General features: G+C 33.4%; 46 protein-coding genes, 1 tRNA gene and 1 pseudogene (1 of these 48 running past the window's edge). 27 read left to right on the top strand and 21 right to left on the bottom strand.

All coding sequences use genetic code 11. From position 1 onward, the window contains the following. The 4 genes in view from AC2A1C_RS10865 to AC2A1C_RS10850 are tightly spaced (at most 36 nt apart) and all read right to left on the bottom strand, a layout consistent with a single transcriptional unit that may run on beyond the window. On the bottom strand, positions 1-749 hold the 5' portion of the coding sequence (locus AC2A1C_RS10865) for a DUF1015 domain-containing protein (RefSeq protein ID WP_484025734.1). Its footprint begins 493 nt before the window's first position; the window shows 749 of its 1,242 coding nt (coding positions 1-749); it begins with the start codon at positions 747-749; its stop codon lies beyond the left edge, outside the window. A 3-nt stretch (positions 750-752) separates the two neighbouring features. Then, positions 753-1,712: a D-2-hydroxyacid dehydrogenase gene (locus tag AC2A1C_RS10860; RefSeq protein ID WP_484025733.1), complete on the bottom strand. Its 960-nt coding sequence runs from the start codon at positions 1,710-1,712 to the stop codon at positions 753-755. A 36-nt stretch (positions 1,713-1,748) separates the two neighbouring features. Then, positions 1,749-2,807 (bottom strand): 3-phosphoserine/phosphohydroxythreonine transaminase, encoded by a 1,059-nt coding sequence (gene serC, locus AC2A1C_RS10855; RefSeq protein WP_484025732.1) that lies wholly within the window; start codon positions 2,805-2,807, stop codon positions 1,749-1,751. 36 nt (positions 2,808-2,843) lie between these two features. Then, the gene (locus tag AC2A1C_RS10850; protein ID WP_484025731.1) at positions 2,844-3,194 is read right to left on the bottom strand and encodes a 4Fe-4S binding protein; all 351 of its coding nucleotides are present in this window, start codon (positions 3,192-3,194) and stop codon (positions 2,844-2,846) included. Positions 3,195-3,255: 61 nt separating this feature from the next. On the opposite strand from AC2A1C_RS10850, the gene AC2A1C_RS10845 reads away from it, so the two are divergent. Further along, a complete protein-coding gene (locus AC2A1C_RS10845; protein WP_484025730.1) occupies positions 3,256-4,293 on the top strand; it encodes an acyl-CoA reductase in 1,038 nt (345 codons plus the stop codon). An 84-nt stretch (positions 4,294-4,377) separates the two neighbouring features. Beyond that, a complete protein-coding gene (locus tag AC2A1C_RS10840; protein ID WP_484025729.1) occupies positions 4,378-5,226 on the top strand; it encodes an aldose 1-epimerase family protein in 849 nt (282 codons plus the stop codon). Positions 5,227-5,353: 127 nt separating this feature from the next. On the opposite strand, the gene AC2A1C_RS10835 is transcribed toward AC2A1C_RS10840, so the two are convergent. Continuing rightward, positions 5,354-5,668, bottom strand: a complete 315-nt coding sequence (locus AC2A1C_RS10835; protein ID WP_484025728.1) for a DUF4286 family protein — start codon at positions 5,666-5,668, stop codon at positions 5,354-5,356. 149 nt (positions 5,669-5,817) lie between these two features. Between AC2A1C_RS10835 and gyrA the strand changes: the two genes are divergently transcribed. Together gyrA and AC2A1C_RS10825 are read left to right on the top strand one after the other, a co-directional pair. Next, a complete protein-coding gene (gene gyrA, locus AC2A1C_RS10830) occupies positions 5,818-8,466 on the top strand; it encodes a DNA gyrase subunit A (RefSeq protein WP_484025727.1) in 2,649 nt (882 codons plus the stop codon). A 23-nt stretch (positions 8,467-8,489) separates the two neighbouring features. Beyond that, on the top strand, positions 8,490-9,869 hold the full coding sequence (locus AC2A1C_RS10825; RefSeq protein WP_484025726.1) for a tetratricopeptide repeat protein: 1,380 nt from the start codon (positions 8,490-8,492) through the stop codon (positions 9,867-9,869). A gap of 49 nt (positions 9,870-9,918) precedes the next feature. On the opposite strand, the gene AC2A1C_RS10820 is transcribed toward AC2A1C_RS10825, so the two are convergent. The 5 genes from AC2A1C_RS10820 to AC2A1C_RS10800 form a co-directional block, all read right to left on the bottom strand. Next, complete coding sequence (locus tag AC2A1C_RS10820) at positions 9,919-10,572, bottom strand: metal-dependent transcriptional regulator (protein ID WP_484025725.1); 654 nt, start codon at positions 10,570-10,572, stop codon at positions 9,919-9,921. Between the two features lie 164 nt (positions 10,573-10,736). Beyond that, a complete protein-coding gene (locus AC2A1C_RS10815) occupies positions 10,737-11,591 on the bottom strand; it encodes a nucleoside phosphorylase (protein WP_484025724.1) in 855 nt (284 codons plus the stop codon). Between the two features lie 56 nt (positions 11,592-11,647). Further along, entirely contained in the window at positions 11,648-11,971 is a 324-nt protein-coding gene (locus AC2A1C_RS10810) for a translation initiation factor (protein WP_484025723.1), read from the bottom strand. 23 nt (positions 11,972-11,994) lie between these two features. After that, a complete protein-coding gene (gldG, locus tag AC2A1C_RS10805) occupies positions 11,995-13,650 on the bottom strand; it encodes a gliding motility-associated ABC transporter substrate-binding protein GldG (RefSeq protein ID WP_484025722.1) in 1,656 nt (551 codons plus the stop codon). A gap of 2 nt (positions 13,651-13,652) precedes the next feature. Beyond that, on the bottom strand, positions 13,653-14,381 hold the full coding sequence (locus AC2A1C_RS10800; RefSeq protein ID WP_484025721.1) for an ABC transporter permease subunit: 729 nt from the start codon (positions 14,379-14,381) through the stop codon (positions 13,653-13,655). Positions 14,382-14,618: 237 nt separating this feature from the next. On the opposite strand from AC2A1C_RS10800, the gene AC2A1C_RS10795 reads away from it, so the two are divergent. Then, positions 14,619-16,808 (top strand): T9SS type A sorting domain-containing protein, encoded by a 2,190-nt coding sequence (locus tag AC2A1C_RS10795; protein ID WP_484025720.1) that lies wholly within the window; start codon positions 14,619-14,621, stop codon positions 16,806-16,808. 54 nt (positions 16,809-16,862) lie between these two features. On the opposite strand, the gene AC2A1C_RS10790 is transcribed toward AC2A1C_RS10795, so the two are convergent. Next, the gene (locus tag AC2A1C_RS10790) at positions 16,863-17,690 is read right to left on the bottom strand and encodes an SAM hydrolase/SAM-dependent halogenase family protein (RefSeq protein WP_484025719.1); all 828 of its coding nucleotides are present in this window, start codon (positions 17,688-17,690) and stop codon (positions 16,863-16,865) included. A 126-nt stretch (positions 17,691-17,816) separates the two neighbouring features. Between AC2A1C_RS10790 and AC2A1C_RS10785 the strand changes: the two genes are divergently transcribed. The 3 genes from AC2A1C_RS10785 (at position 17,817) to AC2A1C_RS10775 (ending at position 20,443) form a co-directional block, all read left to right on the top strand. Beyond that, positions 17,817-18,776, top strand: a complete 960-nt coding sequence (locus AC2A1C_RS10785) for a PhoH family protein (RefSeq protein ID WP_484025718.1) — start codon at positions 17,817-17,819, stop codon at positions 18,774-18,776. Between the two features lie 265 nt (positions 18,777-19,041). After that, entirely contained in the window at positions 19,042-19,563 is a 522-nt protein-coding gene (locus tag AC2A1C_RS10780) for a hypothetical protein (protein ID WP_484025717.1), read from the top strand. 235 nt (positions 19,564-19,798) lie between these two features. Beyond that, on the top strand, positions 19,799-20,443 hold the full coding sequence (locus tag AC2A1C_RS10775) for an outer membrane beta-barrel protein (protein ID WP_484025716.1): 645 nt from the start codon (positions 19,799-19,801) through the stop codon (positions 20,441-20,443). 78 nt (positions 20,444-20,521) lie between these two features. On the opposite strand, the gene ffh is transcribed toward AC2A1C_RS10775, so the two are convergent. Beyond that, on the bottom strand, positions 20,522-21,889 hold the full coding sequence (ffh, locus tag AC2A1C_RS10770; RefSeq protein WP_484025715.1) for a signal recognition particle protein: 1,368 nt from the start codon (positions 21,887-21,889) through the stop codon (positions 20,522-20,524). 196 nt (positions 21,890-22,085) lie between these two features. Here ffh and AC2A1C_RS10765 point away from each other — a divergent pair, with 196 nt between their 5' ends. The 12 genes from AC2A1C_RS10765 (at position 22,086) to AC2A1C_RS10710 (ending at position 32,221) form a co-directional block, all read left to right on the top strand. Then, a complete protein-coding gene (locus AC2A1C_RS10765; protein WP_484025714.1) occupies positions 22,086-22,631 on the top strand; it encodes a transposase in 546 nt (181 codons plus the stop codon). Positions 22,632-22,719: 88 nt separating this feature from the next. Then, on the top strand, positions 22,720-22,992 hold the full coding sequence (locus AC2A1C_RS10760) for an AtpZ/AtpI family protein (protein ID WP_484025713.1): 273 nt from the start codon (positions 22,720-22,722) through the stop codon (positions 22,990-22,992). Continuing rightward, positions 22,982-23,350, top strand: coding sequence for a hypothetical protein (locus tag AC2A1C_RS10755; protein ID WP_484025712.1), 369 nt, complete (start codon positions 22,982-22,984; stop codon positions 23,348-23,350). Before AC2A1C_RS10760 ends, AC2A1C_RS10755 begins: the two co-directional genes overlap by 11 nt. 63 nt (positions 23,351-23,413) lie before the next feature. Then, positions 23,414-24,541: a F0F1 ATP synthase subunit A gene (gene atpB / locus AC2A1C_RS10750; RefSeq protein WP_484025711.1), complete on the top strand. Its 1,128-nt coding sequence runs from the start codon at positions 23,414-23,416 to the stop codon at positions 24,539-24,541. Positions 24,542-24,631: 90 nt separating this feature from the next. Then, complete coding sequence (gene atpE, locus AC2A1C_RS10745) at positions 24,632-24,826, top strand: ATP synthase F0 subunit C (protein ID WP_484025710.1); 195 nt, start codon at positions 24,632-24,634, stop codon at positions 24,824-24,826. 108 nt (positions 24,827-24,934) lie between these two features. Next, positions 24,935-25,435, top strand: coding sequence for a F0F1 ATP synthase subunit B (locus AC2A1C_RS10740; RefSeq protein ID WP_484025709.1), 501 nt, complete (start codon positions 24,935-24,937; stop codon positions 25,433-25,435). Between the two features lie 4 nt (positions 25,436-25,439). Continuing rightward, the gene (gene atpH / locus AC2A1C_RS10735; protein WP_484025708.1) at positions 25,440-25,979 is read left to right on the top strand and encodes an ATP synthase F1 subunit delta; all 540 of its coding nucleotides are present in this window, start codon (positions 25,440-25,442) and stop codon (positions 25,977-25,979) included. Positions 25,980-25,997: 18 nt separating this feature from the next. Continuing rightward, on the top strand, positions 25,998-27,575 hold the full coding sequence (gene atpA / locus AC2A1C_RS10730; RefSeq protein ID WP_484025707.1) for a F0F1 ATP synthase subunit alpha: 1,578 nt from the start codon (positions 25,998-26,000) through the stop codon (positions 27,573-27,575). Positions 27,576-27,663: 88 nt separating this feature from the next. Continuing rightward, the gene (gene atpG, locus AC2A1C_RS10725) at positions 27,664-28,527 is read left to right on the top strand and encodes an ATP synthase F1 subunit gamma (RefSeq protein ID WP_484025706.1); all 864 of its coding nucleotides are present in this window, start codon (positions 27,664-27,666) and stop codon (positions 28,525-28,527) included. 122 nt (positions 28,528-28,649) lie between these two features. Continuing rightward, positions 28,650-30,008: a hemolysin family protein gene (locus AC2A1C_RS10720; RefSeq protein ID WP_484025705.1), complete on the top strand. Its 1,359-nt coding sequence runs from the start codon at positions 28,650-28,652 to the stop codon at positions 30,006-30,008. Between the two features lie 17 nt (positions 30,009-30,025). Continuing rightward, positions 30,026-30,331 carry an ATP-dependent Clp protease adaptor ClpS gene (locus AC2A1C_RS10715; protein ID WP_484025704.1) on the top strand — a complete coding sequence of 102 codons (306 nt, stop codon included), beginning with the start codon at positions 30,026-30,028 and terminating at the stop codon, positions 30,329-30,331. 219 nt (positions 30,332-30,550) lie between these two features. Beyond that, positions 30,551-32,221, top strand: coding sequence for a S8 family serine peptidase (locus AC2A1C_RS10710; RefSeq protein WP_484025703.1), 1,671 nt, complete (start codon positions 30,551-30,553; stop codon positions 32,219-32,221). Between the two features lie 50 nt (positions 32,222-32,271). On the opposite strand, the gene AC2A1C_RS10705 is transcribed toward AC2A1C_RS10710, so the two are convergent. Next, complete coding sequence (locus tag AC2A1C_RS10705; RefSeq protein WP_484025702.1) at positions 32,272-34,476, bottom strand: M20/M25/M40 family metallo-hydrolase; 2,205 nt, start codon at positions 34,474-34,476, stop codon at positions 32,272-32,274. Between the two features lie 118 nt (positions 34,477-34,594). Continuing rightward, positions 34,595-36,049, bottom strand: coding sequence for an LptF/LptG family permease (locus AC2A1C_RS10700; protein ID WP_484025701.1), 1,455 nt, complete (start codon positions 36,047-36,049; stop codon positions 34,595-34,597). Positions 36,050-36,212: 163 nt separating this feature from the next. Here AC2A1C_RS10700 and AC2A1C_RS10695 point away from each other — a divergent pair, with 163 nt between their 5' ends. Then, entirely contained in the window at positions 36,213-38,774 is a 2,562-nt protein-coding gene (locus tag AC2A1C_RS10695; protein ID WP_484025700.1) for a M4 family metallopeptidase, read from the top strand. Positions 38,775-38,849: 75 nt separating this feature from the next. Here the strand turns inward: AC2A1C_RS10695 and lolA1 are convergent, their stop codons facing one another. From lolA1 to AC2A1C_RS10680, 3 genes are all read right to left on the bottom strand, one after another. After that, on the bottom strand, positions 38,850-39,497 hold the full coding sequence (lolA1, locus tag AC2A1C_RS10690; protein WP_484025699.1) for an outer membrane lipoprotein periplasmic chaperone LolA1: 648 nt from the start codon (positions 39,495-39,497) through the stop codon (positions 38,850-38,852). Positions 39,498-39,587: 90 nt separating this feature from the next. After that, complete coding sequence (locus tag AC2A1C_RS10685) at positions 39,588-40,736, bottom strand: lactonase family protein (RefSeq protein WP_484025698.1); 1,149 nt, start codon at positions 40,734-40,736, stop codon at positions 39,588-39,590. Positions 40,737-40,789: 53 nt separating this feature from the next. Continuing rightward, positions 40,790-43,300: an FtsK/SpoIIIE family DNA translocase gene (locus tag AC2A1C_RS10680; protein WP_484025697.1), complete on the bottom strand. Its 2,511-nt coding sequence runs from the start codon at positions 43,298-43,300 to the stop codon at positions 40,790-40,792. A 206-nt stretch (positions 43,301-43,506) separates the two neighbouring features. Between AC2A1C_RS10680 and AC2A1C_RS10675 the strand changes: the two genes are divergently transcribed. Then, a complete protein-coding gene (locus AC2A1C_RS10675) occupies positions 43,507-46,815 on the top strand; it encodes a cytochrome c biogenesis protein (RefSeq protein ID WP_484025696.1) in 3,309 nt (1,102 codons plus the stop codon). Positions 46,816-46,868: 53 nt separating this feature from the next. On the opposite strand, the gene AC2A1C_RS10670 is transcribed toward AC2A1C_RS10675, so the two are convergent. The 3 genes from AC2A1C_RS10670 to AC2A1C_RS10660 are packed head-to-tail and all read right to left on the bottom strand — an operon-like array spanning position 46,869 to position 49,096. After that, the gene (locus AC2A1C_RS10670; protein WP_484025695.1) at positions 46,869-47,480 is read right to left on the bottom strand and encodes an HAD family hydrolase; all 612 of its coding nucleotides are present in this window, start codon (positions 47,478-47,480) and stop codon (positions 46,869-46,871) included. Next, positions 47,471-48,649 carry a hypothetical protein gene (locus AC2A1C_RS10665; protein WP_484025694.1) on the bottom strand — a complete coding sequence of 393 codons (1,179 nt, stop codon included), beginning with the start codon at positions 48,647-48,649 and terminating at the stop codon, positions 47,471-47,473. Before AC2A1C_RS10665 ends, AC2A1C_RS10670 begins: the two co-directional genes overlap by 10 nt. Positions 48,650-48,661: 12 nt before the next feature. After that, a complete protein-coding gene (locus AC2A1C_RS10660) occupies positions 48,662-49,096 on the bottom strand; it encodes a type I restriction enzyme HsdR N-terminal domain-containing protein (RefSeq protein ID WP_484025693.1) in 435 nt (144 codons plus the stop codon). Between the two features lie 5 nt (positions 49,097-49,101). Between AC2A1C_RS10660 and holA the strand changes: the two genes are divergently transcribed. The 4 genes from holA (at position 49,102) to AC2A1C_RS10640 (ending at position 51,958) form a co-directional block, all read left to right on the top strand. Continuing rightward, on the top strand, positions 49,102-50,142 hold the full coding sequence (gene holA / locus AC2A1C_RS10655; RefSeq protein WP_484025692.1) for a DNA polymerase III subunit delta: 1,041 nt from the start codon (positions 49,102-49,104) through the stop codon (positions 50,140-50,142). Between the two features lie 211 nt (positions 50,143-50,353). After that, positions 50,354-51,295, top strand: coding sequence for a thioredoxin-disulfide reductase (gene trxB, locus AC2A1C_RS10650; RefSeq protein WP_484025691.1), 942 nt, complete (start codon positions 50,354-50,356; stop codon positions 51,293-51,295). Positions 51,296-51,396: 101 nt separating this feature from the next. Then, positions 51,397-51,762 carry a fluoride efflux transporter CrcB gene (crcB, locus tag AC2A1C_RS10645; protein WP_484025690.1) on the top strand — a complete coding sequence of 122 codons (366 nt, stop codon included), beginning with the start codon at positions 51,397-51,399 and terminating at the stop codon, positions 51,760-51,762. Between the two features lie 108 nt (positions 51,763-51,870). Next, positions 51,871-51,958: transfer RNA gene (locus AC2A1C_RS10640), tRNA-Ser, on the top strand. Positions 51,959-52,210: 252 nt separating this feature from the next. Here the strand turns inward: AC2A1C_RS10640 and AC2A1C_RS10635 are convergent. Continuing rightward, positions 52,211-52,415 (bottom strand): annotated as a pseudogene (locus tag AC2A1C_RS10635) (IS1595 family transposase); the annotation flags it as partial. Positions 52,416-52,937: 522 nt separating this feature from the next. Here AC2A1C_RS10635 and AC2A1C_RS10630 point away from each other — a divergent pair. After that, on the top strand, positions 52,938-57,671 hold a 4,734-nt coding region (locus AC2A1C_RS10630), incomplete at its 3' end, for a beta strand repeat-containing protein (RefSeq protein WP_484025689.1).

The raw sequence follows: 57,671 nt of genomic DNA, 5'->3' as shown, positions 1-57,671 counted from the left end.
TCATGTATTTTGATAGAATCTTTAGAAACCAGATAACTGAAAACGAAATTGTACGGCTCATTTCCGTTTTGTTTTTTGCTTTTTTCTTTATGGTTTTTCGCATTCAATGCAGTAGAACCAATTCTGTGATGTCCATCAGCAATATAAAAAGAATCAATCTGATCTAAAACTTCTTTTAGCTGTTGCATTTTCAGACGGTTGTCTATCCTCCATATTTTGTGACGGGTGCCGTTATCTGCTTTGTAATTGATGATAGGGACGTTTTTTTCCTCATGATTCATCAATAATTCAATTTTTGAATTAGAATTGTAGGTTAGCAAAACAGGTTCTGCCTGAAGATTTACTTTGTCTAAATAATATGCCAGTTTTTCCTTTCTTTGAGGAATTGTAGCTTCATGTTTTTTAATTTTTCCTTCAAAAAAATCATCTACACTTACCAATCCAAGTAGTCCTCTGAAAATGGTTTTGTTGGGAAGTATCTGCTGATAGAGATAATAAGAAGAATTATCCTGAAGCAATTTTTTCTCATCCAAAAGTTCTTCCAGATTATGACGGATTTTTCTTAAATTTCTGTCAATATCTTTGGATTTGCTTACGAGATAAGGTTTCAGCATCTGAATATAAGAATCATTCACCTGCGCTTTTTTATTAATCTCTTCCTGAGTAAAATTATCCAAAGAGACTGTCGGAAAAACATCAATATAATTGTCATTCGGTCTTATCCCACGAAAAGGCTTAAATATTGGCATATATTAGAGTTTCTTTTTTATTTCAATAATTTGTTCTGCAAGTTCAATCCCTATTTTTTCCTGAGCATCCAATGTATTTCCTCCTAAATGTGGACTTAAGGAAAGTTGAGGATTCATCAGGATATTGAGACTTGGAGAAGGCTCGTTTTCAAAAACATCAAGAGCTGCTCCTGCTACTTTTCCGGATTCTATAAATTCCAGAAGAGCTTCTTCATTGATAACACCACCTCTTGCCGTATTGGCTATGAATACTCCATCTTTCATTTTTTCAAATTGTGGAGTATCAATAATATATTCATTGGTTTTTGGAGTATTGATGCTGATAAAGTCGGTATCATCTAAAAACTCGTCCCAACTATTGGTAGAAGTGATTTTGAATTCTACTTTCTGACCATCAAAAAATTCTAAAGGAATTTTTTCTGTTTTTGGTTTTCTTGTCAGGGCTTTCACCTTCATTCCAAGAGAAATTCCCATTTTTACAACTTCCTGACCAATTCCTCCAAAACCGATTACACCCAATGTTTTTCCTTCAAGTTCCACTGCATTTCCATAGGATTTTTTTAGCAAATTGAATTTGGATTCGCCTTCTAAAGGCATCATTCTGTTCGATTCATGGAGAAATCTTGCTAATGAAAAGAAATGGGCAAAAACCATTTCTGCAACAGAACGCGAAGAAGCAGATGGAGTATTGATTACATAAATTCCTTTATCGATAGCATATTCCACATCAATATTATCCATTCCAACACCGCCTCTTCCTACAATTTTGAGATTTGGACAGGCGTCAATCAGATTTTCACGGATTTGGGTTGCACTTCTTACAAGCAGAACATCTACATGATTTTCATTAATAAAATTGGCAAGATGTTCCGGAGCTACACGATGATTCAAAACATCAATACCTGCTTCTTTTAATTTGTTTTCTCCTGCTACAGAAATTCCATCATTTGCTAAAACTTTCATGCTTCAATTCAAAGTTTAAAGTTCAAAGTTTCATCATTATATTGATTTCATCACATCCACCAAAACTTGAACACTTTCTATTGGTAATGCATTGTAAAGGCTTGCTCTGTAACCACCCAAACTTCTGTGTCCGTTCAAGCCACTTATTCCTGCTGATTTCCATGCATTATCGAATTCTTCTTTTTTACTTTCATCGGTTAGCTTAAAAGAAACGTTCATTATTGAGCGGTCTTCTTTCTCACAAAAAGTTTCAAATAAAGGATTATGATCAATCTCATCGTACAAAAGTTTTGCTTTTGCATTATTTCTTTCTTCAGCAGCTGCAATTCCTCCATTTTTTTCTAACCATTGAAGTGTAAGAAGGGAAGTATACACCGCAAAAACAGGTGGAGTATTAAGCATTGATTCTTTATCAATATGCAGCTGATAATTGAGGTACGTCGGAATCTCTCTTCCCGTTTTTCCTAAAATATCTTTTTTTACTACAACAAGAGTAGCTCCTGCTGGTCCCATATTTTTCTGAGCACCGGCATAAATTAGATCAAATTTTGAAAAATCCAATACACGGCTGAAAATATCAGAACTCATATCACTTACCATAAGAGTATCCACATTAGGAAATTCCTTCATTTGAGTTCCGTAAATGGTATTATTGGAAGTACAATGGAAGTAGTCGTATTCAGAACCTACAGAATAATCTTTAGGAATGAAGGAATAATTTTGCTCTTTTGACGAGCCTACAATATCCACAGTTCCTAATTTTTTTGCTTCTTTTATAGCTCCGGCTGCCCAAGTTCCGGTATCAGTATAAGCTGCTTTTCCATTTTCCGCTTTCATAAGATTGAACGGAACCATCAGAAATTGCAAACTGGCACCACCTTGCAGATAAAGTACTTCATAATCATCACCAAGATTCATCAAACGTTTTACAATAGCTCTCGCTTCATCCATCACTGCCACAAATTCTTTACTTCTGTGAGAGATTTCGAGAAGTGACAGACCCATTCCATTGAAATCTAAAACTGCTTCTGCTGCTTTTTGGAAAACTTCCTGAGGCAAAATGCTTGGACCTGCACTAAAATTGTGTTTTTTCATTTGTTATTTTGAATTTTTTCTAAATTTTTTAAAGATTTATTCTCCGTGTAAAAAGGCTTTTTTGGAAAGTAAACTTTCTTCACTTTCTACATGATCTTCATCCGGAACACAGCAATCGACAGGACAAACAGCAGCACATTGCGGTTCTTCATGGAAACCTTTGCATTCTGTGCATTTGTCTGTAACAATAAAATAGATGTCATCACTTACAGGTTCTTGTGGTGCATCTGCATCTGTGGTCAATCCTGATGTCAAAGTTACCATTCCTTTTAGTGCAGTTCCTTCAGATGCTTTCCAGTCTACAGCTCCTTCATATATTGCATTATTGGGACATTCTGGTTCGCAAGCGCCACAATTAATGCATTCATCGGTTATTTTGATAGCCATTGCTAATTTTATTTTTTAAATTTGCACAAAATTACAAAATTTTAAACAAATTTTATTAAAGATGAATACAGAAAATCAAATTTCAGGACTTTGTAAATTAGCAGTTTACATTGGGAATTTTCTAAAAAAAAATCCTGAAAATTTTGATGATAATGATGTGGAATTCCAGAATATATTGAGAAAATCAGAAATTGAAAATCCTTGGTTTACTATTGAAAATCAAAAATTTTCACTACAACAATGGAGCAATTTATTAAATGAAGAAAATATAAAGAACTGGTTAAAAAATTATCAGATTTCTAAAATATCTAAAAGGGTAGGGCTTATACTTGCAGGAAATATTCCGATGGTTGGATTCCATGACGTAATTTCTACGATTGTAAGCGGGCATATTCCGGTTATCAAATTATCATCTAAAGACCGATTGGTTTTGCCTTATCTATTGAAAAAATGGAAAGAGTTTTCGGATGATAATGTGGAGTATGAATTGGTAGAAAAATTGGAAAATTTTGATGCCGTCATTGCGACCGGAAGTAATAATACAGCACGATATCTGGAATTTTATTTTAAAGATTCTCTAAGTATTATTCGAAAAAACCGAACTTCTGTTGCAGTCTTAAAAGGAGATGAAGCCGATGAAGAAATCCAAAAACTTGCGGAAGATATTTTCAGGTATTTTGGTTTAGGTTGTAGAAATGTGACGAGATTGTTTATTCCTCAAAATTTTACGCTTGATCGTTTATTTGAAAATTTTATGGATTTCAAGCAAGTCATTAATCATAATAAGTATGCGAATAATTATGATTATAATAGGGCAATTTATCTACTGAATCAGGAAAAATTTTGGGACAATAATTTTGTAATGTTGAAAGAAGATGAAAAACTCTTTTCACCTTTGTCTGTACTGAACTTCAGTCGTTATGAAAGTCTTGATAATGTGACGAAATTTTTAGAAGAAAATGAAGAAAATATCCAATGTGTAGTTGCAAAGCCGGAACTTGGAATTCAAAATTCTGTAAATTTTGGTGATGCCCAAAATCCGGGATTGGATACTTATGCAGACAATGTGGATACTTTGAAATTTTTAGAAGTTATTTAAAATTAATCAATAGGAACGGGCTTTAGCCCGTTAAAATAAATAAAATAATTTGGTAGGCTTTTAGCCAAAATTTAAAATATAACTATGCAAACTACCATTCAAAATCATTTTCTGAAAGCTGTTATTAATCACAAAGGAGCAGAACTTTCCTCTCTGGAAAAAAATGGAGAAAATTATATCTGGAATATAGATTCTAAATTTTGGGATAAAACTTCACCAGTATTGTTTCCGATCGTGGGTGGTTTGAAGAATAATGAATTTGAGTATGAAGGAAAAAAATATACACTTCCACGTCATGGTTTTGCGAGGGAAAAAGAATTTGAAGTAATTTCCAAAACTGAAGATTCTGTCGTTTTTTCTTTGAAGTATGATGATGAGAGCTTGGAAATATATCCTTTCAAATTTGAGCTTCGGATTTCTTATAAAATTCAGGATTCGGAATTGTTTGTAAAATATACGGTTATCAATCACGGAAGTGAAAAAATGTATTATTCCATCGGCGCACATCCTGCTTTTAAAATTAATGGAAATTTTACGGATTATTCATTAAAATTTGATTCTGATAAAACATTAGTTTCTCACAGATTGTATGATAATCTTTTCTCCGGAAAAACGACTGAAATTTCTCTTCAAAATTCTATCCTTCCATTGGATTATCAATTGTTTGAAAATGATGCTATTGTGTTGAAAAATTATACTACAACTTCATTAGAATTATTATGCTACAACCAGCCAAAATTAAAGGTGAATTTTTCCGAATTTCCCTACCTCGGAATATGGACGAAAAAAGAGGCTCCTTTTGTTTGTATAGAACCTTGGCTTGGAATTGCAGATAATGCAAATGCATCAGGAAAAATTGAAGAAAAAGAAGGAATTCTGGTTCTTGATTCAAAAGCTGACAATTCTTTTGAATGGAGTATTGAAGTTTTTTAAAATTTCTCAAACCACAAAAGGCACAAAAGAATTATTAAACTGGTTAAATCTGCTTATTGAAAGTTCAAAAAAGAGTTTTTAATTTTTATCGACCTAAATCTTTTGTGTCTTTTGTGGTTTGAGAAAATCAAAATCTTGATTTTCTTGGATTCAGGAAAGTTTGGAAAATCATTACATTTTCACCAAATTCTTTCTCCACTCTTTCTTGAATATTCACAAATTCATTTTCCAAAAATTGTTCTCTCAGTTCGTCGTCTGCAAATACTAACAGCAAATTGTAATTTTTCCCTTCATTAATCATGCGTGTTTGTACTTCGGAAAGAATATATTTATCAACCTCCATTAGATTTTCAGCTAAAAGAGTAAGAGTTTCTTCCACATATTTTTCCCATTTTTCAAGGTGGTTTTCAGGGCAGTGAAATGTCAGGCTTAGAACGCTCATATTTTGTATTTTTTTGTGATTAATTTTGATAAGTTTTCGGGCAAAATTCGGCAAAAATTTCATAAATTAGCCCGTTATTTAAAATTCAAATTAAATTTTTATCAGTATTCAACTTAATGTACTGGTTATCATTTACATAAAAATAAAATATGCATACAGAAGGAGAAAGGTTAATACCTATCAACATTGTTGATGAAATGAAATCCTCTTACATTGATTATTCCATGTCGGTAATTGTTTCCAGAGCGTTACCGGATGTAAGAGACGGACTAAAACCTGTTCATAGAAGGGTTCTTTATGGGATGTACGGACTGGGCGTTTTTTCAAACAGAAAATATTTAAAATCTGCAAGAATTGTAGGAGATGTGTTGGGTAAATATCATCCTCACGGAGATTCTTCTGTTTATGATGCAATGGTTCGTATGGCACAACCGTGGAGTTTGCGTTATCCTCAGGTTGACGGGCAAGGAAATTTTGGTTCAATGGATGGAGATCCGCCTGCTGCAATGCGTTATACTGAAGCCAGATTGAAAAAAATTTCAGACGAAGTTCTTTCTGATTTAGATAAGGAAACGGTAGATTTTCAAAACAACTTTGATGATAGCTTGCAAGAGCCAACCGTACTTCCAACAAAAATTCCAAATCTTTTGGTAAATGGAGCTTCCGGTATTGCGGTAGGAATGGCTACCAATATGGCTCCTCACAATTTATCGGAATCTGTAGATGCAATTTGTGCATATATTGATGATAAGGAAATCTCCATTGATGATCTGATGAAGCATATCATTGCTCCGGATTTTCCAACTGGTGGGATAATTTATGGATATGAAGGTGTTCGTGATGCATTTCACACAGGAAGAGGTAGAGTTGTTCTTCGTGCGAAAGTGAATTTTGAAGAAATCGGAAATAGAAATGCCATCATTGTTACCGAAGTTCCGTATCAGGTGAACAAAGCGGAGATGATTGCCCGAACAGCAGAGCTTGTTAAAGAAGAAAAAATTCCGGGAATTTATGAAATTCGTGATGAGTCTGACAGAAAAGGTCTTCGAGTTGTTTATGAATTAAAAAATGATGCAATTCCGAATGTAGTACTCAATCTGTTGTACAAATATACTGCATTGCAAACTTCATTTTCGGTGAATAATATCGCTCTTGTAAAAGGAAGACCACAACAGCTCAATCTGAAGGATATTATTAAACATTTTGTAGATCATCGCCATGAAGTGATTGTCCGCAGAACAGAATATGAACTGAAAAAAGCCAAAGAAAGAGCGCATATTTTAGAAGGATTTATGAAAGTAATTGCTACCCAAGATACTTTGGATAGAGCAATTGCTATTATCAGAAAAGCGGCAAATCCACAGGAAGCAAAAGAAGGCCTCATTGAAGAATTTGAACTTTCTGAAATTCAGGCTCAGGCAATTTTGGATTTAAGACTTGCACGTCTTACCGGAATGGAATTGGACAAAATCCGTGCTGAGTATGAAGAAATTATGGCATACATCAAAGATTTGGAAGATATTCTTTCCAACGAGCCAAGAAGATATCAAATCATTAAAGATGAATTAATTGAAGTAAAAGAAAAATACGGAGACGAAAGAAGAACCGAAATTGATTATTCCGGCGGAGAAATGTCTATTGAAGATTTTATTCCGAATGAAACAGTAGTTCTTACCATTTCTCATGCAGGTTATATCAAAAGAACTTCGCTTTCCGAATATAAGATCCAAAGTAGAGGTGGAGTAGGAAATAGAGCGGCAACAACAAGAGATGAAGATTTCCTTGAATATATTGTTTCTGCAACCAATCACCAATATATGTTGTTCTTTACAGAAAAAGGGAAATGTTATTGGCTAAGAGTTTTCGAAATTCCGGAAGGTTCCAAAACCGCAAAAGGAAGAGCAGTTCAGAATTTAATTAACATCGAACCTGATGATAAAATAAAAGCATATATCAGAACGAATGATCTTAAAGATTCCGAATATGTAAACCAAATGAGCGTTGTGATGATTACCAAAAACGGAACCATCAAGAAAACTTCTTTAGAAGCATATTCAAGACCGAGAACAAATGGTATCAACGCTATCGAAATTCGTGATAACGACCAGCTTTTAGGAGCATATCTTACTAATGGAAATTCTCAGATAATGATTGCTACTAAAAATGGAAAATGTATCCGTTTTCCTGAAGAGAAAGTAAGAGAAGTAGGAAGAGGATCTATCGGAGTTCGTGGTATTACTTTGGAAGATGGAGATGAAGTTATTGGTATGATTGTTGTGAACGATGTTCAGACAGAGACTGTTTTAGTAGTTTCTGAAAGAGGCTACGGAAAAAGAACAGCAGTAGAAGATTACCGAATTACCAATAGAGGTGGAAAAGGTGTAATTACGTTGAACATTACCGAAAAAACAGGAAATCTTATTGCTATTCAAACTGTAACGGATGAAGATGGTCTAATGATTATTAACAAATCCGGAGTTGCTATCAGAATGGGAATGGACGAAATGAGAGTAATGGGAAGAAATACGCAGGGAGTAAAAGTAATCAATCTTAAAAATAATGATGAAATTGCAGCTATTGCAAAAGTAGCAATGGATAAAGAAGTAGAAGAGGAAAATGAAAATTCTGAAAATTCTACTGAAAGCATTGATTCTTCTAATCCTGAATTCAAGAATACTCCACAAACCGGAGATAATTCTGTAAGCAATATGGGCGATGCAGAATATTTGAAAAAGATTGAGGAGGAAGAAGCTGATGAAAATAAAAAAGCGGAAGAAGATAACGAATCCGAAGAATAATTAATAAAAATAAAATAAATAGTATGAAAAGAATTTTTTTAACATTGGCTGTTGTAGCTACTACTTTTTCTTTTGCGCAGAAAAAAGAAATTTCCTCTGCATACAAAGCTGTTGAAGCAGGTGATGTTGCCACTGCAAATTCTCAGATATCAGCTGCTGAAGCTACAATGGGAGGAAAAACGTATCTTCTTGAACCCGAAGTTTTAGAGCAATATTACTATACAAAAGGTATGGCTCTTATCAAAGCCGGAAAAATTTCAGAAGGAGCTACTTACCTTGCTAAGATTTCTGACTTAGGAAAAAGCGATATTTATGTAGGTAAAGATTCTTCTAAAAATAAAGTCTATTATGTAGGAAAAGAAGCTGCTGATGCTTCCGGAATTCAAGGATTAAAAATGGAAAAGTATTCTCCTACAACTACGGCAAAATTGGGACAAGCTCTAAATCCTTCTATTGAAGCGGCGAGTAAAGCAGCTCTTGATGCCTACAATGCTAAAAATTATGCAGCTGCTGCTCCAAAATTTTTGGAAGTTTATAATTTGCTAAAAGCAGCTGGACAAGATAATAAACAATATTTGTACTATGCAGGTATTAACTATGCTCTTGCAGAGAAAAAAGAAGATGCTTTAAAAGTTTATACAGATCTTATCAATTCTGGATATACAGGTGTGGAAACTACTTATACTGCAAAAAATAAAGATGGTAAAGTTGAATCATTCGATAAAGGCAATTGGGAAAATTTCAAAAAATTGGGAGCAGCATCCGGATATACGGATTTTAAAACCGAGACCTCAAAAAGTGTTGAACAGGAGCTTTACGAAACAAATGCAGCATTATTGATCGAAACCGGAAAATATGATGCAGCTTTAGCTCTTATTGAGAAAGGAATTAAAAAATTCCCAAGCAATACAAAATTGGCTGAACTTCAAGGAAATGCATATCACAAGTCAGGGAAAACAGCTGAGTTTGTTGCGAGTTTGAAGGCACAATTAGCCAAAAATCCTAATGATAAAATCAATTGGTATAATCTTGGAGTTTTACTAAGCAGTGATCCTGCTACAAAAGATGAAGCAGTGGCTGCTTATGATAAAGTAATCCAATTGGATCCTGCTTATGTGAATGCATATAGTAATGCAACTTATCTTATAATGGGAGACGATTCCAAAGCGATCGACAGCTACAACAGCTTGAGAAAAGCAGGAAAAATGGATGAAGCCAACAAGGTAATGGAAGAAAGAAGAGGAAGATTTGCAAAAGCAATTCCTTATGCAGAAAAATGGTACAGCGTTGAGCCAAATAATATAGATGTTGTTTCTCTTTTGAAGGGACTTTATGTTTCTACAAAAAATGAAACAAAAGCAGCAGAATTCAAGGCGAAAGAAGAGGCTCTTAAAAAGAAGTAGAAATATTTTATTGTAAATACAAACCGGAATCAATCAGATTCCGGTTTTTTTATTTGGATACTAAAAGTTTTTCACAAACCATATTACTCAGAATCTCATTTTTTTTATTGATCTTGACTGTCATAGATTTATCAAATTTTTCAATTTTCTGAATAATGATCTGTGTTCCCAAAATCAATTTTTTTTCATTAAGATAACTTAAAAAATCATCATCTGAAGTAGTAACAGAACTGAAAATAACCTTTTCATTTTCTTTGCATTGGCTTAGTTTGCATAAATTTTGGGAAATGATATTTCCGTCCTTATCAGGAATAGGTTCACCATGAGGGTCAAATTTTGGATGATTCAGTAATTCATCCATTTTATCAAAAAAAACAGTGGAATGAATATGTTCCAGTTGTTCAGCAATTTCATGAACGTTTTCCCAGCCAAAATTCATTTTTTCTACCAAAAACATTTCTGTAAGGCGGTGTTTTCTTACTACTAAAGCCGCTTCTTTTTTTCCGCTTTCCGTAATTTTTAAAGGTTTGTAGCTTTCATATTTCACCCAGTTTTTTTCTGCGAATTTCTTCATCATATTGTTTACCGTAGGCATTTTTACTTTCAGAAATTTGCTGATTTCATTTACAGTTACAGTGTTTTCTTCATTGATGAGATGAAAAATTGCTTTTAGATAATTTTCTTCTGTAAGGGTCGTTTGCACGATTATGAGATTAAATACTCTGCAAATTTAAAATAAAAATCCCGAAGCGCCGAGCTTCGGGAATAATATGGTTATTAGTTTTTGCTATACCAAATTTACAATAATTTATTTTAAATAAAAAAGGGTGATTTCACCTAATTTTGATTGGGAGATATTTTATAAAATTATTGAATGATTCTTTCCAAAACCCATTCAATCATCATTTTTTCGGAAGAGTGATGGTCAGAAGCAAATTCTCCACGTCTTCTGTTGGCAATCACACAATTTACAGTTAGAGGTTTGTGTCCCAAAAGTTTGGAAAGTCCATAAATCGCTGAAGTTTCCATTTCAAAATTAGTCACTCCCAAATCATTCAGTGTTTCTAAAAATTGATCATCCAAAGCTTTCAGACGAAGCTGTCTTCCTTGCGGTGCATAAAATCCCGGAAATGTAGCAGTATTTCCATGATATTTGGCATCTTTATAATAATCGGAAATTTCTTCTGCCCAATCGGAAAAATAGAGCATTGGCTTTATGTTTTCGTAAGGAAATTTTTCAAGGAAGTTTTTAGAAAATTCGTTTTCAAAATGATAGTCCTGATAAAAATGCAGCAATCCGTCCAATCCCACAACATTTTGTGTTACCAACATATTATTGACTTCCACATCAGGATTCACGCTTCCACAAGTTCCCAATCTGAAAAGCTGAAGCGACTGTTTTTCATCTTTAAATTCTTTATTTTTTAGATCGATATTCACCAAAGCATCCAGCTCATTCATTACAATATCGATGTTTTCGGTTCCGATTCCGGTAGACATTACCGTGATTCTTTCACCACGCAAAGTTCCGGTGTGGGTGTAGAATTCTCTTTTATTTTTTTTGACCTCTACTTTATCAAAATATTTGGAAACTTTTGGAACACGATCCGGATCTCCTACCAAAATTATTTTTTCTGCAATATCTTCTGGTAAAAGATTTAAATGATATACACTTCCGTCTTCATTCAGTACAAGTTCGGAGGCTGCAAGTTTGTTCAGCATAATTTTTTAATTAAAAGGGAAGTTGGAAATTAAAGAGAATTTTTGAAATAAAAAAATTATCCACCAACTCTTTTCGTTTTATATCCCATTTCATGAAGGATTTTCATAATTTTATCACGATTATCTCCCTGAATAATAATAGTTCCATCTTTTTCTGAACCACCTATTCCAAGTGTAGTTTTTATTTTTTTTGAAATATTTTTCAGCTCTTCATCGCTGCCTTCAAAACCTTCGATCAGCGTAACAGGTTTCCCATTTCTGCCTTTTTTTTCGTACTTGCAGATCAGAGGCTCTTTTTGCTCGAATTTTTCTTCGGGCATTTCAAAATCCTGTTCTTCATGGTCAGGAAAAAGATTTTTCAATTGATCTCTTAAATCCATTTCAAATTTAATTTAGAATAAAATTAGCTAAATTTCTTTTTTCTCATCCAGAAAAATATTCCACCAATAATTCCGATAATTCCCATTGGAAGTAGTAGATTGAACCATTGCCAGTTTGTTTTTTCTTCTTCAATTCTTTGTCGGTCAAGCAATCTTGCTTCTATATTTCTGTTACGAAGCTGCATCAGATTGCTGTCATCCAAAAGAAAATCAAGTGCATTTTTCAAAAATTGTTCATTTCCGAATTGCTGATTGGTGAGCAAATCCGTGCCTAAAGGAAGCGGCTGTCCTTTGTGAATTCCGTTTCTTCCAACATCTCCGTCTGCAATTACGATCATTTTATTTTTATAACTTTCCGCCTTGAATCCTGGATAATTATTTCTTTCGCTTCGAGTAGCATAAGCGGATTTAAATTTTCCTTCCAATGCTACTGCAAATATCTTCGGAGTAGAAGGTTTTTCCATCATTCCGAGACTGTCTACACTTGCAATTTCTTTGAGTTCTACATAATTCGGAACCTGTTTTTGCAGCGTTTTTTCACTGGATTCATAGAGAACCTGAGTTTTAATTCCCGGTCTTGCCAAAGTATCAATAGAGGTTGGAAATTCAAATTTTACAGGATTTATATTTTTTGTGATAGGATTGTTGTTTTCCGAAATTCCCAATGGAAAGTACGGCCAAGGTAAACTCATATATTGCGGATTGCCACCTACTTCACCTGTTACCAAACGTAAAAGTGCAAATTTTTTCACATCTTTGGTAAGAGCCGGATTGATACGGATTCCGTAATTGAAAAAGAAATCCGTCATATTAATATCAACAGGATAAGCCATTATTTTTTTAGAACGGGTGAGTGTATCCATTTCGGCATTCACAGCATCAATCATCCAAAGTGTTTTTCCGCCATTCATAATGTATTGATCCAAAATCACTTTTTCACCATCAGTGAAAGCCTTTCTTGGTTTTGCAATAACTAATGCGTTTGTTCTTTTCAGATTCGGAACATCTTCCAGAGTGATTTCTTTTCCGTTCTTCGGAATAATAGGGAAGGCTTTATAATTTTCCAAAGCAAGATTCATAAATCTTTGAAATTCTTCCGGACGAAGCTCATCCTGATTGACAAGAACCCCAATGTTTTTGGTTTTATTTGTAATTATAGATTTGATGTTGGAAACAAGATTGTATTCCAGATTTTCTATTGATTTGCTGAGTTGATCGGTAGCAGAAACTCCTTGCTGATCGATAATCAAAGGTATGGATGTTCCCTGATTATCATATTTCAAAACTGCATAAGGAAACATGACAATCTCAGAAATTTTTCCATCTTTCATATCCGGAAGAACGGAAGGCTGCATTCCCATTGCCTGCAAAGTATCCTGAGACATTTTGGTTTTGATGGGATCTATAAATTTAAAATCAATTTTCGGATTTATTCTTCGGAATTCTTCCAGCATGAACTTGGTTTCGTTCTGCAATTGTTTAAAACTTGCCGGAAAATCCCCTTCCAGATAAACATCCACAGTTAAAGGTTTTCTTACAGATTCTAAAATTTTCACTGTGTTTTCAGAAAGTGTATATCTTTTTTCTTTGGTAAGATCAATCCGAAATTTGAAAATTCCGACAATTCCTAAAAAAAGAAGAAGCAAAAGAATAATTGCTATTATATTTTTTTTCATCATCATTATTTTTTCTTTTTCACAAAATAAATAGACAGATACAAACAAATCCCGATTACAAGCAGGAAATAAAAAACATCACGAGAATCAATCAAACCTCTTGTAAATCCAAGAAAATGCTGATAAAATCCAAAATTCTGAAGAATAAAATCTACACTTCCTAAAAGTTTATAGCTGGCCAATTGTTCAATTCCATAATATAAAATGAAGCATATAAAAACTCCTGAAAGATAAGCCATAATCTGATTGGATGAAATAGCCGAAGCAAGTATGCCAACTGCACCAAAAGAAGCAATAAGCAAAACCAAACCGAAATAACTTCCTAATGTAGCTCCAACATCAATGTTTCCTTCCGGAATTCCTAAAATATAAACCGTATAAAAATAAACCAATGAAGGAATCAAACATAAAATTCCAATCAGCCATACGGAAAAGAATTTTCCAAGCACAATTTCTGAAATTTTCAAAGGCTGGGAAAAAAGCCAGTTCAGTGTTCCGTTTTGTTGTTCTTCTGCCAATGTTTTCATGGAAAGGGCAGGAATGATGAACATCAAAATCCAAGGTACCAAAACGAAATAACTCTGAAGAGAAGCTGTTCCGATATCGAAAATATTAAAATTATTTTCAAAGAAAAACAGAAAAAGTGTTCCTACCAAACTAAAGGCGGCAATAATAATCCACGCGCTCCAGTTTCCAAAATAATTCCAAAGTTCTTTTTTTAGTATAGCTAACATAATTTTTTAAGAAAAAAATTTTTTAAGGTAATAAGTGTTTAAAAAACGAAAAAGTTTTGCATTCATTGTGAATAATCCTTAATTAAAAAGGCTATTTATGAATTTGAAAATTTCAGTGCAAATATAAAAGATATTCAACAAAAGTATTGATAAAAATTAGGTTTAAAATTAAATATACGATGGTTTTATGTTTTTTTAGTAAGTTTGTAATGTTTAACAAAAAAAGATTGAAAGCACATGAAAAAAATTCTATTGGTGTGTTTCAGCTTATTGTTGTTTTCGTTTTCTTCTGCACAACATTTGAAACCGATAGCACAGAAAGTTCAAAGCTACCAAAACGCAGGAAAAAATTTTGTAAAGTATAATCTCTTTACCGAAGATTTTTCAACACAGAAAAAAAGTTTGTACGAGAAAGCTGCAAGAGATATAAGCGTAATGCAGCTTAAAAAAGCTGAAATAGAAAAAGTCATTAGCGAAAGACCTGAAACCATGGAAATTACTTTTCCGTTTGAAGGAAAACAGATGACTGTAGAATTGGTAAAAAATAATATTTTCACAGATGATTTTGCTGTGAATACCGATAAAGGAAGAGTAAATTATACTCCGGGAGTTTATTATCAGGGAATCGTAAAAGGAGATGAAAAATCTGTAGTTGCTTTTAGCTTTTTCAATAATGATGTAGTTGGTATTACTTCCACTGATAACGGAAATATTGTATTAGGTAAAGTAAAAGATTCTGAAGATTTTGTTTCATATAATGATTTTAAATTGAATAGTTCAAATCCATTTTTATGTGGATTTGATGAAATTGAAGAAAATCAGAAGCAAAAAGTATCTTTTGATCCGGAAGCAAATAAAACAGATAACAAAACAAGCAATTGTGTAAGAATTTATTATGAGGTGGCATATAAACCTTATCAGCAAAACGGTTCTAATGTAACAACGACCGTAAACTGGATAACGGCCATTCACAATAATATTGCTACTTTATACAACAATGATAATGTTAAAACTGCACTTAGTGAGATATATGTTTGGACAACAGCAGATCCGTATACAGGAACTTACAGCCAGAATTTAGCATCTTTTCGTGTAAATAGACCTACTTTTAATGGAGATTTAGCTCATTTGGTAAATTATCCTTCCACAACTTCTGTTGCTTATTTGAATTCGCTTTGTGGCAGCTATAAATATGCATATTCCGGAATTAACATGACTTACGGTAATGTTCCTACCTATTCTTGGACTATTATGGCAATGACCCATGAAACAGGACATGGTTTAGGTTCTCCACATACTCATGCTTGTGCATGGAATGGAAATAGCACTCCTATTGATGGATGTGGTGCAGTTGCAGGTTATCCTGAAGATGGTTGTGATATTGTAGGGCCGATTCCATCAACTGGAGGTACTATTATGAGCTATTGCCATCTTACAAGTGCAGGAATCAATTTCAACAATGGTTTTGGACCACAACCTGCCGCATTAATCAGAAATACTGTTGATTCTAAAGGTTGTTTAGGTACCAATTGTACTACATCTTGTGCTACAACGGTAACCAATCTTGCATATTCTAACCTTACCAATAATTCTGTAACACTTACGATTACTGATGCTGTTTCCAGCAGCTGGAAATATAAAGTTATGACCTATGGCAGAACAGTTGTTGCAAGTGGAAATACAACTTCCACTACGTTTAATGTTACGGGTCTTTCAGAAGGAACTTATTACAGAGTTTTTGTAGGGACAAACTGTTCCGGACCAGATGCATTTCAAAAGGAAGTTCAAATTTTGACAAATGCTAACTGGTGTAGCGGTATTACATTTACAGATACAGGAGGAGCAAATGGTAATTATGAAAATAATCAAACAATTATAAAAACTTTTTATCCTAATTCTTCGGATCAAAAACTTAAAATGACATTTACGGAATTTGATTTAGAACCGAGAGATCCAAGTACGAATGAGCTATATGATTATATGATAGTATATAATGGGCCAAATATTGCGTCTCCAAGATTTCCAAACGGAGACCAGTTAAACGGAAACACCATTCCTGGACCTTTCCAATCTACTCATGCTACAGGTGCTATAACAGTGAGATTTGTTTCAGATGCTGGCTTGACATTATCAGGTTGGAAAGCAAATTTTGAATGTGTAAATGTTTTAGGAACGAAAGAAACGGATGCAAAAGATAGTGTAAAAATTACTCCGAATCCTACAAAAGGAATTATTACGATTACATCTTCGGATAAAATACTTTCTTACGAAATTCTTGATACTTCAGGAAGATTGGTTTCCCAATCAGCAAAAGAACTGAATACCAACAATCAGACTGTTGATTTGTCAAGAAACACTTCAGGAACTTATATTGTTACTGTAAAAACAGATAAAGAGACAGTATCTAAAAAAGTAATTAAACACTAAACAAAATAGTTAAAAATAAAAAAGCTGACTTTTTTTAAAGGTCAGCTTTTTTATTTATTGAAATTCAATATATATTTTCTCTCCCAGATTCATTCCATATAAAGTATGAGCTCCATTGGTTTTACTTCCTTTGTAGATGGCAAGTTCCATTAAATCTGCTTCATTAAAAATCACAACAGGTTTTCCATAAAATTCAGACTCATTTTCCCAATCTGTAACGATATCCGTATAAAATTTATATATTTTGTTGAACGAAATATTTCTGACACGGATTTTAAAATCATTGAAATTAGCCAGATTTTTTTCAAAAAAACTTTTCTTGATATTAGTAATAATGTTACCAAAATTATCTATATACATCACTTCGCCTACTATCATTTTTTCAGATTTGTTCATTGTAGGCTTCAAGAATTTTATTTGTTTCGGAGTCTTATATTTTCTTCCAATTACTTCAGGAAGTCCGCCATTCAGAAGATGTACTGCAGCCGGAACAAAAATATCAGTAGCAGGAAAATTTACAATATCATCAAACCGATTATTGAGAGTAATTTCGTAAACATCATCTGGCTTTTGATCAGAAAATATCAGACTAAGAACCCCATTATCTGCAGCTATAAAATATTGATCGTTTGCTTTATATAAAATGGCTTTTCTTTGTTTGGAGAAAAAACTGTCAATTGCAATAATGTGTACTGTTCCTTTTGGAAAATAAGGAAAAGCGTTTTTCACAATATAAGAAGTCTGGGAAAGATTGTATGCCTGAATTTCATGGGAAATATCAACAATGTTGATGTGCTCATTTAGACCAAGTATTTTACCTTTAATAGCGGCTATACGATAATCGGTAAGTCCATAATCAGAAGTAAGTGTAATAATTGGCATTTTTTTTCAGGATCTTGTCTCTCTGCAAAAATACTTTAAATATTACATTGTGGAAAAGTAAAATGAGTTTTATTAAATTTTTATTCTAAATTTATCCTATTAAACTAAAATTTTACGAATAGATAGATGTTTGAACTAAATTATGAGATTGCCGGCATTGATGCCAAAACATTTTACGGGGTAAATAATCAGTTTTTCAATGTAATAAAATCCAATTTCCCGACCCTGAAAATTACAGGAAGAGACCACTATATTTTTGCAATGGGTACTCAGGAAGCGCTTGATATCCTAAAACTGAAACTTGATGATATAGTAAATTTTATTTCAAAAAATAATTCAATTCAATTGAAAGATATTGAGAATATTCTTAATATTAAAAGTGAAGAAGAAAAACAGTTGGTTTTCGATCAAGATATTATTGTAAAAGGAGTAAATGGAAAAATAATAAAAGCAAAAACCACCAATCTGAAAAAATTGGTAAAAGAGGTGGAAAAAAAAGATATGGTTTTTGCTATCGGTCCGGCAGGTACAGGAAAAACGTATACAAGTGTAGCTTTAGCGGCAAAAGCGTTGAGAGATAAGGAAGTTAAACGCATTATTCTTACAAGACCTGCTGTTGAAGCCGGAGAAAGCCTCGGATTTTTGCCGGGAGATTTGAAGGAAAAATTAGATCCGTATTTACAGCCTTTATATGATGCGCTTCGTGATATGATTCCCCATGAAAAACTCGAAGGTTTTATGGAAAAGAAAGTGATAGAAGTGGCACCTCTTGCTTTTATGAGAGGGCGTACTTTGGATGAAGCCTTTGTAATTCTTGATGAAGCGCAAAATACTACTCATTCCCAAATGAAAATGTTTCTAACCAGAATGGGAATGAATGCCAAATTTATTATTACTGGTGATCCAAGTCAGGTGGATTTACCCTTAAAGCAAAGATCAGGACTGAAGGAAGCGATGCGTATTCTGAAAGATGTTTCAGAAATTGGTTTTGTGCACCTAACGGAAGAAGATGTAGTAAGACATCCGGTTGTAAGGAAAATTATCAATGCCTACGGAAGAGAAGAAAAAAGATTAAGGGAAGAATAATCCACTTTTCCACATTAAGCTATATTGTAATAATTTATGAAATCGTTAATGAAATTTAGATTGGATTATTGTTTTTTCAAAAAATAATAATTTTCTTTTAAGTAGGATTAATACTATTGTTTTTATTTTTTGTTATATAACATAATAATTTAGTTTCATCTTATTTTTATATTAAAATTGGACATGATTTTTTGCATATTGTGGAAAATTTGTGAATAAACAAAATATTTATATATTTGCACAGTAATTTTAATTTTAAATAATCATGAAGAAATTATTTTTAGTTGGTGCTTTGGCACTTTTCGGAGCGATGAATGCTCAAAAATCTGAATCTACTTCTGGAGCTACTGCAAAAGGAAAATGGGTAGTAGAAGCTAACACTGGTTCTTGGACTACAGGTGGAAATACATCTTTTAGTCTTACTTCTCAAGATGGTAATACTTCTTGGAATGTAGGTGCAGAAGGTGGATATTTTGTAATGGATAACTTGGCTATTAAAGCTGGTTTAGGTTATGGAGATACAGGTGTTAAAGGAGTTGATGGAAAGTTTTCTTATAAATTAGGAGCTCAGTATTACATCAATGGAAAACTTCCTGTAGGTGTTGATTTTACAGGTTGGAGCATGGGTGACTATAATGCAAGTTTTGTAGGTTTAGAAGGTGGTTATGCATGGTTTGTGGCACCAAATGTAGCATTAACTCCAAAAGTAAGATACAATTTGACATTGGATGATAAAAAAGCAGAAAGTGCTTTCCAAGGTTTAATAGGATTCTCTTTATTTTTCTAAGAGAACTTAAATTAGATTTAATAAAAAACGCATCTGTAAAGATGCGTTTTTTTCTTTTCTAGGTTAATGGTAATGATTGGAAAATGTAAAAATAGAAACCTCAAAATTAGTTCTCATATAAAGAATTTTTCTGAATTTTGGATAAGTAAAAAGCGAATTTATTATATGACCAAAATCATTTTTAGTCAAAATAATTACTTTTATCTTTGTACCTCTTAAAAATTAAACAAATTTTATGAAAAAATTATTTTTAGTAGGTGCATTAGCGCTTTTCGGAGTAATGAATGCTCAAAAGAATACTTTATTGGTTGGTGGTAATATATCTTATCAAAATTCAAAGACTACTTCTAATGTTTCTGTTTTAGGTACAAATGTAAGTCAAGAAGCTAAAGCAGATGAATTCTCCTTTAATCCAACAGTTGGATATCAATTTACGGATAATTTTACTGCGGGGGTTAGATTTGGAATCAATACTTTGAAAGGAACTGGAACGGTAACTTATTCCGGAACTACTTACAATGTAGAAACAAAAGAAGATAACTTCTCTTATGGAGTTTTTGGTAGATATACAATGCCATTAAATGAAACGTTTGCCGTTTACGGAGATTTAGATGTATATGCTACTAATGGAAAAACTAAAACTCCGGATTATTCAGGATCAACAATTACATATTCTGAGTCAAAAACAAATGGTTTTGGTGTAATGTTTACCCCAAATTTATTCATTAATTTCAAAAATTCTTTCGGATTGAACTTCAATATTGGAAGTTTAGGATATGAGCATAGTAAAGTAAAAGATTTGGATGTTAAAACAAACACTTTTGGGTTTGGGTTCGGAAAAGGAGTTACTGTAGGTATTTCTAAAAACTTTAAACTTTAATAGTTAGTTCTATTTTAAGTATACAAAAAATCCTGAGAAATTTCTCAGGATTTTTTTATTTCAATTTTTTAGAATTTTTTACTTTCCAAAAAGACTTCCGCCCATTCCCGGCATATTTGGCATTCCTTTGCTCATCATTTGCATAAGCTGTTTTCCTTGAGAACCTTGCATCATTTTCATCATTTTTCCCATTTGGTCAAATTGCTTCATCAATTGGTTTACATCTTCCAGTTTTCTTCCTGAGCCTTTTGCGATTCTTTTTTTACGGTTCATATCAATAATGGAAGGCCTTCTTCTTTCATCTGGTGTCATGGAATGGATGATGGCTTCAATATGTTTGAAAGCGTCATCATTAATATCCACATCTTTGATGGCTTTTCCGACTCCCGGAATCATTCCCATCAAATCTTTCATATTTCCCATTTTTTTGATTTGATTGATTTGTTTCAAGAAATCATCGAAACCAAATTCATTTTTTGCAATTTTTTTGTGAAGTTTTTTTGCTTCTTCTTCATCAAATTGTTCCTGAGCTCTTTCTACCAAGGAAACAACGTCTCCCATTCCAAGGATTCTGTCTGCCATTCTTTCGGGATAGAAAAGATCTAAGGCTTCCATTTTTTCTCCTGTGGAAATAAATTTGATTGGTTTTTCTACAACGGAACGAATGGTTAAAGCAGCACCACCTCTTGTATCACCATCTAATTTTGTAAGAACGACTCCATTGAAATTCAATGCATCATTGAAAGCCTTTGCAGTATTCACAGCATCTTGTCCGGTCATAGAATCCACTACAAAAAGTGTTTCATCCGGTTTTATGAAATAATGAACAGATTTTATTTCGTTCATCATTTGTTCATCTACAGCCAAACGTCCGGCTGTATCTACAATTACAACATCAAAACCATTTTGTTTTGCATGGTTTACTGCGTTTTCGGCAATTGCAGAAGGATTTGTGGCGCCTTCTTCAGTGTAAACAGGAACATTAATTTGTCCTCCTAAAACTTTCAACTGGTCAATAGCGGCAGGTCTGTAAACATCACAAGCAACCAAAAGTGGTTTTTTATTTCTTTTTACTTTTAGATAATTGGCTAATTTTCCTGAAAAAGTAGTTTTTCCTGAACCTTGAAGACCGGCAATCAAAATAACGGCAGGTTTTCCGGAAAGATTGATTCCTTCCTGTGTTCCTCCCATTAAATCTACCAATTCATCATGAACAATTTTTGTCATCAATTGTCCCGGAGTCAGGCTCGTAAGAACGTTTTGTCCTAATGCTTTATCCTGAACTCTTTTGGTAAGGTCTTTCGCAACTTTATAGTTCACGTCGGCATCTACCAATGCACGACGAATTTCCTTAACGGTTTCTGCTACGTTGATTTCCGTAATTTTTCCGCGCCCCGAAATATTATGAAGCGCTTTATCCAATTTATCCTGTAAACTGTTGAACATATCTTTAATTTATGGATTGCAAAAATAAGGAATTATTTACGGAATTAAAATTGAAATTGCAATCTGTTTATTTTGTTAATTTTGAATGATTCGTAGAGACGCGATTTATCGCGTGTCAAAAAACATAAAACAAATAAAGTGTAAAGATTCAGGACGCGATTTATCGCGTATCAGGATCATATATAAATTACAATCAATGCAAGATAAATTTCAAAATGAATTTAATCGAAATTCAGCAAGATTAGAATCATGGAACTATTCTTCAGGTGCATATTTTATTACGATCTGTACCCAGAATAAAGTAAATTATTTCGGAGAAATTATTGATGGAAAAATGCATTTGTCAGAAGAAGGTAAAATTGTTTTCACTGTTTGGAAATTAATTGTTGAAAATTTTGATTTTGTAGAATTAGGAGAATTTATAGTAATGCCTAATCATTTTCATGGAATTTTGTCGATGAAAGTAAAAGATAAAAAACGGAATTATAAAAATATAAATCAAAAAAGTGAAGGAAAAGGAGGTTTTTCAGGATACAAAAATCCTATGTTGAATGAAAATGTATCGAGAGTAATACGATGGTTTAAAGGTAGATGTACATTTGAAATAAGAAAAATTAATTCTGAATTTGCTTGGCAAAGCAGATTTCACAATCATTTGATTCGGAATACAGAATCTTTACGGAAGATTGAAAGCTATATTATTCATAATCCGGAAAATTGGGATCAAGATTCTTTAAAATAAATTCGTTTTCCTATTTCTTTCCGACACGCGATAAATCGCGTCTCTACATTACCAATATTAATTATTACTTTTGCAAAAAATCAAAAATATGTCGGAAGAAAATCCTAACGAGCAGGAATTCAGTAAAGAAGACAATGAAAAATTTGAAAAAAATAGTTTTCGCCAATATGGAATTTATTCGGCTGTCGTTTTTCAGATGCTTGCGACAATGGGACTTTCATTCTGGGGTGGAAAAAAACTAAATGATTACTTTGAAATTAAAAATAATCTTCTCACAGTGGGAGTTGGTTTGCTTGGAATGAGTCTCGCTTTTTACAATCTTTTAAGACAACTGAAAAATATTCAGAATAATGAAAAATAATTTTATTTATATCGTTTCGTATTTTTTAATGTTCATGATTCATTTTATCATCTGGCAAACGATGGTAAAAAAATTTGAAACCACCTTTGTAAAATATTATCTGTTTCTTACTCTTTTATTTATGATGGTAATTACCATAATGTCCATTTTCAAAAAAATATATCCGGATTATTTAGGTTTTGCATTTATGGGATTGGTTTTGTTTAAACTTACGTTGATGTTTATCATTATGAACAAACTGAAATTAAGTACCATTCCCAACTATAAAATTCATTTTATTTTGCCTTATCTTATTTCGTTATTTCTGGCAACTTTGTACTGTATAAATCTGATTAAAAAAGATGAAAAAAATCAGTAAACGGCTATTTTGTAATTGGTTTTTTTATTCTATTTTTGCAAAACTTAAAAAAGACATATATCAATGCTTAAAAGAGTAGTACTTTTAGTCGGTTTTTTATCTTTATTTTCAACATCTTTCGCACAACACGGAACGGCGCAAGTTCCTGAAAAGAAAGAAACTGAATTAGTTTCAGAAAACCTGTCTGAAGCAGACAAGGAAAAAGAAGAAAACCAAGAATATATCAAGCATCACCTTTTAGATGCTCATAGCTTTGATATAATGATGACGAAAGATAAAGAAGGTAAAGAGCATCATATTGGTTTTCCTCTTCCGGTTATTTTTTATGATAAAGAAAATGGAATTCAGACTTTTATGAGTTCTGAATTTCATCATAATGAAAATGGAGTAGTAGAAAAAAATGGTAAGTATTACAAACTTTTTCATGAGAAAATCTATAAAACAGATGCAGCTGGAACGATTAAGTTGAACGATCACGGTCATGCGGAAAATGAAAAAGTATTAGATCTTTCCATTACAAAAGGAGTTTTGATGATCTTGATTACTGCTTTATTGATGTTGTGGATTTTCGGATCAATGGCGAGAAATTACAAAAAATCTTTGGTTCCTTCTGGTGCAGGAAAATTATTTGAACCTCTTATTATTTTTGTTAGAGACGAAATTGCAAAACCGAATATCGGTCCAAAATATCAAAAATATATGGGTTATCTTTTAACCGTGTTTTTCTTTATTTTATTTTTGAATGTTTTCGGTTTACTTCCTTTCGGAATTAATGTTACGGGAAATCTTGCAATTACTGCTGCTTTAGCAATATTGACATTCATTATTACTCAATTCACAGCAAATGCAAATTATTGGAAACATATTTTCTGGATGCCGGGTCTTCCTGTTCCGATGAAAATTATTATGATGCCGATTGAACTTATAGGTTTGTTTATTAAACCTTTTGCATTGTTGATTCGTCTTTTTGCAAATATGTCAGCGGGACACATCGTGATGATGTCGTTAATCGCAATGATCTATGTATTTAAGAATATTGTTGCAGGTGTTGCATTTCCGCTTTTGACATTTGTAATCTATTTGTTAGAAGTTTTGGTTGCATTTTTACAGGCGTATATTTTTACGATGCTTTCTGCGGTGTATTTTGGAGCAGCAAATGAAGAGCATCATCATGAAGAAGCACATCATTAAAAATAAATGATAATCGATAAATAATAAATTAATCATCAATCATCATTTATCAAATTATAAAAAGAAACTAATTTTTTAAAATTATATATTATGGAAATGCCTAAAATCGTTGGTGCAGGTTTAGTAGTAATCGGAGCAGGTATCGGTATCGGAAAAATCGGTGCTGCTGCTTTGGAAGGTATGGCTCGTCAACCTGAACAATTTGGTAAATTACAAACAGCGATGCTTATTGCAGCTGCTCTTGTTGAAGGTCTTGCATTTGCAGCTTTATTTGCTGTAAACTAAGATTTTCGGTCAAAAAACAATTACTGATCGATAACGGTTGGTTACGATCAGTAATTTTTAAAAAATTAATAAGAAAATAATTTAATTATATAAAAGACATATTTCTATATGGAAAATTTATTAGAACAATTTTCATCAGGTTTATTTATCATCCAGACTGTTATTTTCCTTATTCTTCTTTTTGTTTTAGGAAAATTTGCATGGAAACCGATCCTGAATTCCATCAACGAAAGAGAAGTGACTATTGTAGATTCTCTTAATCAGGCTAAATTGGCAAGACAGGAAGTTGAAAATCTTAAAGCTGAAAACGAACACATCATCAGAGAAGCGAAAGTGGAACGTGATGCTATTCTGAAAGAAGCAAGAGAGATAAAGGATAAGATTGTTGGTGAGGCAAAAGATGTTGCTAAAGCTGAAGGTGATAAAATGATTGAACAAGCTAAGCAAACGATTCAGGCAGAAAAATCTGCGGCAATGGCAGATATCAAAAACCAAATTGGTTCTCTTTCTGTAAATATTGCAGAACAAATCTTAAAGCAAAAGCTTGATAATACGGAAGCTCAAAATGCTTTAGTTGAAAATATTCTTAATAAATCAACCTTAAACTAAGAAAATGCTTTCATCAAAAGTAGCAAAAAGATACGCACAAGGTTTACTTGAATTTTCTCTGGAAACCAACTCTGTAGATGTTATTTTCGGGGAAATGAAGGATATAATCAAAATAATGGATCAGAGTAGAGAACTGAATTCATTTTTTGCAACACCTTTTGTGGATGTGAAGAAAAAATTAGCAGCTTCTAATCAGATTTTTGCAAATTTTTCCCAGACTGCTAAAAATTTCATCGGGCTTATCATAAAGCAAGGCCGTGAAACACAGCTGAAGAACATTGCTCAGGAATATATCAATAAAGTAGAAGATTTGAAAGGTGTACAAAGAGTTATTCTTACTTCTGCTACACAGCTTTCTCAGCAAAATATTGAAAATATTCTGAAATCTACTCATCTTGTAGATCACAGTAAAAATTTTGATCTTAAAACCAATATCAATCCGGATATTCTTGGAGGATATATTTTGAGAGTAGGAGATCAGCAAATAGATGCTTCTGTAAAATCAAAATTAAGTCAGCTTAAAAAAGATTTTCAATTAAACTAAGATAAAAACAACCATATAATGGCAGAAATAAATCCGGCTGAAGTTTCAGCTATTTTAAAACAACAATTAGCCAACTTTGATACTCAATCAAACGTTGAGGAAGTTGGAACAGTGCTTACAATTGGAGACGGTATCGCTCTTGTATACGGATTGGAAAATGTTCAGTACGGGGAATTGGTAAAATTCCAAAGCGGTATTGAAGGAATCGTTCTTAACCTTGCAGAAGATAACGTTGGGGTGGCTCTTCTTGGAGAATCCAAAAACGTAAAAGAAGGAGATACGGTAAAAAGAACTAACACAATCTCCTCCATCAAAGTAGGAGAAGGTTTATTAGGAAGAGTAGTAGATACTCTTGGTAATCCTATTGATGGAAAAGGACCTGTTTCCGGAGAATTATACGAAATGCCTTTGGAAAGAAAAGCTCCGGGTGTAATTTACAGACAACCTGTAACTGAGCCTTTACAATCAGGTATCGTTGCAATCGATTCCATGATTCCTGTTGGAAGAGGGCAAAGAGAGCTTATCATTGGTGACAGACAAACAGGTAAAACTACTGTTGCTATTGACACCATTATTAATCAGAAAGAATTTTACGATGCAGGTCAGCCTGTATATTGTATATATGTTGCAATCGGGCAAAAAGCATCAACTGTTGCTCAAATTGTACAAACTTTAACAGACAAAGGAGCTTTAGCATATACTGTTGTAGTTGCAGCTAATGCTTCAGATCCGGTTCCAATGCAGGTATATTCTGCAATGGCAGGAGCAGCGATCGGAGAATATTTCCGTGATACAGGTAGACCGGCGTTAATTATTTATGATGATTTATCAAAACAAGCGGTGGCTTATCGTGAGCTTTCTCTTCTTTTGAGAAGACCACCAGGTCGTGAAGCATATCCTGGAGACGTTTTCTATCTTCATTCCAGATTATTGGAAAGAGCAGCAAAAGTAATTGCTGATGATGAAATCGCTAAGCAAATGAACGACCTTCCTGAATCTTTGAAACCAATCGTAAAAGGAGGTGGTTCTTTAACTGCACTTCCGATTATTGAAACTCAGGCAGGTGACGTTTCTGCATATATTCCGACTAACGTAATTTCTATTACTGACGGACAGATTTTCTTGGAATCTGATTTATTCAACTCCGGAGTTCGTCCTGCTATTAACGTAGGTATCTCTGTATCAAGAGTAGGAGGGAATGCTCAGATCAAGTCTATGAAAAAAGTATCCGGTACTTTGAAACTTGACCAAGCTCAATATAAAGAATTAGAAGCATTCGCTAAGTTCGGTTCTGATCTTGATGCAGCTACATTATCTGTAATCTCTAAAGGTGAGAAAAATGTGGAAATCCTTAAGCAGCCGGTAAATTCTCCACTTCGTGTAGAAGATCAGGTAGCAATGGTTTATGCAGGAACTGAAAATTTATTGAGAAATGTTCCAGTAAGAAAAGTAAAAGAATTCATGAAAGAATATGTGGATTTCTTGAGAACTAAGCATCCGGAAACAATGTCAGCAATCAAATCAGGAAAAATCGATAATGATATTACTGATGTATTGAAACAAGCTGCAAACGATATTGCTTCTAAATACAATTAATAAAATTAGTTGATGGTTTTTGGTTGATAGTTGATGGAATTTTCAGAAACTAGCAACCAACAACCGACAACCAACAACTAAATTCTATATGGCAAATTTAAAGGAAATACGAGGAAGGATTACTTCTATTAGTTCTACAATGCAGATTACCAGTGCAATGAAAATGGTTTCTGCTGCAAAACTGAAAAAAGCACAAGATGCTATTGTAATGCTTCGTCCTTATTCGGAAAAACTTCAGGAAATTATTCAGAATGTGAATGCCAATCCGGATCCTGATAATGTTTCTCCTTACGCTGCAAAAAGAGATGTAAAAAGAGTTCTTTTTATTGCAGTTACTTCCAACAGAGGTTTAGCTGGGGCTTTCAATTCTTCAGTTATTAAGGAATTGAACAACAAAATTTCTGAAAACGGAAATGCAGAAGTAGAAATTCTTACTATTGGTAAAAAAGCATATGATTCTTTGAGAAAATCAAGAAAAATATACGATAACCAAAGTGCCGTTTATGATGCCTTAAGCTTTGAAAACGTTTCCAATATCACAGCTTCTGTAATGAGCGAATTCAAAAAAGGGAATTTTGATAGAGTATATTTGGTTTATAACAAATTTATCAATGCTGCTACACAAGAAGTGGTAACAGAGCAGGTCCTTCCGATTGCAATGCCGGAAACTCAAAAAACGGGTGTAAATACGGATTATGTTTTTGAACCAAATGCTAAAGTAATTTTAGATAATTTGATTCCTAAATCCATCAAAACTCAGGTGTATAAAGCAGTGCTTGATTCTGTAGCTTCTGAACACGGAGCAAGGATGACAGCTATGCACAAAGCAACGGATAATGCACAAGCATTGAAAAATGATCTTGTTATTTTCTATAATAAAGCGCGTCAGGCAGCTATTACCAACGAAATTTTGGAGATTGTTTCCGGAGCAGAAGCTTTGAAGGGTTCTTAATCAGAATTTTAAAATATATAAAAAAACCGTTTCTGAAAAGAAATGGTTTTTTGTTTGGAATCATCAGAATTTTATATTTAAAAATTTATATATCTTTGCACAATATTATTCATAATAACTAAATGGACTCGGACGTCGTCAAGCTTTTATTAGCTATATTTCTTGTTTTACTTAATGGCTTTTTTGTAGCCGCAGAATTCTCCATCGTTAAAGTTCGTTATTCGCAGATCCAGCTAAAGGCAGCAGAAGGAAATGCAATGGCAAAACAAGCTGAACATATTATTAAGCAACTGGATTCTTATCTTTCTGCAACACAGCTTGGGATTACATTAGCTTCTTTAGCATTAGGTTGGGTAGGAGAAAGTGCGATGCATCATGTGGTAGAAAATTTTCTGAAATTATTTGGGCTTAGTCTTAGTGAAGCTACCATTACCACAATTTCTTTAGCGATAAGTTTTATATTGATTACGGTTCTGCATATTGTATTTGGTGAACTTATTCCTAAATCTATTGCCATCCGAAAAGCGGAGTCTACAACAATGTTTGTAGCTTATCCACTGCGTTGGTTCACTATGGTTTTCAAGCCATTTATTTGGTTGATGAACTCTATGTCGAACGGATTTTTAAGATTAATCAATATTCCTCCTGCCAGTGAAGCTGATATACATTCTACGGAAGAATTACAGCTTTTGGTAAAACAAAGTGCAGATTCTGGCGAGATAGAGGAAGAAAACTATGAAATTATCAAAAATGCTTTTGATTTTACCGATCATTCTGCAAAACAAATTATGGTTCCAAGGCAGAATATTCTTTCAATAGATATTGATGATGACAAATATGAAATCTTAAAAGAAATTTTAGAGTCGGGATATTCCAGAATTCCTGTGTATAAAGACTCAATCGACAATATTATCGGAATTTTTTATACGAAAGAATTCATAAGAGAATATATAAAGCATAAAGACGATTATGATAATTTTGATATTCGCTCTTTAATGCGTGAGCCTTTCTTTGTAGTCGGAAGTAAGAAAATTTCAGATTTGTTGAAAGTTTTCCAATTGAAAAAGCAGCATTTAGCTATTGTAATTGATGAATTTGGAGGAACAGAAGGAATTATCACCCTTGAAGATATTTTGGAAGAATTGGTAGGGGAGATTCAGGATGAAGAAGATGAAGAAGAAAATATTGTAGATAAAGTAGGAGATAATGTTTTTTGGGTGAAATCTACCAATCCTTTGGATGAAATAAATGATGAGCTTCCAAAAGCCCTTCAATTATCAGAAGATGGCGATTACAATACACTTTCAGGATATATTATGCACAAATTAGCAGATATTCCCGAAGAAAATCAGGAATTTAGAATTGACGATTATGAATTTAAAATTCTGAAAATGAATAATAAAAGTGTAGAACTGGTTGAGCTGATCTACGATCCGAAAGATATTATTGATGAAATCTCCGAAGAAATAGGAGAAATCTAAATCTCAAAAGATTCAAAATGTCGGAATTTTTTAATACAAAATTTTACGAAAATCCCAAAAGAGAATATGAAGAAGATGTTCTTGTTTTGGATGATACAGATGAAGTATATAAACTTGTACTTCATAATGATGATATACATACATTCGATTACGTGATAGATTCTCTTATTGAAATTTGCGGACATACTTTGGAACAGGCAGAGCAATGTACCATTCTTGTTCATTACAAAGGAAAATGCACGGTAAAAACCGGAAGTATGGATGTTCTAAAGCCCATGCATGAAAAATTGATATCAAGAGAGCTGACCAGTGAAATAGTATAAGCATTAAAAATTACTTTCTTTTCCGAATATAGTTTTCTTTTAGGAATATTTTTGTTTTTTTTCTGATCTTCAATCCAATCTTGGAAGACAATCTATTAAGGTTTTTAAAAAATAAATTTTCGTTTTTTTCAGTGAAAAGTTACATATAAATTAGGATAAAAAACTCTTGAAAAAGAGTTTTTTATTTTCATATTTTTGATTAAAGTTAAAAACATCAATATGAAAAGAATCTTAATCACTTTAAGTTTGGCTATTTCAGGCCTTATCTATTCACAAACTGCAAAATTTGTAGAAGGTGAAATTTTAATTAAAATTAAAGATAATCAAGTAAGTAAATTATTACTTAATCAGAATGATAAAACATTAGGTCTGAACTCATTAGATTTACTCAATCAAAAATATGGTCTGAAAAATATAGAATCAATTGGAAATTATAAAAATACAGGTACATTTTTGTTGAAATTGAATCCGGATAGTAACATTGAAAATATTTGTAGAATTTATTCTGCCAATCCTACAATAGAATTTGCCGAACCAAATTACATTGCGACAGGAGCTGGAGTAGAAGGGAAACCAGAAATGAGTACATTGCCTAATGATACTTATTTTTACAGACAATGGAGTATGTATAATGATGGAACATTCAATGTTTCTGGTATGATCACCACTAATGATGCAGATGTGGATATGGAATTAGCTTGGGACAAAGAAACTGGCAATCCGAATATGATTATTGCAGTTTCAGATTCCGGACTAAATATGACTCATGAAGATATCAGCTCCAGAATATGGAATAAAAGCACCGAAATTATTGATGGGATTGACAACGATGGAAATGGTTTAATAGATGATTACAGAGGTTGGGATTGGGTAAATAATGATAATAATCCTACAGATGATCTTGGACATGGTACAAACTGTACCGGAATTTTGGGAGCAATTAGTAATAATGGAAAAGGATATGCTGGTGCAAACTGGAACAGCAAAATAATGCCTCTTAAAGTTTTAAATAGCAGCAATTCCGGAACCTATGCAAATATGGCAAATAGTCTATATTATGCTGCCGATAATGGTGCAAAAATAGTTTCGATGTCTATTGGAGGATCTTCACCATCTACAGTTATTGCAAATGCTATTCAGTATTTGAAAAATAAAAATGTACTTTTTGTGGTCTGCATGATGAATTTCAATAATAACACACCTTATTATCCTGCTGCTTATTCCCTAAATTATGACAATGTAATTGCTGTTGGTTCTACAGATGCAAATGATAAAAGGACAAGTCCATTTTTCTGGGATCCGAATTCCGGAAGCAATTATGGTTCACATATTAATGTAGTTGCACCAGGAAATTATATTTATGGATTAGGAATCAATTCCAATACTTCATACAATAGTTATTGGGGTGGAACTTCTCAAGCAACCCCATTAGTCGCAGGAATTGCATCTTTAATTTTATCAATAAATTCCAATCTCACTCCTGTACAAGTGAGAAATATACTCCAAAATACAGCAGAAGATATGAAAGGATTACCAACAGAAGATGTTTCAGGTTTTGATGTATATCATGGATGGGGAAGAGTGAATGCGTATGCAGCCGTTTTACTTACTCAGCAAATGTTTTCTGTAAATGATATTCAGAAAAATTCCGTTTCTTTAAAAATAATAAATCCCGTAAGAAATAACCAAGTTGAAATTGTAAGCAATGCTGTTATGAATGATGCTGAGATTACATTGATTACATTTGATGGAAAACAAATTTTGAATAAAAAAATAGCAATAAAAGATGGAATTACTATAGTTGATATCCCAGATTTACCAATAGGAAATTATATTATGAACTTATTATCAGATAAATACAGAAAGGTTTTTAAGATCTCTATTCAATAAAAAATGCTCCGAAAATCACGTGGAGCATTTTATTTTTTTAGGTGCCATTTCTAAAACTTCACCTCCATTGTCATTTCTTTTCCGTTTCGGAGAATAGTAACAGGGTGAGTTTCTCCAGAATTTACTTTAGAAAGACAATCCATATAGCTGTAAATTTCTTTTACTTCACATTTTCCAATTTTGGTAAGAATATCTCCTGCTTCTATACCGGCTTGTGCAGCAGGTCGGTTTTCAGAAACACCATCTATATGGAGACCATCTTTTGTATCTGCATAACTGGGCATGATTCCCAATGTTACTTTATATTTTGGAACTGCTTTGCTTTGCTGGATTTTTGTTTTTGTAAACGGAACTGAATCTTCATCAGCTAAAGCATTTGCAAGATTGAATACATAATTGATAATCAAATTCTCACCTTTATAGTTGATTTTATCTTCATCATCACTTGGTTTATGATAATCGGTATGAGTTCCTGTAAACATAAATAGCACCGGAATATCTTTCAAATAAAAAGAAGTGTGATCTGAAGGTCCAACTCCGGAACTATCAATAGCGATATTCACACCTGCTGGTTTGTGTTTTTTAATGAGTTCAGGGAAAATGGGTGAAGTTCCGACTCCACCTACAGTAAGATCTTTATCTTTATTCATTCTTCCTACCATATCCATATTGATCATTGCCATTACATTTGGATATTTTTCTTTTACATTTTCTGCAAATTTTTTAGAGCCCATCAAACCGTCTTCTTCTCCGGAAAATAATGCAAAAACATAATTGGCTTTTTCTTTTGTTTTATTTTTAGAAAACATTCTGGCTAATTCCATTACGGCGGCAGTTCCTGAAGCATTATCATCGGCACCGTTGTGAATTTGTCCTTCGGAATTCATCAAAGCGGAAGAATGGTGTTCGTTAAGACCTAAATGATCGTAATGCGCACCAATAATTATAGTTTTTTTGGCTTTATTATCTAAATATCCGATTACGTTTTTTCCTTTCACAGGAGCAGAAGAATTTTCATCATGCGGATTTAGTTTCACTGAATAATCAAAAGGCTGAACTTCAACTTTTACTCCTGCATTTTTCAAATTTTTTGAAATGAAATCGGCGGCTTTGGTTTCACCGTCACTTCCTGTAAGTCTTCCTTTCAATTCATCCGATGCTAAATAAGAAATAGTTTTTTTAAGGCTGGTTTCGTTTACATTTTCTGCTTCGTCCGAGTCTACCCAATCTGCTATAAAAACATTTGTTTCGTGGGGTTTTTCTGCATTTCTGTTGCTGGAAAATACCAATTTTTTACCATCTGGCGAAAACATCGGAAAAGCATTGAATTCGCTTTCGTAAGTAATTTGTTTTAAATTTTTTCCATCTATATCAATAGAGTAAATGTGAAAATCATATCCTCTGGTGGAATGATGATTGGAAGAAAAAAGAATTTTTTTATCTGATGGATGAAAGTATGGAGACCAGTTTGCTTTTCCAAGATTTGTAATTTGCTTCATCTCAGTTCCATCAATATTCATGGTATAGATTTCCATTTGGGTGGGAGCTACCAGATTTTCAGCAAAAAGATTTTTGTATTCTTTAATTTCTTCGGTCGTTTTTGGTCTTGAAGAACGGAAAACCAATTTTTTGGAATCATGGGAGAAAAACGCACCACCATCATATCCTAATCCGGAAGTCAATTGTTTCAGATTTTTTCCATCAATATCCATTCTCCAAAGCTCAAGATCTCCGCTTCTTGTGGATGTAAAAACGATATATTTTCCATCTGGAGAAACTACGGCTTCTGCGTCATAACCGGGACTATCAGTAAGTTGTTTTACAATTTTTCCGTTGAGATCGGCTACATATATATCAAAATCAGGATATATTGGCCAAAGATATTTTCCATCTTTTCTTGGAGCGGGTTTTGGTGGGCAATCAGGATTTCCTTTATGTGTGGAAGCATACAAAATATGTTTTCCATCCGGCAAGAAGAAGGAACAAGTGGTTCTTCCTTTTCCTGTGGAAAGCAATTTCAGATCGGAAGTTGAAAATTTTTCTTTGCCAAGTTCCAAAAGATAAATTTGGTCGCAATGTGCACCAATTGATGGATTGGTAACTTGCAGAGTAAGTTTTTTTCCATCCGGTGAAAAATACGCTTCTGCATTATCTCCTCCAAAAGTAAGTTTGGTGATATTTTTAAGATTTTTTTCCTGAGCAGTTGTCAGAATAGTTCCTAACAAGCTGAATATTAAAAATTTATTAAAACCCATTATTCTGAAATTTTTATTTTAAAGATAATCCAATAGATTTTTTGATAAATCCATTTATAGAAAACAGAAAGTTCTTAAAAACAGAATTTTCAATTTTGTTGAAAATGAACACATTTTTCTATTGATATCTGGAATGCTCCTTATTTTTATTTTTTGATAATTTTGAAATAATTGGCTTTAGTAATGCTCTATATTTTTCAATATCAAAAAGTTGCGAATCAGCAAGAGCTTTGGAAGTAAGCCAAATTCCGAACGGCAAAAGTACCATATTTGGAAACCAGGCAGCAAGATAAGGATTCATTTTTCCTGCCCATGCAATATTTTCTACGGATAATGTCATTACATAAAAAACGATAAAAATGACAATAGCAATGATAACAGGAACGCCCATTCCTCCTTTTCGGATGATAGATCCCAAACTTGCTCCGATTAGAAAAAATATGATACAACTAATGGAAGATGCAATAATCCTTTGCTGATAAATAATAATTCTGCTGTAATAGCTATTGATTCCTCTTATTTCATCGCCTTTGTTTTCCAAAGATTGTTTCAGATTTTCTATTTTATTGTATGCAGAGTTCAGAATTTCCAGCTTTTTGTTTTCCTTAAGAGTATCCATTTTCACTGTTTCCTTTGGTTGTATTTTTATCTTGCTATTTGCAAGGATACTCACAAAACTACTTGTTTGGTTCACCATATCATTATTAATAAACTCAAACGATTCACTATTTGATTTGCGGGATTTTACAATAGTGTTATTTAGCTGTCCATAGGTTTGAAAAGTATAATCGTCTGTGATTTTTTCCTGTTCAATTGCTTTATCAATAATTTCTGAAATATTAAAATGAAGCGTAAGAGTATCAAATTTTATTGCCTGATCTGGTTGCTTTTGTCTATCAGAATAGTTTTGACTGTAATTGTCCTCAAAAACATATCCGTTGTAAAGAGTCAGCTTTAAAAAATTTCTATTGGATGCCGGAACGAATTTACCTTTTTTGGATAAAATAGATTGTTGATTTTCAAAAGAATTGGACATTTTATGTATAAAAACACCTTCAAGATTTTCCCCGTTTTCTCCGGTAATCTTATCAAATTTTACACTGTATCCGGGAATTTGCGAAATAAACTGTCCGGGTGTGAAATTGAGCGCAGGTTTGGTTGCGGTAATATTATACAACATATTCTTTGCTTTTCGCTGAAAATCAGGAATAATATTATTGGAAAAAAAGAAAAGCATGACTCCAAACATTATAGAAATAGTGAAAAGCGGGGTCATAATTCTAGTAAGGGAAATTCCTGCAGCTTTCATTGCAGCAAGTTCATATCGTTCTCCGAATTCTCCGAAAGTCATAATGGATGAAAGAAGAATTGTTAATGGTAAAACCAAGGTTACTACACTTACACCAAGATAGGAGAGTAGTTTTAGAATTTCCCAGTAGCTAAGTCCTTTTCCTGTAAACTGGGCAAGACGAATCCATATAATATTCACAATGAATATAAAAAACAGGACGCTAAAAATAAAAAGGAACGGCCCGAAAAATGTTTTTATAATATACCGGTCAAGGATTTTCATACACGCAAAAATAAGGAAAATGCCATAAAGTTTAAGTGCTTTTTCATAATCAGCTTTTATTGTTTTGATTTTTAAAATATTCTAATAAATTTTACTTTTTTGGTGGATTATTGACATTATAAAACTAAATTTTATATATATTTGCCAAAAATTCAAAATTTATATGAAAAAACTCTTATCTACTGTTCTTGTGTCGGCATATCTTTGCGGTTTTGCACAAGAATCAAAAGAATTATCCAAACTGAAAAAAGAAACTAATGCGGAGGTTACAATAAGTAAAAGTACTTCAAATCCAAATTTTATCCGATTCGGTAATTTGGACGCCCTTCAACTGAAATCAGCAACTGCAAAAGCTAAAGCAGATGAATTTTTAATTAGCAATTTTAGAGCTTTCAATCTTAATTCTGCTGACGAATTGGTTTTTGCCAATGAACAAACGGATAGTTATGGTTTTAAAAATGTAGTTTACAAACAATATTATAAGGGAGTTCCTGTTTATGACGGAATTTTGAAATTTCATTTTAATGCAAAAGGGCAGCTTACTTCCATAAATGGAAATACGGTTTCAGGTATAAAAGTAAATCCAGATCCATTAATTTCAAAAAATGGAGCAGAAGATATTGCTAAAAAAATAATTGAAAAGCAAAATTTAAATAAATCAAATGCAACTTTAGAAATAGGTAAAAATAATCTATTCATTTTCCCTAAAGGTTTAGCTCAGGGAGATTTTGTGACTCCTTATTTAGCCTACGAAATAGAGGTAACCAATAAAAAAGATGTAAGAGAATTTCTTTATATCAATGCTCATACAGGAGAATTGGTAGAGCAATTCACAGGAATTCATCCTATTGACAGAAAATTGTACGAAACCAATACCAATTCAACTAATTTGAAGTGGAAAGAAGGGGATGCATTTCCGGGTTCCTTAAATCAATGGCAGCAAAATGAGGTTGTAGCATCTGAACATATGTACAATTTCTTCAAAAATGCATTTGGATATATTTCTTATGACAATGCAGATCACACCATGATTACGGTAAATAATGATCCCACAATTAGTTGTCCTAATGCAAGATGGAACGGAACATATGCCGGTTATTGTGACGGAACGGCTGCAGATGATGTAATAGCTCACGAATGGGGACATGCATTTACAGAATATACAAGTGGATTGATCTATCAGTATCAGTCTGGAGCTTTGAATGAATCTTATTCTGATGTTTGGGGAGAGACAATTGACTTATTAAATAATTATCAGGATACAGGAGAAAATCTGAGTATTAGAACAACAACAAGCTGTTCATCATCATTGATGAGATGGAAAATGGGTGAAGATGCCACTTCTTTTGGTGGTGCTATTCGTGATATGTGGAATCCTAATTGTTTTGGGGATCCGGCAAAAGCTTTGGATGCTTTATATTATTACTGCGGAACAGCAGATAGTGGAGGTGTACATTCCAATTCAGGAGTTCCTAATCATTTGTATGCTTTATTGGTAGACGGAGGAACTTATAATGGATATACTATTTCTGGAATTGGATTTGTAAAAGCTGCACATCTATGGTGGAGAGCACAATCGGTTTATTTAACAAATACCAGTGATTTTGCAAATTTCGCAGATGCTTTGGAAGCTGCTTGTACGGATTTGGTTGGAGTAAATTTAAAAGGTTTATCCACTACGTCTACACCTGCCGGATTAAGCGGACAATCCTTTACTTCTGGTGATTTACAAAATATTAAGAATGCTATTTTAGCTGTGCAGCTGAGACAATCTGTGGCTTCTCAATGCGGTTATACTCCTATTCTTGCTCCAACTCCTGCTTTGTGTACAGGTGCGACAACAGGTGCTTTATTTACAGAAACTTGGGAAAATGGTTTAGGTAGCTGGACAATTACCAATGCTCCATCTAATCCTTCAACTTGGGAAAACAGAAACTGGGCTATTAAAAATAATTTACCAAAAAACAGAACAGGAAATGCAATTTTTGCGGTAGATCCTATAAATGGAGATTGTAATACAGACTTGCAGAATGGTCTTTTACGTTTAGAAAGTCCACAAATTACTTTCCCTACTTTTTCAGCAGGTAAATATGAAATGGCATTCAATCATTACATTGCTACGGAATCAACTTGGGATGGAGGAAATATAAAATATAGCTTGAATGGAGGAGCATGGACTTTAGTTCCTTCTACTGCATTTAGTCAAAATGCATACAACAATACTTTGGATAATACTTCAAACAATGACAATCCATTAAAAGGACAAAATGCTTTTACAGGAACTGACGGTGGTTCGCTTAGTGGAAGTTGGGGACAAAGCGTAATTGATTTATCAAAATTAGGAGTAACTTCCGGTTCAAAAATTAAATTCAGATTTGAGTTGGGAACTGATGGATGTAATGGTGTTGAAGGTTGGTATATTGATGAAATTTATGTTTACAACTGTAATAATCTTAGTTTTGCCGTTGAAGACATTAGTAAAGAAAATGGAATACAGGTTTTCCCAAATCCGACTTCCGGTATTGTTACTATTCAAAATAATAAAAATTTGAATCTGAAAAATGCAGAAATTTATAGTGCAACTGGTCAGTTACTTCAGACTTTTGAATTGAATAAAACTGCTAAAAATACGTCTTTAGATATAACCAGATTTGTAAAAGGAACTTATATTCTAAAAGTAAACTCTGCCACAGACAGCAGTACTGTAAAAATTATTAAAAAGTAATTATAAATTGCATAAAAAGAATCGCCGTGAAAAATTCACGGCGATTCTTTTATTTTAACCTAAAAAATAGTCAGGTTATAATTCAGTAACAATATAATTTTTGTAATTATTTTTATCGAAAGTAAATGTATCAGAACTCAAATTCTGGTTTTCCTTGTATTCTTTAATAGCAATTACGGCAACACTGCTATCAGCAGAATATTGTTCAATTTTTACGATTTGATTTTTCGGTTGATTCACGAAAATGTAAACAGACTTCATTCCGTTATTTTTTACAGGAGTAAGTTTTATCATATCAGCATTCACACCATTTACAGATTTTTTTCCTGCGTATGTTGTGTTGTACTCTTTTTTATACGAATCAAGATAATTGGTAGGAGAGAACATTTTTTCAGAACCATCGGCTTTTGCAATCGTTACTTCCTGATCTTCATCACTGATATTGTACACTTTATTTCCATCAAAAATTTGCTCAATTCCCATTATTTTTAATTTGTATTGGGAAGGAGTAGAGTAGAAAATTCCTGTTTCCGTTTTTGTTACCTTTCCATTATCTCCGGTTCCGTAGGAGAATTTGAAATAAGAATTTTTCTTTGATTTATAGTTTTTAGCAACAGCATCCAAAATCTGTTTGGATTTTGCATCAGCTTTTTGAGCATGCACAAAAGCTACATTTCCTACTACTAAAATTCCGGCTGCCAGTTTATACAATATGTTTTTCATTTTAAGTTTATTATAGAGGTTTTAATTTTATTATGATTGAATTACATCTTGATCCGCTCAAAGATCTCAAAAATTGTTCCAAGAATTGTTCTAATATTTTTTAATTTTTACGTTGGTTACGTTTTTAATTTTAATTTTCTTTCCTACTTTTTTCAGTAAACCGGTTTGGATATTCCGGCGAAATACAACCGCATTTCCACTGATAACATTGGTCACGATTAAGAAATTCCCCGTTTCGTCTATTGCAAAAGTTCTTGGATGTTTGCCTAAAGTAGATTGATAATCAATAAATTTCAGCATTCCGTTTTCCAGAATTGAAAAAATGGCAATATTGTTTTGATCACCACGATTCGAAGCATATAAAAACTTTCCATCCGGTGAAATATGAATGTCCGAACTTTCAATATTTCGCGTATAATCATCAGGATGCGTATTTAATCTTTGAATACTTTCTAAATTTAAATTTTCATATTTATAAGCATCTATGGTTCCGGATAATTCGTCGATGCAATATGCAAATTTTCCATTAGGATGAAAGGTGAAATGTCTCGGTCCGCTTCCTGATTCAGATTTTATAAAAGATATTTTTGCTGCTTGAAGAGGTTCTTTTTGATTATCATTAAATACATAAGTTCGTATTTTATCCGCTCCTAAATCAGTTAAAAATAAAGCGTCATAATTCGGCGAAAATACCGCTGAATGAATGTGCGAACGATCTTGTCTTTCTTTATTGATGCTTCCTTCAGAAAATTGAAAATTTTGTACCATCGGACTTATTTTTCCGCCTTCCGAAATTGGATAGACTGAAACGCTGCCTTCAGTGTAATTGGCATTTATCAGCCATTTTCCGTTTTTATGAACAGTTACATAAACCGGATTTTCACCACCACTTTTTTGACTGTTGATGAATGATAATGTTTCATTTTTGGGATTGAATTCAAAACTACTTACACTTCCCGAATTTGGAGTTTTACTTTCTGTACAAGCGAAAAGATATTTACCATTTGGTGATAAAGTGAGAAATGATGGGTTTAAAATTTCTTTCGCAGAAGTTACTTTTGTCAATTTTCCGGTATTCGGATTGAGTTGATAAACATAAATTCCTTCGGTAGTTTTATCCCAATTAAATGATCCAAAAAAAACGTAAGTATTTTGTGAAAATAAATTAATACATGCAGAGAACAAGAGGATGAAACCTAATGTTTTTTTGATGAATAGAGTGGGCTTATTTGTCTTCAATACTGAATTAAGGCTAAAAAACGCTCAGATATTTCGTTTAAAATTTTCGGAAATTATTTCCTTAAATCCTCCAAAAAATTTTCCAAAGAGTTCAGATCCGTTATCAGAACATCTCTTGCTTTTGCACCGTTAAATCCACCTACAATTCCCGAAGCTTCCAACTGATCCATAATTCTTCCGGCTCTGTTATATCCTAATTTAAGCTGGCGCTGTAGCATGGAAGTAGAACCTTGCTGTGTAGAAACTACAATTCTTGCAGCATCTTCAAATAAAGCATCTTTTTCGTTCGGATCAAAAGTTCCGGCAGAACTTGAGGATTCTTCGGAAGTATATTCAGGAAGTAAAAATGCAGAAGGATATCCTTTTTGTTCTCCAATATAATCAGCAATTCTTTCCACTTCCGGAGTATCCACAAAAGCACATTGCAACCTCAAAATTTCATTTCCGTTGAAGTATAGCATATCTCCTTTTCCAATCAATTGATCTGCACCTGGAGAATCCAAGATCGTTCTGGAATCCACACTGGAAATTACACGAAAAGCCGCTCTTGCAGGGAAATTTGCTTTGATCATACCCGTGATTACATTTACGGAAGGTCTTTGCGTTGCAACAATTAAGTGAATTCCAACTGCTCTTGCTAATTGTGCTAATCTTGCAATCGGATGTTCCACTTCTTTTCCTGCGGTCATAATGAGATCTGCAAATTCATCGACAACCAAAACAATATAAGGAAGATAGCGATGTCCGTTTTCGGGATTTAGTTTTCGTTCCTGAAATTTTTTATTGTATTCTTTTATAGTTCGGCAAAATGCACTTTTCAAAAGCTCATAACGGGTGTCCATTTCCACACAAAGAGAATTCAAGGTATTGATTACTTTGTTGGTATCGGTAATAATAGCGTCATCAGCATCAGGAAGTTTTGCGAGATAATGTCTTTCAATTTTTGAATAAAGGGTAAGTTCCACTTTTTTCGGATCTACCATTACAAATTTCAGTTCGCTTGGATGTTTTTTGTAAAGCAGAGAAGTAAGAATAGCATTGATTCCCACCGATTTTCCCTGACCTGTTGCTCCCGCCATTAAAAGGTGAGGCATTTTTGCCAAATCTGCCATGAAAATTTCGTTGGAAATGGTTTTTCCGAAAACAACAGGCAGATCCATATCAGAATTCTGGAATTTATGCGAGGCAAGAACACTACGCATAGAAACCATGGAAGGATTTTTTCTCGGAACTTCAATTCCGATGGTTCCTTTTCCCGGCATTGGTGCAATAATACGGATTCCTAATGCGGAAAGATTCAGTGCAATATCATCCTGAAGTTTTTTAATCGCTGCAACACGAATTCCTGCTTCCGGAACAATTTCGTATAGCGTTACCGTTGGACCAATCGTAGCTTTAATTTCAGAAATTCCCACATTGAAATTTTTCAGAAGCCCTACAATTTTATTTTTGTTCTCTTCTAATTCATCTTTATTTACAGAAATTTCTTCGTTGCCATAATCTTTTAATAGATCAATAGATGGCATTTTAAAATTTGCCAAATCCAGTTTATGATCATAAAGTCCATGTTTTTGTACAAGCTCCTGAGATTTTGTTTCTGTATCATCAAGAATGTCTTTCACTTCGGCTACTTCTACTTTAAAGTCAAAATTTTCATTTTTTGCTGGTGCAGATGAAGTGGTTTTAGTATCGAGATTCAGGCTTAAAGATTTTGGTTCAGAACCCAATTCTTCGTCTTCAAAAGAAGTTTTATTGGGAGTTTTGATCGTTTCCAAGCTGTTAGTAACAACAACTTCCGGAAAATCTTTCGGAACTTCGGTTTCCTGAACTCTGCTTTTAAAGGGAGATTCCGTTACTTTTACTTTTTCGGGTTCAGCTTCTTTTGTTTCTGTCGTACCGAATGTAGTCGAAGTATCTTCCAGTTCTTCATCTGCTTCAAAATTTTCTTCAGAATTCGGAAGCATGGATCTTACTTTCCCGATTGTATTTTCATTGATTTCATTCAGTTTACTTTTAATAGCACTTGGACGAAGATTGAATTCCAGAACAAAATACAAAACAATACTTGCTAAAATAACCAACCAAAGCCCGACAGTTCCAATCACAGAATTTAAAAAATCCATAATCTGATAGCCGTAAACTCCACTTAAAGCACCCTGTCCTTTTGTAATTGCTCCCATAAAAATAGGAAGCCAACAAATGAAAAATAGAGAATGCCCGAGATTTTTCCATGGTTTGAACCACATTTTTTTTAGAATCAATGTTCCAAAAACAAAAAATAAAAAAGCAACTATAAAAGCAGCAACACCAATACTTTCAAATATAAAAATGTTTCCGAGCCAATCACCGATTTTTCCAAAAACATTGGAGGATTTCACCGTTTTATCCAGCATAGTTCCGGCTTGGCTTTGGTCTGCCCTCCAATTCATTAGATAGGAGATAAAAGAAACTGTCATCACAAATGAAACAATGATGAAAAGTACTCCGAAAAATATGCGCGGTTTAGATAAGATTTTTCCTGTTTTCGGTGCTTCCGTCTGAGGATTTTTTGCGTTTTTGTCCATAATACTAAAGGGCAAATTTAGTAAAAAAATACGCAAAATCTGAAGGTAATTTTTGCGAATATTTTCATAATTACAAAAGATTTTTCCAAAGCCTAAATTCCTGATTTTTATCAATGTAATTTGTGATGATTCTTCCTTTAAAATAAAATATCTTCCGTATTTTTGCACACACTGATTTTGAGGTAACTCAGATAAATAGCGATCGAATGAAAAAAATCCTAGACATTCTTATTTCTACCAGAACAATGGCTGTTTTACTGTTGGTTTATGCAGCTTCTATGGCTTATGCTACTTTCTTGGAAAATGATTACGGAACACCTGCTGCAAAAGCATTGATTTATGAAGCCAAATGGTTTGAATTAATCATGCTTTTACTGATCTTAAATTTTATAGGAAATATTAAAAGATACCGTCTTTGGAGAAAGGAAAAATGGCCGGTTTTGGTTTTTCACCTTTCGTTTGTTCTGATTTTTATTGGTGGTGCCATTACAAGATATATCAGTTATGAGGGACAAATGCATATTCGTGAAGGAGCTACTTCCAATGAAATAGTGACGGATAAAAATTTCTTTAAAATCCAGATTGAAGAAAAAGGGGACGTTTTGAACTATAAGGAAATTCCGTATCTGATGTCTCCGATTCATAAAGATTTTGAAGCTAAATATGAATATCACGAAAAAAAAGTTGAAGTAAAAGCTCTTAATTATATTCAAAGAAAAAAAGACAGTCTTGTTGCGGATAATAATGGAGCAGAATATTTACATTTCGTAATTGCAGGAGATGCAGGAAGAGAAAATTATTACCTGAAACAAGGAGAAACACAAAGCATCAAAGGAACATTGGTTTCTTATAATCGTCCAATTGAAGGAGCGATAGAATTCCGAAATGAAAACGGTAAAATTTTGATAAAAACTCCTGTTGATGCCAATTATATGACGATGGCAACACAAGCAACAGGAGCTACAAAAAAAGATGAATATCAACCTTTGGCTTACAGAAGTTTATACACTATTAATGAGATACGATTGGTAGTTCCCGAAGGTTTGAGAAAAGGGAAATTGATGGCTTTTGAAGGGGATAAAAACAAGGATAAAAATCTTCCCGATCAATTGACTGTTGAAGTAAAAGGTCCAAAAAATAAATTGAACGTAGATCTTTCCGTAGAAAAAGGAAACCCAAATGCTTATAAACAAATTGCTCTCGACGGAATGAATATTATTTTAGGATTTGGTCCGAAAATCTACAATACGCCTTTTGCTTTGAAGTTGGATGATTTTGTAATGGAAACTTATCCCGGAAGTTCTTCTCCGAGTGCTTATGAAAGTCATGTAAAAATTGTAGATGAAGGAAAAGAAGTTCCTTATAAAATTTATATGAACCATGTCTTAAATTACAAAGGATATCGTTTTTTTCAGGCGAGTTTTGATCCTGATAGAAAAGGAACCGTTCTTTCTGTAAACCACGATTTTTGGGGAACATTGGTGAGTTATATCGGTTATGCATTTTTATTTTTAGGATTGTTTGTTACCCTTTTCTGGAAAGGCTCTCATTTTTGGAAACTTAATGAAATGCTAAAACAGACGAATAAAAAGAAAGTAATTTCAGTTTTATTAATTTTTATGAGTTTTGGCTTCAATGCACAGAAAATTGATATGCACGGAACAGATGGAAGTAAAAAAGTACTACCGGAAACTGAACACGCTCATTCTGAAAACGATGGACACAATCATTCCGCACAAAATTCGGATACTGCAAATCTTCAGCAAAATCAACAAAGTAAGCAAAATTCCGCTGCTCGTTCCATGAATAGAATGAGTGAAATTTCTGCTGATGAAATCATTGGAAGAAACAAAATTTCCAAAGAACACGCTGAAAAATTTGCTTATCTTCTGGTTCAGAATTTTGAGGGAAGAATCGTTCCTATGAATACTCAGGCTTTGGATGTTTTGAGGAAACTGTATAAGCATGACGAATTCAAAGGGAGTGATGGTAAATCTTTAGATGCAAACCAATGGTTTCTTTCCATTAATACCGATACGGAAAGCTGGACAATGGTTCCGCTCATCAGAATCGGAACAAGTGGAGGTGATCTATTGAAGAAAAAAACCAAAGCCAATGATGAAGGCTATACTTCATTGCTCAATCTTTTCCCTATAGATCCGAAAACAGGAATGCTGCATTACGTTTTAGAAGAAGATTACAATGAGGCTTTTAGAAAAAAACCTGCGGAACAAACCAGTTACGATAAAGAGGTAATTTCTGTAAATGAAAGAGTTCAGATTTTTAATGAATTTTTCAGCGGTCAATTTTTGAGAATCGTTCCCGTAAAAAATGATCCGAATCACAGATGGAATTCTTGGTTGGATGCCAATTTTCAACCGGACGAAGAATCACAAAAAATAATGGGACCTTATTTCTACAGTGTTTTGGAAGCAAAGCAAACCGGAAATTGGGCAAAAGCAGATTCTGAATTAAAAAAACTGATCGATTACCAGAAAAAATGGGGAAAAAACGTAATTCCTTCCGAGGATAAAATTAATCTTGAAGTTTTGATGAATACAGTGAATATCAACTTCAAACTTTTGATTTTTTATACCATTATCGGAAGTCTTATTTTAATTTTAGGTTTTGCAGAGTTATTTAAGCCAAACAAAACGGTAAATAAAATAATTAAAGGATTGATCTATGTTGGAGCGATCGGATATTTTTTCCATTTTCTTGGACTGATAGCGCGTTGGTATATTTCCGGACATGCACCTTGGAGCAATGGTTATGAAGCAATTATCTTTATCTCGTGGGTAGGAATTACAGCAGGATTTTTGCTTTACAGAAATTCAAACGCACTAATTCCTGCAGCCGGATTTATGGTAGCTGTTATTATGATGGGATTTGCACATGGAGGTTCGGCTCTTGATCCGCAGATTACGCCATTAGTTCCGGTTTTAAAATCCTATTGGCTGATTGTGCATGTTGCGATTATTACTTCGAGCTACGGATTTTTTGCTTTATCTATGATTATTGCTGTAATTACCTTGTTTTTCTATATCGTTTCTGATAAAAATTTATACAAATTTCATCATGATAGTACAATAAAAGAATTAACCATTGTTTCAGAAATGTCTTTAACAATAGGACTTTTCGCTTTAACGGTTGGAAATTTTCTTGGCGGAATTTGGGCAAATGAAAGCTGGGGAAGATATTGGAGTTGGGATCCAAAAGAAACTTGGGCTTTTATTTCCATTATGGTTTATGCGTTTGTTTTGCATATGCGTTTGGTTCCTGGTTTAAGAAGCAGATGGGCGTTTCATGTTGCGGCAATGTTTGCATTTTGTTCGATGGTGATGACGTATTTTGGAGTAAATTATTATTTAACGGGGCTTCACTCTTATGCAAAAGGAGATCCGGTTCCTGTTCCGCTTTGGGTATATCTTGGATTGGCATTCATGTTTTTGCTTTCGTTGATATCCTTTTTTAAATTTAGGAAGCTAAAAAAATCTCTGAAAATCCCAGTATAATCTGAATCCCGGTTTTAAAATTTCGGGCGAAGCCAAAGGCTTCGCCCGAAATTTTAAAACTCTACACCCATATCTTTCAATTCATTTTCCAAATTAGTATTTTCAGTAATGTGAACCGTAATGAAGCCTAATTTTTTTGCCACTTCAATATTCTTAGGATTATCATCGATGAAAACGGATTCCTCGGCTTTTATATCATAGCGTTTTAGTAAAACATTCCAAATTTGCGGGTCAGGCTTAATAAGTTTTTCATCGCCAGAAACCACAATTTTTCCATCAAAAATTTTGAAAAAATCATAATTTTCCAGAGCATATGGAAATGTTTCTGCCGACCAGTTTGTCAATCCGAAAAGCTGATATTTGGAATGCTCCAGTTTTCGCAAAACTTCCACATTTTCAGGAATATCACTTTTCAACATGGTTGTCCAGTTGTCATAATACGCACGGATTTCTTTTTCCCAGTCCGGAAATTTCCGCACCTGAATTTCTGTTCCTTCTGCCAAACTTCTTCCGCGATCCTGTTCTGCATTCCATTCGTCTTCGGCAATGTGTTTCAGGAAATATTCCATTTTTTCATCATTATTGAAATATTTTTTGAAAAAATATCGTGGATTCCAATCCATTACCACACCGCCAAAATCGAAAATTATATTTTTTATTGCCATTTTTTATTTTCTTGATTGATTAATTCATCAATTTTTTTATTGTAATTCTTTTTAGTAATTCCCGTTATTTTTTCCAATGCCGAAAAATAATTGCTACTATCTTTTTCATTGTATTTTCCGCACTTTAGAAATTCCATTACTGCATCAAAACCTTTTTCTTTTTCAATTTTCTCAACTAACAAAGCATTGATCACATATTCCGGATACAGATGTTTTTCCTTCGATTCTCCAAAATCTTCAAATTTTCCATACAAAGTAAACCAATCTGTATTTTTACTTTTAATCACTTTTTCAGAAAAACGTCTGAAAATTTCTTCCCATGTATATCCCCAACTTCCACCATAAAGATAAGCACAGGCTTCATCCAAAGGTTTATATGTACTATCTCTTGGTACGGAAACGTGCAATCTGTCATGCCATAAATCATGCGAATTAAAATCTCCAAAATTTCCTTTTTCACTAGAGAAAATTCCGATAGATTGGTTTTCATCGGTAGAAGTGAGAGTAAGACTAGAAGAACCGTTATAATTTGCTTTATAATCTACTCCTGCAATTTGCAACGTTTGTATTGCATCTTTTGTACAATAAATTTTGGTATTGAGTTTTGGATTCTTTACTTTCTGGTCAAATTCGTTGCTCAATCTTACGAATGTTTTTGCGTTTTCGGAATTTAGTTCATCTTCATAGATAAAAGTATAGTTATCTATAGTTGTTGTTTTCCAGAGCTTGGTTTCTTCCTTTAATGGAGAGGATACAGAAAAATTGCCGTTTTCTTTGTTCAATAGAAATCTGAAACTTCCGATAATGTAAGGTGTATTTTCATTAATTCCTATATATGAAAGTTGAATTTTGTAGAGATTGTCGTTTACTTTAGTAAGATTGGTAAGATAAGGTTTGTAAAAATAATCATCTTTGAATCTTCCGCTTTTTTCTATTCCTTTTAGCTCGTCTGTTTCAAGGAAAGTTTCAATTGCATTCGTTTTATTTATTACCGAAATTTCTTTATTAGATCTATCTTTTTCGCTTAAAAAAGAATTAATAGTAGAAATAATGGATTCGGTTTCCTTAGCATCTTTTGGCAAAATGATATTAGGATTTACAATGATTTTTGTTTGTGAAAAACCAAGACTTCCCATACAAAGAAGTAGAGTAGTGAGTTTACTTTTCATAGAATGTGTTTTTTAAATTGTGTATTGTTCAAAAATATAATTTCCATCTGTATAATTTGCAAAAATATGTTGATTTCCGTTGCTCAAAATAATTTTTTCTGCACCAATTACAAAATTATATCTGGCGGTTTGTTCAAAAACTTTTTCGGTGAGTTTTATTTTCGGAGCTTTGCATTCCACTAAAATTTCGGGCTTTGTTTTTTTGGTAACTAGCAGATCTATTCTTTTCGTAAGTCCGTTCAGTTCTATTTTTTTTTCGGTAATAAGTGCAGAGGTAGAATATCCTTTCACAATAAGAAAATACTGAATCCAGTGTTGCCGAACCCATTCTTCCGGAGTAAGCAAAAGCCATGATTTCCGAACCGAATCATAAATAAAAAACTTATCTTTGTCTTTCCTGAATGTAAAATCAAAAATCTCGGAAAAATTCAGTTTGGGAAGTTGCATTGCGTATGAAAGAATTAGATTCAATCCTCAAAAATATTAAAAATAAAGAACTTTTGCCTCTTTATTTTTTTCATGGAGAAGAACCATATTATATTGATGTCGCTGTAAAATCTTTTGAAAACAATGTTCTGGAAGAAGATGAAAAAGCTTTCGGGCAAACAGTAGTTTACGGAAAAGATACTAATTATGCTGAGATTCTTTCGCTGGCAAAACAGTTTCCGATGTTTGGAAATCTCAATCTGATTATCGTAAAAGAAGCTCAGGATTTGAAATTGGGAGATGATGAGACCAATGCTTTGCTGAATTATGTTGAAAATCCTGTACAAACTACGGTTCTGGTTTTTGCCCATAAAAATAAAAAATTGGACGGAAAAAAGCGTAAACTGAATGATCTGCTTAAAAAGAAGAATTTCATCTATCTAAGCGAAAAAATGCGGGATTATGAGGTTCCGAAATTTATTCAGCAGGAGCTGAACAATCAGAGTATCAAAACCGCACCCAATATTTCATTTTTGCTTGCAGAATACTTGGGAACGGATCTTTCCAGAATTACTAATGAAATTAATAAGCTGAAACTCGTCCTGAAAAACAATGAAATTTTAGATGAAAAGTTGGTAGAAAGACACATCGGAATCAGCAAAGAATTCAACGTTTTTGAACTTCAGAAAGCACTTGGACAGAAAGATTCCTCAAAAGCAATGAAAATTGTGTATTACATGGGAAAAAATCCGAAATCCAATCCGATTGTCATGACCATTTCTTCGCTGTACAATTTTTTTTCAAATATCATTATTTATCAAACCATGATTGGTCAACCGCAACAGAGCATCGCTTCGGAAATGGGTGTTAATCCGTTTTTCCTGAAAGATTATGCAGAAGCAGCAAGATTTTATCCATTGAAACACGCAACACGAGTTATTTCGATTCTTCGTGAAATTGATTTGAAAAGCAAAGGTCTTGGAGCGAATCAAACTGATGACAGTGAACTTTTGAAAGAAATGGTCTACAAAATTTTGAATGTAGATAAAACCAAGGTAAAAGTTTAAAATTATTTGGGCGTCTTTTTCCGTCTTCCGTTCCCGCTTTTTTGCTCCATTTCATTTCGCAAAAAGAGCTCCACTCAAGCCGGGACGCAACAGCAAGCCGCAAAATAACGAGCATTGACAAAATTCATTACTAAAGATTATAAAAAATTAAATTAAATCCCGATTTTTGTACCACTTTGAATATTAAACCCTAAACTTTGAACTTTATATAATGGAACAAAATATTTTAGATTGTGTGATTGTAGGTTCCGGACCTGCAGGTTTTACAGCGGCTATTTATGCAGCAAGAGCAGATTTGAAACCCGAACTTTATACAGGTTTGGAACCGGGTGGTCAATTGACGACTACAACAGAAGTAGATAATTTTCCGGGATATCCAAACGGAGTTACAGGTCCGGAAATGATGATGGATCTGCAAAAGCAAGCCGAACGTTTTGATACCAAAGTACATTACGAATTGATTACAAAAGTGGAATTTTCCAAAGAAGTGGGTGGTATTCACAAACTTTGGGCTGGAAATAAAGAAATTTTTGCAAAATCTGTTATTATTTCTACCGGAGCTACTGCAAAATACCTTGGCTTGGACGATGAAAAAAAATATTCAGGAGGCGGAGTTTCTGCATGTGCTACTTGTGATGGATTTTTCTATAAAGGAAAAGAAGTAGTGGTAGTTGGTGGTGGAGATACAGCAGCAGAAGAAGCGACTTATCTTGCAAAACTTTGTACAAAAGTTACATTATTAGTAAGAAAAGGGGAGTTTCGTGCATCGAAAGCTATGATTCACAGAGTAGAAAATACTCCAAATATTGAAGTGAAATTTTTCCATGAATTAATTGGAATTGAAGGTGAAAATAATCTCGTAGAAAGAGCAGTGGTTATCAATAATCAAACTCAGGAAATTTCTAAAATTGATGTTCACGGAATTTTCATTGCAATTGGGCACCAACCAAACACAGCACTTTTTAAAGATCAATTAACACTTGACGAAAACGGATATATCATAACTGAAAAAGGCTCTTCAAGAACAAATCTACCTGGAGTTTTTGCAGCTGGTGATGTTCAGGATCATATTTACAGACAAGCGATTACAGCAGCCGGAAGTGGATGTATGTCTGCAATGGACGCTGAAAAATATTTATCTGAATTAATATAATATTGTAGGAACGCGCCAAGAGGCGCGTTCAAAATATAGAAATGAAATATGTATGAATGCATCTCTCAAAATATACCAATTGATGTGTTCAAAAAAGTAAAATGAAGAATCTGATCTACATTTTTTTGGGTGGAGGTTTTGGAAGTGTTGCACGTTTCCTGATTTCCAATTATACCCAAAAATTATGGAATATTAATAGTTTTCCAATGGGTACTTTTTTGGTGAATATTACCGGATGTTTTCTGATTGGGATTCTTTCTTCATATTTTATGAAAGTGGATAATAGTTTGAAATTTCTTCTGATTTCAGGTTTTTGCGGTGGCTATACTACTTTTTCTACTTTTTCGGCAGAGAATTATTCTTTATGGCAAAATTCCAACTATGGAATTCTGATTTTGTATATAGCTTTGAGTATAATTATTGGGCTAATTGCGGTTTTTTTAGGGTTTCAATTTACTAAGAATTAAAAATTTTCCTTTGATAATTAGGCTTTTGGAAGAAATTTGCAAAAATAATTTGTACAGTATGTAAAAGCATGTTATATTTGCACCACTGAAAATGAAAATTTCATTTTTGGAGAGATGGCAGAGTGGTCGATTGCGGCAGTCTTGAAAACTGTTGACTGTAACAGGTCCGGGGGTTCGAATCCCTCTCTCTCCGCCAAAAACCTTGCAAATATTTGATTTGCAAGGTTTTATTTTTTCGGGTGTTATTATAGGTGCTAATTAAATTGGATCTTCTCAGTAGTAAATTCTTCTATGGCAATTACATTATCATTTCCAAACCATTTTTTAATAGGCTATAGACTAACAAACCCTTCAAATTATTAAAATTTTGTTGTTGTTTGTTGTTGTAAAAATAAAAAAATGTGGGTAACCTTTAGAAGAAGTCGTTAAAAAAGTTATCCCTATTTTTTTATAATTTCCATAACTCTTTTTCCATTTCGTTAGACTCTTTTCTCCATCTCCATTCACATTCTTTTAAGTGTGATATAAAAGTGGATTTTTTTAGCTAATCTTTTCTTGGTAAAGCTCCAAAAACTTTCTATTCCATGAATGTGAACCTCATTCTGGTTAGAAAAACTTTTGCTTTTATCTATCCTAAAATGTTTTTTTTCTCCCGTTTTTGTAGCATCAATATCACTACAAAAGTACCTTACTATTTTTTTTGAATTTACTAATTTTTCTTCTGTTCATAGGACTTGGGAACAAATTTATAAATTGTTTCCTAGTCTAAAGCCATTTAAATTCTCAGAAGAAGATTAAACTTATAATACCTTAAAAAATGTTTAAAAATAGATTTTTTTGATACTATCGAAAAAATCAAAAAATAGATGAATGACATAATAAATAAAATGAAAACTGAGACCATTTAAATTGATTAAAGTGAATAATAAAATATTTAATTTTTTTATCATTAATGAATTTAAAAAAATACTTAATAATCAATTTTATTTTAAAAAGGTAAATTATTTTAGTTGATGTGTATAAATTAATAGTGAAACTAAATTGGATGAATTGTAATTTTTTTTTAATAAAAATATCGGTGATACAAAAATTATGATAATTTTGCCCTCCATTTACAATTTTAAAAAAATATAAGATTTAACATTATCAATTAGGAAATAAAATTGCTTAAAAATATGGCAAAACAACTATTATCATTGAAGAAAAAAAAGTTTTTTTCTTTTACTTTCATGCTTTTATTTGTCCTTGGATGGACACAAAATTCACTTAATTCAGGAGATTTTTCAGGGGGATCTTGGGGATCTGGGCAATCGATGTCTCTTTCTGCAGGTAGCAGTTTGATCATTACCAAATCGGTAACATCTTCTGGAGACAAATATTTTAGATTTTATGGAGATGGTTCTCCTTGCGGTGAATATCAGGCCAACAGTAATGGTGATTTTTTCACGCATAGTACAGTGGTAACTTCACCAAACAGTAATTGCGGATCAAGCAATGCATGGAGAATCAATGTGCCAACAGCATCTTCTAATGTTGTTTTCAAAACAGACGGAGGAAATGATGGTATTGATTCATCGGTGGCATTCGTGGTTCAAGGAGCAATACGTTCTGTATCTTCTGTTGCTAGAACTAATCCTATTCCAAACACCAATGTTACAGTTACAGCTACTTTGGATGGTGCGTTAAGCACGGGTCAGGCTGTCTATTTACGTTATACCACAAATTCTTACTCTACTTCTACAGTTGTGCAAATGAGTGGTTCGGGAACTACATATACCGCTACTATTCCTGCAGCAACCAACACAGCAGGTGCAAACGTGAGCTATTATGTATTTACATCCGGTGATGCCAATGTTGCGGCAAATGGGTCTAATGCGGATTTATTCACCATCAATTTAAATAATAATGGTGGTTCTAACTATTCTTATACCGTATCTTCGAATCCTGTAACGGTTGTTTCAACTGGAGGTACTTCCACATTTGCAAGCTACCCTACATTAGCAAATGCTATTACAGCTATTGAAGGACTTACAATACATACTGGAACAATAACGTGTTATGTAAACGCTGGACATACAGAAACTGCGCCAGCTGGTGGATATGTTATTACAAATGCAACGGGAACTTCTGCCAATCCGATAACGTTTATTAAAAACGGAACGGGAACTAATCCAACTTTTACTGCACCAACACAAAGTACAACTGGAAATACGTATGCAGATGCAATATTTAAAATTATTGGTAGTGATTATATTACTATAGATGGATTTACGATGCAAGAGAGAGCTACAGGAACGCTTACTTATACAGGAACATCAAATAACGTAACAGAATTTGGAGTTGCTTTATTGTATGCTACGACTACCAATGGGGCACAAAATTGCACCATTAAAAACTGTACTATAGATATGGATATTAATAATCCAAACGGTTTTGGTATTTATTCCAATAATTCTCACAGTTCTACGATACCAACAACAACAGCCAACTCTACTACCGCAGCAGGTGCAAATAGTAATCTTACTATTACAAGCAATACCATTACCGATGTAAACTTCCCAATAGGTGTTATTGGTAGTACTAATGCGGCTGCAGATCAAAATGATGGTTTGATTATTGGTGGTAGCTTAGCAAATGCTAATACAATAACAAATTTTGGTAGAACTACACCAACTAATAGTTTTGTTAATGCTTCAGGAACAATAAATGGTATTTTGATAAGAAATACAAAAAATTATACAGTATCATACAATACGATTAATAATACCACTATTTCTTCGCCGGCATCATCGAGTACGTTACGAGCGGTTTTTGTAGATTCTTATTCTAATGCACCAACAGGAACTAATAATATAATGGTTTCTAATAATAAAGTATCTTTGAAAGCAAATGGAGCAACTTTATTTGGAATTCATGTCTCTTCAAATTCTGGAACGGCAACAAGTTTGGCAATTAGCAATAATGAATTTTCTAATTTTACAGTTCCAAGTGCTGCAACAACTTTTATTTCAAATTCGCAAACAGCTACAGATAGCAGCATCAATGCCAATGAGTTTCAGAATCTCAGTATTGCTTCTACGGGTAACGTAACTTTTATTTCTAATGGTACGTCCGCTCCTTCCGGTGGTAGCAAAACAGTAAACAATAACAAGATTGTTACAGGTTTTACAAAATCCGGAGCTGGAGGTACCGTTACCATTTACAATGATGCTGGAGGATCTGTTTCTGGATCAACAGTTACCAACACAGGTAATGATTTTTCTAATCTTACCCTGCCATCTGCTTCCACTACTATGTTAGGTTGGGTAAATACGGATAATTTTGGTTCGTCTTCTATGCCTACTAAAACTATCGATAACAATAAGTTTGAAAATTGGAGTGTTACTGCCGTAGCTGCTTGTGTAGTAATGGATCTGAACGGGTTTGGTGGTACTACATCATCCATATCAAACAACTCTATTAAAAATATTTCAAAATCCAGCACGTTTGCGCTTACAGGTATCAGTATTGGTAACAGAGGAATTGCTACTACTTTAAACGTTTCTAATAATACGATTGAAGCTTTAACATCTGGAACAGGAAGTTTAATTGGGATTCAAGATGTTAATCCATCTACTACTACAAACATTACATTTAATACCATTAAGAACTTAAACTCTGCTACTACTAATACCTTAACAGCAGTTAATCATCAAACTTCTGGAAACATATTGAATATTTTAAATAATACTGTTTCTGATATTAATGCAACAGGTACAACAGCTAGAGGTATAAGTAATTCAGCAGCTGCAACTATTAATATTGAGAATAATACAATTGATGATATTAATGTTAATAACTCGTTGTCTAATACAACAATAACAGGTATTAGTTGTTCTAATGCATCTGGAACTTCTCCTTCTATTAAGAATAATATTCTAACCAATTTTGTAAGCAACTCAACTCCTACATCTTCTCAAATTGTGGGAATTAGTCTTGGAGGATCACAAAGTTTTGATGTGAGCAACAATCAGATTAATACATTTACAGGAGTGTCACAAAGCACAAGTACAGGTTCATCGGCTTCTGTCATTGGTATTTTTACAGGATCTAGTGGTACGGCTCAAAAAATTAACAAAAATGTTATTCATAGTCTTAAAAATAATACAACTTCTGCAAGTAACACAACCGTAATGGCTATTGGTACTTCTTCTACTTCTGCAGGAGGGGAGGTTATTGGTAATAGAATTTACGGTTTCGAGAATAAAGCAACCGGAACCAATCCTTTTATCACAGCTTTTATCCCAACTGGAGGAAATTGGACATTTGCTAATAATATGATTAGTTTAACCAATGGTTCCAATACCAACGGAATGCAATGTACAGGTGTATTCGATAGTGGTTCTACCGGTACAAGAAATTATTTTTATAATACTATTCATATTGGCGGTAGTTCTACAAGTACACAAAATAGCGTTGCATTGCAGTTTAATTCTGCAACAGGAGCAACAGCAAATATTAGAAATAACATCTTGAACATGACCAGAACAGGTGGTGGTAAAAACTATGCAATTGCTAATTTAGGAACTACTATTTCTGGGTTTACGTCTACAAATAATGTTTTAAACGCATCTAATGCTTCAACAGTAGCTGCAACAACTGGTATCACGGACAGAACTTTTGCGGCTTGGCAAGCACTTGGTTATGACGCCAATAGTTTCAATGGTGTTTCATTTAGTTTTACCGATGTTGCAACAGCGGATTTACATTTACCATCAACTTCTTGTTCCGACATAGAATCAGGTGGAACACCAGTTGCGATAACTACCGATTATGACACCGAAACTAGAAATGCAACAGCACCGGATATTGGTGCGGATGAAATTAATGGAACAAAGCCGGCAAATATTTCTTTAACTCTGTCTTCACCGTCTGTTTGTGCAGGTAGTCCGGTAGATATTACGGCTTCTAGCACCGAAAGTTATACATATACTTGGGACGCAGACCCAACTCTGAACACAACGAGTGGTTCGGTAGTTACCGCTACACCAACAACTACCACTACTTACACAGTTACCGGAGTTTCGGCAGGGGGCTGTGCCAAAAAATCTACTATTACCGTTACAGTAAATCCTGCTCCAACGAATATTACATCTATCACAGAAACTCAAAAATCAGCTACTACAATTTCTTCATCTTGTGATGTGGATTATGTGGAACTGACTGCAGTGGGAGGAAACGTTGCTGGTTTAACAAAAGTGGTAAATTCGGGTACTGTAAATCTTGCTATTCCGGATGGTGATTTGACAACAGGAGTTTCACAAACTTTAGTAGTAAGTGGAATAGATGCTAGTTCCATTGTTTCAAAAATAGAGGTAAAACTTAATATTACTCATACTTGGGATAACGATCTCAGAATTAATCTGGAAGCTCCAAACGGAAAAATTGTCAATTTGGTTAATCAAGCAGGTAGTTCAAATGATAATTTTACTAATACAATTGTCACATCCGATACATCGGCTGCAACTTTTGCTTCCGGATCAGCTCCATTTACAGGAACTTTTACTGCAGATCTTGGAGATGTTGGTGTCATCGGTACAACTCCTAATGTCAATACCACAACTTTTTCAGATTTGTTTACAACACTAAATGGTAATTGGAAAGTGAGAGTGTATGATGATTCTTCGACAGATACTGGAACACTGTTAGATTGCTCTATTACAATTTATTATTCTTCACCGCAAATTACTTGGTCTCCAACAACTGGTTTATATACAGATACAGCACTTACAATTCCATATAATGGTACAGATTATTTGTCTACCATTTATGCTGCACCTGCAACAGCTACAGTCTACACAGCTAAAGCTACTACTGGAACTTGTGAAAAAACCAAAAGTACATCTTCTATAGTAAGAACTAGAAACAAT

This window comes from Chryseobacterium sp. HNCC26DJ241 (genome assembly GCF_057180505.1).
The sequence above is the reverse complement of the archived record's forward strand: the minus strand, read 5'-3'. Positions and strand labels throughout refer to the sequence as shown.

Excerpts from the sequence above, each read along its gene's own strand:
- atpA (WP_484025707.1), top strand. The coding sequence starts at position 25,998 with ATGGCAGAAATAAATCCGGCTGAAGTTTCAGCTATTTTAAAACAACAA.
- AC2A1C_RS10810 (WP_484025723.1), bottom strand. The coding sequence starts at position 11,971 with ATGGATTTAAGAGATCAATTGAAAAATCTTTTTCCTGACCATGAAGAA.
- crcB (WP_484025690.1), top strand. The coding sequence starts at position 51,397 with ATGAAGAATCTGATCTACATTTTTTTGGGTGGAGGTTTTGGAAGTGTT.
- AC2A1C_RS10755 (WP_484025712.1), top strand. The coding sequence starts at position 22,982 with ATGAAAAATAATTTTATTTATATCGTTTCGTATTTTTTAATGTTCATG.
- AC2A1C_RS10670 (WP_484025695.1), bottom strand. The coding sequence starts at position 47,480 with ATGGCAATAAAAAATATAATTTTCGATTTTGGCGGTGTGGTAATGGAT.
- AC2A1C_RS10675 (WP_484025696.1), top strand. The coding sequence starts at position 43,507 with ATGAAAAAAATCCTAGACATTCTTATTTCTACCAGAACAATGGCTGTT.
- AC2A1C_RS10845 (WP_484025730.1), top strand. The coding sequence starts at position 3,256 with ATGAATACAGAAAATCAAATTTCAGGACTTTGTAAATTAGCAGTTTAC.
- AC2A1C_RS10790 (WP_484025719.1), bottom strand. The coding sequence starts at position 17,690 with ATGCCAATTATTACACTTACTTCTGATTATGGACTTACCGATTATCGT.
- AC2A1C_RS10660 (WP_484025693.1), bottom strand. The coding sequence starts at position 49,096 with ATGCAACTTCCCAAACTGAATTTTTCCGAGATTTTTGATTTTACATTC.
- holA (WP_484025692.1), top strand. The coding sequence starts at position 49,102 with ATGAAAGAATTAGATTCAATCCTCAAAAATATTAAAAATAAAGAACTT.
- atpH (WP_484025708.1), top strand. The coding sequence starts at position 25,440 with ATGCTTTCATCAAAAGTAGCAAAAAGATACGCACAAGGTTTACTTGAA.
- AC2A1C_RS10860 (WP_484025733.1), bottom strand. The coding sequence starts at position 1,712 with ATGAAAGTTTTAGCAAATGATGGAATTTCTGTAGCAGGAGAAAACAAA.
- AC2A1C_RS10825 (WP_484025726.1), top strand. The coding sequence starts at position 8,490 with ATGAAAAGAATTTTTTTAACATTGGCTGTTGTAGCTACTACTTTTTCT.
- AC2A1C_RS10720 (WP_484025705.1), top strand. The coding sequence starts at position 28,650 with ATGGACTCGGACGTCGTCAAGCTTTTATTAGCTATATTTCTTGTTTTA.
- AC2A1C_RS10695 (WP_484025700.1), top strand. The coding sequence starts at position 36,213 with ATGAAAAAACTCTTATCTACTGTTCTTGTGTCGGCATATCTTTGCGGT.
- gyrA (WP_484025727.1), top strand. The coding sequence starts at position 5,818 with ATGCATACAGAAGGAGAAAGGTTAATACCTATCAACATTGTTGATGAA.
- gldG (WP_484025722.1), bottom strand. The coding sequence starts at position 13,650 with ATGATGAAAAAAAATATAATAGCAATTATTCTTTTGCTTCTTCTTTTT.
- AC2A1C_RS10840 (WP_484025729.1), top strand. The coding sequence starts at position 4,378 with ATGCAAACTACCATTCAAAATCATTTTCTGAAAGCTGTTATTAATCAC.
- AC2A1C_RS10785 (WP_484025718.1), top strand. The coding sequence starts at position 17,817 with ATGTTTGAACTAAATTATGAGATTGCCGGCATTGATGCCAAAACATTT.
- AC2A1C_RS10850 (WP_484025731.1), bottom strand. The coding sequence starts at position 3,194 with ATGGCTATCAAAATAACCGATGAATGCATTAATTGTGGCGCTTGCGAA.
- atpB (WP_484025711.1), top strand. The coding sequence starts at position 23,414 with ATGCTTAAAAGAGTAGTACTTTTAGTCGGTTTTTTATCTTTATTTTCA.
- AC2A1C_RS10760 (WP_484025713.1), top strand. The coding sequence starts at position 22,720 with ATGTCGGAAGAAAATCCTAACGAGCAGGAATTCAGTAAAGAAGACAAT.
- AC2A1C_RS10780 (WP_484025717.1), top strand. The coding sequence starts at position 19,042 with ATGAAGAAATTATTTTTAGTTGGTGCTTTGGCACTTTTCGGAGCGATG.
- AC2A1C_RS10665 (WP_484025694.1), bottom strand. The coding sequence starts at position 48,649 with ATGAAAAGTAAACTCACTACTCTACTTCTTTGTATGGGAAGTCTTGGT.
- AC2A1C_RS10700 (WP_484025701.1), bottom strand. The coding sequence starts at position 36,049 with ATGAAAATCCTTGACCGGTATATTATAAAAACATTTTTCGGGCCGTTC.
- AC2A1C_RS10680 (WP_484025697.1), bottom strand. The coding sequence starts at position 43,300 with ATGGACAAAAACGCAAAAAATCCTCAGACGGAAGCACCGAAAACAGGA.
- AC2A1C_RS10795 (WP_484025720.1), top strand. The coding sequence starts at position 14,619 with ATGAAAAAAATTCTATTGGTGTGTTTCAGCTTATTGTTGTTTTCGTTT.
- AC2A1C_RS10815 (WP_484025724.1), bottom strand. The coding sequence starts at position 11,591 with ATGCTGAACAAACTTGCAGCCTCCGAACTTGTACTGAATGAAGACGGA.
- AC2A1C_RS10715 (WP_484025704.1), top strand. The coding sequence starts at position 30,026 with ATGTCGGAATTTTTTAATACAAAATTTTACGAAAATCCCAAAAGAGAA.
- trxB (WP_484025691.1), top strand. The coding sequence starts at position 50,354 with ATGGAACAAAATATTTTAGATTGTGTGATTGTAGGTTCCGGACCTGCA.
- AC2A1C_RS10775 (WP_484025716.1), top strand. The coding sequence starts at position 19,799 with ATGAAAAAATTATTTTTAGTAGGTGCATTAGCGCTTTTCGGAGTAATG.
- atpE (WP_484025710.1), top strand. The coding sequence starts at position 24,632 with ATGGAAATGCCTAAAATCGTTGGTGCAGGTTTAGTAGTAATCGGAGCA.
- AC2A1C_RS10835 (WP_484025728.1), bottom strand. The coding sequence starts at position 5,668 with ATGAGCGTTCTAAGCCTGACATTTCACTGCCCTGAAAACCACCTTGAA.
- AC2A1C_RS10765 (WP_484025714.1), top strand. The coding sequence starts at position 22,086 with ATGCAAGATAAATTTCAAAATGAATTTAATCGAAATTCAGCAAGATTA.
- lolA1 (WP_484025699.1), bottom strand. The coding sequence starts at position 39,497 with ATGAAAAACATATTGTATAAACTGGCAGCCGGAATTTTAGTAGTAGGA.
- AC2A1C_RS10710 (WP_484025703.1), top strand. The coding sequence starts at position 30,551 with ATGAAAAGAATCTTAATCACTTTAAGTTTGGCTATTTCAGGCCTTATC.
- AC2A1C_RS10800 (WP_484025721.1), bottom strand. The coding sequence starts at position 14,381 with ATGTTAGCTATACTAAAAAAAGAACTTTGGAATTATTTTGGAAACTGG.
- AC2A1C_RS10705 (WP_484025702.1), bottom strand. The coding sequence starts at position 34,476 with ATGGGTTTTAATAAATTTTTAATATTCAGCTTGTTAGGAACTATTCTG.
- AC2A1C_RS10740 (WP_484025709.1), top strand. The coding sequence starts at position 24,935 with ATGGAAAATTTATTAGAACAATTTTCATCAGGTTTATTTATCATCCAG.
- ffh (WP_484025715.1), bottom strand. The coding sequence starts at position 21,889 with ATGTTCAACAGTTTACAGGATAAATTGGATAAAGCGCTTCATAATATT.
- atpG (WP_484025706.1), top strand. The coding sequence starts at position 27,664 with ATGGCAAATTTAAAGGAAATACGAGGAAGGATTACTTCTATTAGTTCT.
- serC (WP_484025732.1), bottom strand. The coding sequence starts at position 2,807 with ATGAAAAAACACAATTTTAGTGCAGGTCCAAGCATTTTGCCTCAGGAA.